Below are 42,467 nucleotides of genomic sequence, written 5' to 3'. Positions count from 1 at the left end.
GTGACCCCCGAACCGCCCCCTCGCCTCGTCGTCCTGCGCGCGCTGGGCCTGGGCGACCTGCTGACCGCAGTCCCCGCGCTGCGCGCCCTGCGCCGGGCGTTCCCCGCACACCAGATCCTGCTGGCCGCCCCGCCCGCGCTCGCCGCACCGGCCGCCGCCACCGGGGCCGTTGACCGCCTGGTGCCCGCGACGGCGCCCGGGCGGGCCGTTCCCGAAACGATCCCCTGGTCCGGGCGGCGGCCCGACCTCGCCGTGGACCTGCACGGCAACGGACCCGAGAGCCTGCGCCCGCTGCGCGCCCTGCGCCCCCGCCGCCTCATCGGCTACGCCGACCCGGCCGGCGCCCCGCCCTGGCCGGAGGCCGAGCACGAGCGCGAACGCTGGTGCCGGCTGCTGGAGTTCCACGGCCTGCCCGCCGACCCGGCGGACCTGCGGATCGCCCCGCCCGCCGGGCCCTCCCCGGCGCCGGGCGCCGTCGTGATGCACCCGGGCGCGGACGCGGCGGCGCGGCGCTGGCCGGCGGACCGCTTCGCGGCCGTGGGGCGGGCGCTGCGGCGCGCGGGCCGCGCGGTCGTGGTCACCGGCGGCCCGGAGGAGGGCCCGCTGGCCGCCCGGGTCGCGGAGGGCGCGGGCCTGCCCCCCACCGCGGCCTTCGCCGGAACGTCCGCCCTGCCGTTCGCGGACCTGTGCGCGCTGCTGGCCGGCGCGCGGGCCGTGGTGGCGGGCGACACCGGGATCGCCCACCTCGCCACGGCGCTGGCCACCCCGTCCGTCACCCTCTTCGGCCCGGTCTCCCCCCGGCTGTGGGGCCCGCCGCCCTCGCCCGCGCACCGCGTGCTGTGGCACCCGGACGACCCCACGGACCCGCGCCCCGGTGACGCCCACGGCCGCGATGGCCCGGACGAACGCCTCCTGCGCATCGCCGCGTCCGAGGTGACCGAGGCCCTTGCCGCCCTCCCGCAGCGCGCGCCGGCCGTCCCGGCCTGAGGCCGGGCCGCGTCAACCGCCCCCGGGACGCGGTGCGTTGGGCACGTAGCCCAGGTCCACCGGCACCGGGTCCGGCCCGCCGCGCACCACCCCGCGCAGCAGGCCGTGCAGCGTCGGCGGCCAGAGCGTCTCCTCGGGCGCGGCCAGTTGCGCGGGTGTCCACCAGCGCCAGGCGAGGATGCCGTCGGCCGCGTGCGAGGCGGCCAGGTCCCCGGCCGGCTCGCGGCGCGGGCCGTGGGCCACGTAGATGTGCTCGTGCTGCCGGACGGGGACCCCCTCCCTGGTGTAGTCGTGTTCCCAGGTGCACAGCAGCGGGCCTGGCTCCAGGTCGGTCCAGCCCGTCTCCTCGGCCAGCTCACGCCGCGCGCCCTCTCGCGGGGTCTCGCCCGGGTCGAGCCCGCCGCCGGGCATGGCCCAGTGCAGCCCCACCTCCACGTCGTCGTACCGGAAGAGGAACACCGCGCCGTCCGGATCGAGCACGGCGATCCGCGCCGCCCGCCTGGGTGTACGCATGGGGTCCCCCTTCGGGACGTCGGGGACGCGGCCCGCCCGTGGACGCGCCACGCTAGCCGATCGTGCCGATCGCCGCCTGGAGATCCGCCCGCAGGGAGTCCGGCAGCGGCACGGAGCCCGTCGCGTCGGCGGCCTCCTCCTGCGCGTCCTCGCCGATGAGGTGGGAGAGGTACGCCCGCAGCAGCGCCGCCCGTTCCTCGTCGGCCGCCTCGGCGCAGGTCACGACGTAGGAGACGCCCAACAGCGGGTAGGCGCCGGGCACTTCGGTGACCTCGGGCAGCTCGTAGGCGAGGTCGGCCGCGCCGCGGCCGGAGACCGGGGTGGCCTCCTCCATCATCCGGACCCCGGCCTCCGGGGTGGGCGCGACGGCCTCGCCCCCGGCGCCCAGGGCGACCCGCACGAGGCCCTGGTCCGCCACGCCGGGGTCCACGTAACCGATCGCGCCGGGCGTCTCGTTGACCGTCCGGGCCAGATTCAGGGCGCCCTCCGCGCCCAGTCCGACGCCCGTGTAGGGCCAGTCGTCGGTCGCGCCGAAGGGAAAGGTCCTGGGCGCCCCCGCGTTCAGCCAGTCGGTGAACCGCCCGGTGACCTCGCTGGTGTCCGACCGGTGGACCGGGACCACCGGGGTGTCCGGGAGCGTCACGGACGGGTTGTCGGCGGCGATGGCCGGGTCGTTCCAGAAGGTGATCCCGCCGCTGAAGATGCCGGCCAGGGTGGCGGATCGCAGGCTCAACTCGCCCACCCCGTCGAGCCGGACGACGACGGCGGTGAGCGTGAGGTGAACCGGTATCTCGACCAGCTCGGGGCACGCCTGCGCCGCCTGATCCAGCTCCCGGCCGCCGAGGTACCCCTCGCGGCCGGTGAACTCCGCCTGCCCGGTGAGAAATCGGTCCCACCCGGCGCCGGCCCCGGACGGCTCGTAGGTGACCTGTGCCTCGGGGTTCGCGGCGGTGAACGAGGCCGACCACACCTGCTGCGCCTCGTCCTGCGCGATGCTGCCCGCGCCGGCGAGCTGCCCGGACACGGGTCCGGGCGGCGGCCCGCTCGTCTCCTCGCCGGTGCCGCCCGTGGCCGTCGGGGTCGTCCCTCCCCCGGCCCCGGGCTCCCCGTCGTCGTCCCGGTCCAGCGCGAGAACCAGGCCGACGGTCAGGGCGAGGACCGCGACGGCGGCGGTGATCGCCGTCAGCGGGGAGCGCCGAGGCGAACGGCCCGGGCGCGGCGCCTCGTCGGGCATCGGCGGAACGACCGGCCGCGGCGAGGTCTCGGTGCGCGCCCCGGCCACCTGCGCGATGCGCGGGCCGGGCGGGCGTTCGGCCTCCTCCTGCCGGAGCCGGACCGTGTGCGCCACGCCCTCCGGAAGCCAGGCCGCCCCCGCCGCGCCCCTGCCCGGGGCCGGCTCCTCCCCCGACCGGCCCTCCAGGCGCTCCAACAGCTCGGGAACGCGCGGGCGTTGCCCCGGCTCCTTGGCCAGGCACGGCAGAACGACCTCGCGCAGGCCGTCCGGAAGCGAGCCCAGGCGCGGCTCCTCGTGCACGGCGCGGTAGTTGACCGCGTGCGAGGCGCCGGTGCCGAACGGCCCCTCCCCCGTGGCCGCGTACGCCAGGACCGCGCCGAGCGCGAAAACGTCCGCGGCCGGGCCGACCGGGCCGCCGGTCAGCTGCTCGGGCGCCATGAACCCGGGCGTTCCCACGACCATCCCGGTCTGGGTCAGCGCGGAGCCCTCGGCCGCCACCGAGATCCCGAAGTCGATGACGCGCGGGCCGTCGGCCGCGATGAGGACGTTGGAGGGCTTGAGGTCGCGGTGCACGAGCCCGGACGCGTGGATGGCCTCCAGCGCCTCCGCGAGCGCCGCGGCCAGGGCCGTCACCGAACGCTCCGGCCAGGGGCCGGAGTCGAGCACGGCCTGGGCGAGCGAGGGGCCGGGCACGTACGCGGTGGCCAGCCAGGGAGGGGAGCCCTGCGGGTCGGCGTCCACGACTCCGGCGGTGAAGAAGCTGTTGACCCGCCCGGCGGCGGCGACCTCGCGCGCGAAGCGCTCCCGGAATCCGGGGTCCTCCGACAGTTCGGCCCGCACCACCTTCACGGCGACGGCCCGCCCGCCCGGCGACCGCGCCAGATAGACCCGCCCCATCCCGCCGGCCCCCAGCCGCCCCACCAACCGGTACCGACCGACCCGCTCCGGATCTCCCCCCTCCAGCGCCCCCACGCCCTCCATGCGTCAGCCTCCCAGCCTCAACTCCGCCCCGGATGACGGCGATTGTGCCAGCCGCGCGGCGCACGCCCGTCGCCCACCGCACTACCACGCCACTCCATCACACCCGCAGCGGCTTCACTCTTCGCAGCGATTCGCTCACGCGACCGGGCAAGGGACAGGTACGGCCGGTCGCGGAGTCGCGATCGGGAGGTCACGAGCCGAGGAGGGTGAGGATGGCAACGACGAACGAGGGCGGCTGCCGGGTGCCCGACGGGCACGACCCGGCGGTGATCGAGACCGTGCTGCGCGTGTGCCGGGACGTCAGGGCGAACGAGAAGGTCACGCTGGCCGCGTTCGAGACCGGATGGGTCGAGTCGCACATGAACAACCTGGACTGCGGCGACGAGGACTCCGTCGGCGTCTTCCAGCAGCGGCCCAGCCAGGGCTGGGGCAGCGTCGAGGAGTGCCGCGACATCGAGCACGCGACGCGCTCCTTCCTGGAGCGGGCCGTGCCCGCCGAGCGGGACAACCCGGAGCACTCGGCTGGCCGCATCGCGCAGACCGTGCAGCGCTCGGCCTATCCCGGGCGTTACGACGACGCCGAGGGCAAGGCCCGGGCGCTCATCGAGGAGGCGGAGCGCCGGCTCTCCTGAGCCGGCGCCGCATCGCACGCCGGACGCTCCGCGGGCGCCAGGCCCGCACCGCACGCCCCGCGGAGCGTCCACCCGCTCCGGTCCCGCTCCTTCCCGCCCGCGCCGCCGGGCATGGCCGCCGTCGCCGCCACGCATAGAGCAGGTACCACCGCCGGTGGGAATCCGGGCGACAAGGGGGGCGCGGGTCAGATGTCGTGGAAGCCGCTGCTGCACTACAACTTCGTCAATCATGCCGCGCTGGACGAGACCGGCCACGGCCACCACGGGCGGGTGGAGCTGCCCGCCGCCGACCGGTGGCTGGACGCTCCGGTGAACGGGATCGCCACCGCGATCCGCTTCGACCACCCCGAGTCCAAGGTCGTCGTCGCCCCGCGCCCGGCCTTCGCCGGGTGGCGCGGGCTGCGCGTGCGTGCGCAGTTCCGGGCCGACGATGTGGGCACGCGCAGGCTCAACCTGGTCGAGGGGGACGGCTCGTTCGCCCTCTTCGTCGAGCCGGGCGGCGTGCTGCGCGGCACGGTCAACGACGGCTCGCCGGAGTGGTGGGGTGTCTCCAGCGCGCCGGGCCGCCTGCGCTCGGGCCGCTGGCACTTCGCCGAACTCCTCTACGACTCCGGCCAGGTGCTGACCTTGAGCGTGGACGGGCAGCTCCTCGCCGCCCGCACCACCGCCGGGCTGCCGATCCTGCCCGTGGGCGAGAACGGCATCCGCGTCGGGTACTGGCCGGGCGGCGACTCCCGGTACACCTTCGCCGGGCTGATGGGCCCGGTGTGGGTGGACACCCTGGACGAGCGCGAGGAGATCATCGCCGCCTTCGCGAAGCTGCTGTGCGACGGCTCGGACGGCACCAGCCGGATGGAACAGTGGGTCACCGCGCTCGACGCGGAGCTGACCGGAGCGGAGAAGCAGGCGATGCGCGAGTTCGGCGCGGCCTTCGCGGCGGCGGTGCGGCGCCTGGCCGGCGTGGTGGTCGGCCAGGCCCCGGCCCCGGCCGCGACGCTGGACACGCTGATGCCCCTGGCGGACGAGATCTTCGCCCTGGCGCTGGCCCACGAGACGGCGGGCACGGACGTGCTCAAGGACCCCCGGCTGCGCGAGGCGCTGAGCCGCTTCCTGGCCACGGCCTGCCGCGACAACCCCTCGGCCGGGCCGGTGTTCGCCTGGGAGGCGCTGCGGCTGCTGGGGGCGTTCCCCCTGTCGGCCGCGCGCTGGGAGCAGTTGCTGCGGGCCCACCCCGACTGGTGCGAGAGCGCCTTCCCGGGGGTGTTCCCGCCGGGCTGGGGACCGGACTCGTTCGACTGGCTGGAGGAGTGGCTGCGGCGCTGGTGCCCGCCGCGGGGCACGGACCCGGGCGGGCCCGGAGGGCCGGGCGGACCGGGCGGGCCCGGAGGGCCCGGCGGACCCTGCCCGTGCGGCGGCCCCGGACGCGGCGGGCACCGCCCCGCCGAGACCCACATCCACGTGCACTGCGACACGCACCCCCGCCGCGACGGCGACACCCCCGGAGGTACCCGGCCATGACGACCCGACTCGACACCGTGCGCGCCTACTTCATCGAGCGGTTCTTCGAGATCCTGACCACCGACCCCGACTTCGCCGAGGTGACCGAGCCCGCCGAACTCTTCGGTCCCGACGGCCGGTTCGACGTCCCCGCCACGCCCGCCGGCTTCGTCCGCATCCCCACCGACGCCGCCCTGCGCGCCCGCATCGAGGCCGCCACCGACCCCGAGCAGCGCGAGCAGCTCGAACGCTTCCGCTCCGTCCTGGAGCGCACCCTGGCCGAGCTGTTCGGCCTGCTCGGCTACGACGACCTCGGCCCGTCCTTCCTCCTCGCGGTCGCCGCCCGCTGCGCCCCCGTGGTGCGCCACCCCGACACCCAGACCTACTGGCCCGTGGACATCGACCGCTACCTGACCTACGAGGACGGCGTCCTGCGCGGGCAGTTGCACACTCCCACGGGCGTACGCCCGCTCGCGGGCGCGGCGTTCGGCGCCCTCTTCGACAACCCGGAGGTCTGGCAGGCCCCGGCGCCGACGGACGCCCCCGAGGGCGGGCGGCGGCCGTTCACCTCGACGATCGGCGTGGACGCGGGAGTCGCGCCCTACCCGGCCTCGCCGCTCACCGCCGGCCACCTCAACCTCCCAGCGGGCGACGCCCGCCTCACCCCCGGCCGGCTGCCCCCGACCCTCTTCACCGAGATCAAGTCCCCCGAGGCGGCCTCCCGCCTCAACCGCCACTACACCGCGACGGCGAGCCGCGGCGGCCGTTTCGCCGAGCTGCGCAACAACCGGGTGCACACCGACCCGATCCGGGAGGTGGCGTTCCCGCGCAACGGCGGCGAGCCGCTGATGTTCGTCTACCACGCCTTCTACCCGGCGGACGACGGCGCCCGGCGGCTGGGCGACGGCGGCGGCAGCAACCGCGAGTTCCACCACCTCGCCGCCGGCCTGCTGATGTCCCGCTTCCCGGACGGGGGCGGGAACGGCGGAGGCAACGGCGGCGGCCCGGCCGCGGCCGACGGCCGGGGCCCGCACCACCCCTCCGGACCCCCCGGACGCGTGGCGCAGCGCCTCTCCGGCCTGCTGTTCGTCAGCACCAGCCCGACGAAGGCCGCCGTCATCCCGCTCGACCACCCCTCGCTGCGCTTCGTGGACGAGGGCGGCGAGGAGAGCCCCGACGGACTGCACCCGGTGCTGTGGGCGAACAACGTCTCCGTGCAGGGCCTTGAGCTGAGCCAGGTCCGGATCGAGAGCAAGACGGTCGCGGAGGGCTCCGAGGACGCCCTCGACTACGACCCGGACGACTGGCAGTGGTGGGTCGGGTACGGCTCGGCGATCGTGGTGGGCCTGGCCGTGGGCGCCGCCGCGGGCGCCGCGGCCGGCGGGGTCGGCGCGGTCCCCGGGGCGCTGATCGGGCTCATCATCGCGCTGTTCCTCTTCCCGCTGGCCTGGCTGCTGAAGAAGCTCTTCGGCGGCGACAAGGACCGCCAGGAGGAGTGGACCGAGCAGGAGCCGTGGCCCGGCGACACCTCCGTGACAACGGAGTACACCGAGCCGCGCACCCAGGACATCGGCCCGCCCGGCGTGGTCTCCGAGACCGGCGGCGCCACCCCCGGCCGTTCCTACACGCTGCGCAACGTCCCGCACTTCCCGGGCGACAACCTCTACGGGCTGGAGTTCAGCGGCGGCGAGACCTTCCGCATCACGGACGACGCGGAACGGCAGCAGACCCTTGCCTGGCGGGCGTTCACCGGCGGCGTGGGCTACCAGTTCCAACGCCCGGTGCCGGGGCGCTCGGACGTCTCGGGCACGTCGCTGCGCGACTACTTCGAGCTGTTCACCGCCACATACCAGGAGCTGCTGGAAGCCCGCGACCTGGTCGTCTATTTCGACGAACCGGCCGCGGGCTGACCGCTCCCCTCCCAGAGCCGCCCCTAGCTCTTGAGGAAGTCCAGCAGGTCCCCGGTGAACATCTCCTTCCACCCGGGCACGGCGGCGATCCCGTGGGAGCCGCCCCGGTAGACCTTCAGCTCGGCGTTCGGGATGATCTCCACGGCCTTCCTGGCGGAGGCGTCGATCGGAACGATCTGGTCGTCGTCGCCGTGGATCAGCAGCGTCGGTACGTCGAACTTCCGCAGGTCCTCGGTGAAATCGGTCGCCGAGAACTGATCGACGCAGTCGAGCCCGGCCTTGATGCTCTGCTGCATGGCCATCAGCCAGAAGGCGTCCTTGTTGCCCTGAGTCACCTGGTTGCCGGGCCGGTTGGCGCCGAAGAACATCTCGGAGAGGTCGCGCCAGTACTGCGAACGCTCCGTGCAGATGCCCTGCTTGATGGCGTCGAAGACCTCCTGGGGCGTGCCCTCGGGATTGGTCTCCGTCTTCAGCATCAGCGGCGGAATGGCCGAGAGCAGCAGCGCCTTGCTGATCCGCCCCGTGCCGTAACGCCCGATGTACCGAGCGAGTTCGCCACCGCCCATCGAGTGCGCCACGAGGGTGACGTCCCGCAGGTCCAGCGCCTCGATCAGCTCTGCCAGGTCGGCGGCGAAGGTGTCGAAGTCGTAGCCCTCCCAGGGCTGCGACGACCGCCCGTGCCCGCGCCGGTCGTGCGCGATCCCCCGGTATCCCCGGTCCGCCACGGCCAGCATCTGGTCCTCCCAGGCGTCCGCGTTCAGCGGCCACCCGTGAATGAAGAGGACCGGCGGGCCGCTCCCCCAGTCCTTGTAGAAGATCTCCGCACCGTCACGGGTCGTTACCATGCCCATCGATTCCTCCTGATTTCGTCTCCCTCCCACGCTAGAGAACTAACCCATTCGGCGCAAAAGGTGCAGAACGACACAAGGCGGAACGCCCGAAGGTCGGCCGGAAGCACCCCCTCACTGTCCGCAAGTGCGCTGTCACCCCGCCACCGCCGCGCTCTAGCCTGGTGCCGCACGGCGCACGTCTCGGCCGGTGGTTCCCGCGCGAGAGCCCTGGGGGGCGCATGGTCATCAGGACGGTGTTCCGCAGCGAGGACCTGCCCCCGGAGGAGCGGCTGCCCGCCTTCGACGGCCTCCAGGTCGCGAGCCCGCACTCGATGCACGTCAGGTCCGACGCCCCGGACTTCCGCGCCACCGCCAGAGGAGCGGAGCTCGGGATCGTGGACCTCGTGGAACTGACCTGCTCCACCGCCGACGTATGGCGGACGCCCCGGCAAATCCGGGCGTCCGACCCGGAGTTGGTATCGGTGGTGTTCGCCCTGCGCGGCAGCCTCGGCGTCGTTCAGGCCGGGCGCGAAGCGGCGCTGAACGGCCGGGACTTCGCCGTCTACGACAGCTCGCGCCCGTTCCACGTCCACATCGGCGCCGACGCCGACACGGCAACGCTGGTGCGCGCCCACGTCCCCCGCGCGCTGCTGTCCCTGCCCCCGGGCGGCGCCGGCCGCCTGCTGGCCGTTCCCCTGCCGGGAGAGGAGGGCGTGGGCGCGCTGCTCACCCGGTTCCTCACCGGCCTGACCACCGGAACGCCCTCGTACGGCCCGGCCGACATCACCCGCCTGGGCACGATCGCGCTCGACCTGCTGACCGCCACGCTCGCCCACCACGCCGAGGCCGAGAGGGCGGTGGACCCCGACTCCCGGCAGCGGGTGCTCTTCCTCCGCGCCCAGGCGTTCACTCGGGAACGCCTGCACGACCCGGAGTTGACTCCCGCCGCCATCGCCGCCGCCCACCACGTCTCCGTGGGCCACCTGCACCGCGTCTTCCAGGCCCACGGCACGTCCGTCGCGGCCTGGGTCCGCCACCAGCGCCTCGAAGGCGCCCGACGCGACCTCGCCGACCCGGCGTTATGGGCAACGCCGGTCCACGGCATCGCCACCCGCTGGGGCTTCAAGGACCACGCCACCTTCACCCGCGCCTTCCGCACGGCGTACGGCGCGCCACCCCGCGACTACCGCCACCAGGCGTACTCGCCGCCCCTCAGAGAGACGAGAGAAACGCGGCCCAGGCCGGCACGGAGACGGTGAGAACGGGGCCGGTAGCCACCTTGCTGTCACGGACCGGCACGAGGTGGGAGGGGAGGAGGCTGCGGGAGGTCTCGACGCACTCACCGCCGTCGCCTTCGCTGTAGGACGACTTGAACCAGTCGGCGGGAATCGGTGTGCGGGCCGTCTCGACGCACTGTCCGCCGTTGCCTCCGCTGTAGGACGATTTGACCCATTCAATGGCGCTCAGGTCAACGGTGCGGTTGCTCGTCATTCTGACTCCTCCAGGAGAGACTTGATGAAGGCCAACGACGCGTCCGGGGACAGCGCATGGGCCCTGAGCCGGTCGTAGTCGTCCATGGCCCGATCCACCGCTGGGGCCGCATCGTACAGCCTCCCCCCTTGAGCGCCCTCCGAATATAGGAGCGGGCGGGTGTCGGAGAAGGTCATCAACGTCAGCGGCATGACGTTCCCGGCGGGGGCGCCTGCGCTGAACGGGAGCACCTGGAGGGTGACGCGCCACGAGGTAACGGCCGTGAGCAGGTGGGCCAGTTGCTCGGCCAGCACCTCCGGGCCACCGACGGCGGTCCGGAGACACGCCTCATGGAGGATGCACCAGACGCTCGGCCCCACGGGGGCTTCGAGCACGGCCCGGCGGCGCATCCGGGCGGCGACCTTGTTGGTCAACACGTCGTCGTCGGCCCACGGGTGAGCGGTCCGGAAGATCGCTCGCGCGTAGCTCTCCGTCTGGAGCAGGCCCATGACCACGCTGGACGAGAAGTCCAGCACCCGCGTGGCCCGTTGTTCGAGCTGGACGTACGGCACGAACCACGAAGGATGGTCGCTCTCCTCCAAGCGGCGGCGCAGGCGTTCGAACACACCGTGCGTGCCGAAGACATGGTCGCAGCCGCGTGCGAACTTTTCGCTGGGGATGAGCTGTCCGGACTCGACCTTGCTGACGTACGCCTCGGAGTAGCCCACGCCCAGTGCCAAGTGTTTCTGCGTCAATTTGCGGCCGAGTCGCACTTCTTTCACCTCGAAGCCGAACCCGTGAAAGCCGCTCAAGTTTTCCGGCTCTGAGTCCTCGTCCATGCCTCTGACCTCGCCCTTCGCACGTCTGGACACGTCAACTCGCGCGTTCCCGTCTTGAGAAGCGCGGATTAGGACACATCCAAGGCTACCCCCAGCGTGTTGGTTCCGTCACAGTGCGATCAGGCGCTCACGGTGAGCGCAAGGCAACACAGCGGCACGACGGGAAGGAACGACATGGCAGGGGCGGAGTCGGAGACGCCTGCGCAGCAACCCGACGAGGAGCCGGGTTCGACGCCGAAGAAAGTCGAGAATCTTGACGCGAAGTGGGAGAAATTGGACCGCGAAATCCGCGAGCACCTGGGCTCGTTGGGGCGGGGGCCGCAGGCGTGAGGCGGGAGGTGGAGGGGGGCGCGGTGGTCGTTTCCGTCACCGTGGACGTCAACACGGTGCGATTGGGAGATCAACTGATGGTGGGAGGGCAGGTCTTCACCGTCTCGGACATGACGGCGCTGGCGCGGGGGGCGCGGAGGCTGGACTTCGGGAGCGGGGAGAGCTTCACCATGGGGCCCGCGACGGTGCTGTACGCGCTCCGTCGCGAGCCGGTACGGCGGCCCGTGGTCGGGGAGTTCAGGAGGCGGGGGCCGGGTCCGGGAGGGGGGAGCCGGTTTCGAGGAGGGTTTTGAGGCTGGCGAGGATGGCGGGCCAGCCCTGGCTGATGCCGTCCAGGAGGGGGCTGTCGGGGGCGAAGCCCTCGTGGGTGACGGTCAGGCGCACGAGCTTCTCGCCGGCCGGGTCGATGGCGAAGGTGACCTGGGAGCGGGGCTCGGCGGCGAGGGCCGCGCGCAGCTCTTCGTCGATCCCGGCGGCCCGGGCGAACTCGGGCGTGATCGAGTGCCAGGTATAGGAGAGCAGGCGGCCGGGCTCGGCGGCCAGGACCACCTGCTCGGGGTCGGCCATCGTGGCGTCCTGGAACTGCCAGGTGACGGTGGAGCCGACCTGCCAGTCGGAGTCGAGCGTCACGCCCCAGTACTGGCTGGTGAAGGAGGGGGTGGTCAGGGCCTCCCAGAGCCGGTCGGGGGTGGTGGCGATGTAGGTGGTGTAGACGAAGGCGGGCTTGGACATGGCGGAAGCTCCTTGCTCCAGGGCCGACTTGAGGTCGGCGAGGGCGCGGGTGCGGCGGCGGTCGTAGCGGGTGAGCCAGCGGTCGGCGAGGGCGTTGATGGGGACAGGGTTGAGGTAGTGGAGCTTTTCGCGGCCCCGGCGGACGGTGGTGAGGAGGTTCGCGGCCTCCAGGACCGCCAGGTGCTTGCTGACGGACTGCCGGGCCATCCCCAGGCCCTCGCACAGCTCGCGCAGGGTCTGGCCGTTGTGGGCGTTGAGGCGGTCCAGAAGGAGGCGCCGGCTGGGGTCGGCCAGGGCCCGGAAGACCTCGTTGTCCGGGTCCGGGACGGAACCCCGTTCGTCGGTCATGTGTGGTGGGCCCCCGGGGTCCGGCGCGTGGAATAGGCAGCCGGATGGCTGCGCATGGACCATAGGCAGCCGCCCGGCTGCCTGTCAACCGGCGGGGAGCATCAGCCCACGTACTGCCGCGCCGTCGACCTGCGCTGGGCCTCCTCCAGCGTGTGCAGGCGGAGTTCGACCTCGCGCGGGACGGGGCGGCGTTCGCGCAGGACCCACGGCAGGCCGGCGGCGGCGCGGGCCACGGCGACGGCCGTGGTGCGGTCGTGGGGCGTGGTGCGCAGCAGGTGGGCGGTGCGGCGCAGGGCCGGGAGGAGGGGGCGGCGCAGCCAGGTGAACCACAGGGTGTTGCGGATGCCGTCCGCGCGGCGGCGGGTGGCGTCGCGGGCCCCGGAGGGGGCGTGGTGGATGGTGAGGGATTCGTCGAACATCAGCCACCACCCGGCCGCCATCAGGTCGGCGGCCAGCAGCTCCTCCTCGCCGCCGAGCCACAGCCGGGGCGAGAAGCCGCCCGCGGCGCGGAAGGCGTCGGTGCGCAGCACGGTGGCGGCGGCCAGGAACGAGCCGAGCGCGGGCCCGGGGAGCCAGCCCGGCCGGGGCAGCGGCGAGTGCCGCAGCTCCTGGACGATGGGGTCCTCCTCGCCGGAGGGCTCCACGAGGATGCGGGCGGTGACGCCCGCGACGGACGGGTGGGCGTCGAGGAGGTCCGCGGCGGCGGGCAGGGAGCCGGGCTCCCACCAGGTGTCGTCGTCGCAGAAGGCGACGTAGGGGGTGGTGACGTGGCGGATGGCGAGGTTGCGGCCGACCGCGCCGAGGTTCTCGCCGGGGGTCAGCAGGCGGACCTCGGGGTGGAGGCGGGCGACGGCCTCCGCGGTGCCGTCGCCGCTGTCGTTGTCCGTCACCAGGACCGGGGGGCGCTCGGGGAGCGCGGCGAGGCGTTCGAGGGTGCGCAGCAGCTCGGTGCGCCGGTCGCGGGTGATGATCACGACCGAGACGCGCTCGTCGGGGCCGGACGCGGCGCGGGCGAAGGGGTCAGGGGCGGCCATGGGCGTGCTCCAGGCGGCGGACGTCGCGCTCGACGTCGGCGGGCAGGGGGCGGCGGGCGCGCAGGGCCAGTGGCAGGCGGGGCAGGAGCTGGCCCAGGGCCCGGGCGGCGGCGCGATCGCGGGGGGCGTCGCGGGCCAGGCGCCAGGTGTCGCGGAACGCCACGGGCAGCGGCCGTCGCAGCCAGGCCGTGAGGACCTCGTTGCGCCGCACGAGGGTGGAACGCCCGGGACGGGGGCCGTGCGCGGGCTGGTGGACGGCGGTGACCTGGGGGGCGTAGCAGACGCGCCAGCCGGCGGCGGTGAGGTCGTAGGCGAGCAGGGTCTCCTCGGCGCCGAAGAACAGCAGCGGGTGGTAGCCGCCCGCGTCCAGGAACGCGGTGCGGCGGGCCACGGCGGCGCAGCCGAGGAAGCCCAGGACGTGGGGTCCCGGCAGGCCGGGCGCGGCGCCGAGCGGGGAGGAGGCCAGGGTCTCGTTGAGCGGGTCGGGGGTCTGGTCGGGGGCGACGAGGGTGCGGGCGGCGATCAGGCCGAGGGAGGGGTCGGCCTCCATCAGGTCGACGGCGGCGGACAGGGCGCCGGGGGCCCACCAGGAGTCGTCGTCGCTGAAGGCGATGTAGCGGGCGGGCAGGGCGCGGGCGCCGTCGTTGCGGGCCAGGGCGCCGCGGTTGGCGGGCAGCCCGAGGAGGCGGACCTGGGGGAAGCGCTCGGCGAGGAGGGCGCGGGTGCCGTCGGTGGAGGCGTTGTCCACGACGAGGACCTGGGGGCGTTCGGGCAGCGCGGTCAGCCGCTCCAGCGTGGCGGCCAGGCTGGCGGCACGGTTGCGGGTGGCGATGACCACTCCGACGGGGCTGGCGGCGGGGGGACCGGCGTTGGGCACGCGCGACGGGTTCCCGTCCCGGGCGGGGCCAAACGCGCCGGGGCACGCGGCGGGGCACGCGGCGGGGTCGCGGCGGGGCGCCGTTTGGGGCGGGCGCCGCCGGGGACTCGGCGCGCGTGACGAGACGACGCCGCACGCACCCGCACGACACGCACGCGACCCTGCGCGCCGGGGCGCCGGTGACGCACGGGCGCCCGGCGGAGGTGCGCGGCCCTGAGCAGCGCGCCGCGGCGGAACGCGCCGTGGCGGGGCCCGGCTCCGAGGGATCGAGCGGGGCATCGGGCGGCGATGGGCCCGGCCGGACCCTGGTCGTCGGGTGGTTCAGCTTCCTGGACGGGGAGGCGACGGCCGGCGACCTGCTGGCGCTGGAGCGGGTGCGGGCGGTGCTGGAGGAGACGGGCGTCGCCCACGAGGTGGCGTGGAGCCCGCGCTTCCGGCCGGGCAGGCTCGCGCTGGAGGACGCCCGGCCGGAGGACTACGCCGCGCTGGTCTTCGTGTGTGGCCCGGTGCACGGGCCGCGACTGGCCGAGCTGCACGAACGCTTCGCGCACTGCCGCCGCGTCGCGGTGGGCGTCTCGGTCATCGACGCCGGGGACCCGGCGGTGACGGGGTTCCACAAGGTGCTGGCCCGGGACGGCGGAGGGCGGCCGGAGCCGGCGCGGGACCTGTCGTTGCGCGCGCCCCTCGACGGCGGGGCGGAGGGCGCGCCCCCGGTGGTGGGCGTGGTGCTCACCCGGGGGCAGCGCGAGTACGGCGGGCGGCGGCTGCACGAGAGCGTGGCCGGGGCCGTACGGGACTGGCTGGCCGGGGTGGACTGCGCCCCGGTGGTGCTGGAGAGCAGGCTGGACGCGGAGGACGGGCTGCTGTGCGGGAGCGCCGAGCAGTTCATGGCGGTGCTCCCCCGGCTGGACGCGGTGGTGACCGACCGGCTGCACGGCCTGGTCCTGGCGCTGCGGGCGGGCGTTCCTGCGGTGGCCGTCGACCCGGTGCGCGGGGGCGCGAAGGTGACGGCGCAGGCGCGGGCGTGCGGGTGGCCCGCGCTGGTGCCCGCCGAGGAGGTGGCGCCGGATCGGCTGTCCGGGTGGCTCTCGTGGTGCCTGAACGAGGGGCGCGAGGCGGCCGGGGAGCGCAGGAACGCGCTGGTGGGCGCCCCCGACCCGGCCGACGCGCTGCCCGCCGCGCTGGGCGTGGACGGGGAACCGCAGACGTTTGCCTGAGGCCGCGCGGGATAACCGGTGGGGCCACCGGTACCCGAGGCGTGAGGGAGCGCAGATGGCGGCCGACGGAGCCCAGGGCCCAGAACAGGACGGACAGCGGCGGGACGAGGGAGCAGGGGGAAAGGGACGCGGGGACGCGAAGGACCGGCAGCTCGAACCGCTGCGGGACCGGCCGGAGGACGGCCCGCTGACGACCGACTTCGGCACGCGCGTGGACGACACGGACAACGCGCTGCACGCCGGGGAGCGCGGTCCGACGCTGATGGAGGACTTCCACTTCCGGGAGAAGATCACCCGCTTCGACCACGAGCGGATACCCGAGCGCGTGGTGCACGCGCGGGGCGCGGGGGCGTACGGCGTCTTCCGGCCGTACGAGTCCCTGGCGGAGTTCACCCGGGCGGACTTCCTCCAGGACCCGGACCGGGAGACGCCGGTCTTCGTGCGCTTCTCCACGGTGGCCGGGTCGCGCGGCTCGGCGGACACGGTGCGGGACGTGCGCGGCTTCGCCACCAAGTTCTATACGCGCGAGGGGAATTACGACCTGGTCGGCAACAACTTCCCGGTCTTCTTCATCCAGGACGCGATCAAGTTCCCCGACTTCGTCCACGCGGTGAAGCCGGAGCCGCACCACGAGATGCCGCAGGCCGCCTCGGCGCACGACACGTTCTGGGACTTCGTCTCCCTCCAGCCCGAGGCCACGCACATGGTGATGTGGCTGATGTCGGACCGGTCCCTGCCGCGCAGCTACCGCATGATGCAGGGCTTCGGAGTGCACACCTTCCGCTTCGTCAACGCGCAGGGCCGGGGCACGTTCGTGAAGTTCCACTGGCGGCCGGTGCTGGGGACCCACTCCCTGATCTGGGAGGAGGCGCAGACCATCGCGGGCAAGGACCCGGACTTCAACCGGCGGGACCTGTGGGAGGCCATCGACCGGGGGGACTACCCGGAGTTCGAGCTGGCGGTGCAGCTCGTGCCCGAGGAGGACGAGCACCGCTTCGACTTCGACCTGCTGGACGCCACGAAGATCATCCCCGAGGAGACGGTGCCGCTGCGGCCCATCGGCAGGATGGTGCTCAACCGCAACCCGGACAATTTCTTCGCCGAGACCGAGCAGGTGGCGTTCCACACCGCGCACGTGGTGCCCGGCATCGACTTCACCAACGACCCGCTGCTCCAGGGGCGGAACTTCTCCTATCTCGATACGCAGTTGATCCGCCTGGGCGGCCCCAACTTCGAGCAGTTGCCGGTGAACCGCGCCCTGGCCACGGTCCGCAACAACCACCGCGACGGCTACGGCCAGCACCGCATCCACCCCGGCCCGGGCTCCTACTCCCCCAATACCGTCGCCGGGGGCTGCCCGGTCATGGCCTCCCCGGACGCGGGCGCGTACGTGCACTACCAGGAGCGGGTGGACGGGGCCAAGATCCGCAAGCGCAGCCCCAGCTTCTCCGACCACTACAGCCAGGCCACGCTGTTCTGGAACAGCATGGCCTCCTGGGAGCGCGAACACATCGTCGCCGCCTTCCGGTTCGAGCTGGGCAAGGTGGACCGGATGCCGATCCGGCGGCGCATGGTCGAGGTCTTGAACCACGTCGATCACGAGCTGGCCCGCGAGGTGGCCGCCGGGATCGGCGTCCCGCCCCCGGCCGGGCCCGCGACGCGCAACCACGGGCGTTCCTCCCCCGCGCTGAGCATGGCCACGGGCCCCTCGGAGAGCATCGCCACGCGCAAGATCGCCATACTGGTCGCGGACGGGGTCGCGGAGGCCGACGTCTCCGCGCTGCGCTCGGCCCTGGCGGCCGGCGGGGCCACGCCCGAGGTGCTGGCTGCGCACGACGGCGAGGTGCGCACCGAGGACGGCGGGTCGCTGCCGGTGGACCGGGCCATGCCGACGATGGCCTCGGTGCTGTACGACGCGGTGTGCGTGCCCGGCGGGGCGGACTCGGCGCGGGCCCTGGCGGCGGACGGCCTGGCGGGGCACTACGTGACCGAGGCGTTCAAGCACGGCAAGGCGGTCGCGGCGCTGGGCGCGGGCGTGGCCGTGCTGCGGGGGCTGGGGCTGCCGGGCGTGCGGCTGGCCGAGGAGGGGGACGACGTGGTGGACGACCACGGCGTGATCACCACGGTCGACGCCGGCCGGGAGCACGGGGCGGCCGAGTCCTTCGCCGGGATCATCGCCTTCCACCGGCACTGGGACCGCGACCGGGACCGCGTGCCCGCCTGAGGACGTCCCCGGGCCGCACAACGGGCGTTGCTCCTCGGGGAGTTGAGCCCTGTGAGCGGCCCGGGGGCCCGCCGGGTCCCCTACGCGGGGGTAAGCGGTAACCTCGGCCCCAGAAGGAGGGAAGGGCGGACGGCCATGGCCACATTGGTAAGAGAAGTGATGGCCCGTCAGGTCGCGGCCCTGCACCCGGACGCCTCCCTGGTCGAGGCCGCGCAGCTGATGCGCGCGCAGGACATCGGCGACGTGCTCGTGGCCGAGGACGGCGTGCTGCTGGGCGTCATCACCGACCGGGACATCACGGTGCGGGCCGTCGCGGAGGGCCTGGACCCGCTGACGGTGAGCTGCCAGGCGGTGTGCACGCGCAACCCGGTGTGCGTGGGTCCGGAGGACGACCTGGAGACGGCGGCGCGGCTGATGCGCACGCACGCGGTGCGGCGGCTCCCGGTCGTGGACGGCGGGGGGATGGTCGGGGTGGTGAGCATCGGGGACGTGGCGCGGGCCGCGGAGCCCGACTCGGCCCTGGCGGACATCAGCCGGGCCGAGCCGGGCTCCTGAGGCTCCTGTTCAATGCTCCTGAGGTTGAACGGCCGCGCTCACGCCGGCCGAGCGGTCAGTCGCGCGGGGTGCGCACCAGCTCCGGGGAGGCCGTGTCCAGGGGGACCGAGCCGGCGCGGACCATGCCGAGCTGAACGGCCTGCCGCGGCAGCCCGGCCTCCAGCAGCCAGTCGGCGGCGACCCGCACGCGGTTGCCCGGCATGGTCAGCAGGTGGTAGCCGCGGGTGACGGCCCCGGCCAGCGGGCCGGAGAGCGGGATGTGGAGCGGGTTGGCCGCGGCCTGGACGCCGCCGAGGTCCACGGCGAAGCCGCGGTCGTGGTGCTCGTACGCCATGGGCGAGCCGTGTCCGAGCCGCGCGGCGACGTTGCGGGCGGCCACCCGGCCCTGCCGCCAGGCGTGCTGCGCGGTCATCGGCGTGAACTGGCCCGGCCGGGTCAGGTCGGGCACGGCCGCCGCGTCGCCGCAGGCGAGCACCTCCGGGTGGCCGGGGATGGTGAGGTACTTGTCCACGCACAGCCGGCCGCGTTCCGTGGGCAGGCCCATGTCGGAGACCAGCGGGTCGGGCCGGACGCCGACGCACCAGATGAGGCTGCGGCTGGGCACGAACTCGCCGTCGTCGAGCAGGACCCCGTCGTGCTTGGCCTCCTTGACCGACATGCCGGTGCGCACGTCCACGCCCCGGCGGCGCAGCACGCGGTCGGCGGTGCGGGAGAGGCGCTGGTCCAGCTCGGGCAGGACGCGGGGGGCGATGTCCAGCAGCATCCAGCGCGGCTCAAGGTGCGCGCCGCGCTGCTTGCGGACGATGGAGTCGGCGAACATCGCGCCGTGGGCGGCCAGTTCGGTGCCGGTGTAGCCGGCGCCGACGACCACGAAGGTGGAGCGGGCGCGGCGTTCGTCGGGGTCGGTGGCGTGGGCGGCCAGTTCGAGCTGGCGCACGATGTGGTCGCGCAGGTACAGGGCCTCGGGCAGCCCGCGGAAGCCGTGGGCGTGCTCGGCCACGCCGGGGATGGGCAGCAGCCGGCTGACGCTGCCCACCGACAGGATCAGCGTGTCGTACTCCAGCTCCCCGGGCCGGTCCTCGGGGTCGGTGTACCGAACGCGGCGGGCGTCGAGGTCCACGCCGTGGGCCTCGCCCAGCACGAGGCGGGCATGGGGCAGCGTGCCTGTCAGGGAGACCGTGACGCGGCGCGGCTCCAGGATTCCGGCGGTGACCTGCGGCAGCAGCGGCAGGTACAGGAAGTAGTCGGTGGGGTTCAGGACGACGACCTCGGCGTCCTCCCGCGCCGTGCGGGAGAGGATCCGGGCGGCCCGGTAGCCGGCGAATCCCGCCCCGACGATCACGATCCGGGACCGGCTCATGCGTACCTCCGTGGGGTCTCGCGTCCACCCGCGGTGAGGACCACCGCGCGCGCTGCGGACTCCCCGGGTACCCGCCGCGGGCGCGCTCACGCGCGCCCGCGGACGGTGATGCGTATGCCTGCCGGCAGCAATGCCGCCCGCGGCCGGGCGGCGGCGCCGCGTGCCCGCGGGGGCGCGCCGAGGCGCACGCCTTCCGGCGGTGATGCGCGTGCCTGCCGACAGCGTTGCCGCCGACGGCACGGCGGGTCGTGCGCGTCCGGGCCCGGCGCGGTGCCGCCGCCGGGCCACGGGCGGAGCGAGGCCGCGCGTCGGGGGCCCGACGAGGCCGCGCGTCGCGTGCGCGGCGGCACCGCGCGCGTCAGTGGCCGCGCCGCGCACATCGTGTGCGTGGCCGCACCGCGCACATCACCGGCGCGGCGGGGCCGTCGCGGCGGGCCGGGCGTCGGGGCCCGGCGCTCGGGCCGGGGACGGGGGCGCCGGGTCCGCCTGGCGGGCGGCCCGGGCCTCGCGGGTGAGCTGGGGGCCGACGCCGCGCCCGCGGGTGCGGACCACCGCCTCGGCCAGGTCGGAGAGGCGGCTGTTCGTGCGCTGGGAGCGGCGGCGCAGGAGGTCGAAGGCGGTTTCGGCGTCGCAGCCGAGCAGGTGCATGAGGATGCCGCAGGCCTGGTCGATCACGGGGCGGGAGCGCAGGGCCACGTCGAGCTGGGCGGCCTCGGTGCGGACCTGTTCCAGCGCGTGGGCGTCGGCCAGGGTGCTGGCGGCCAGGTCGCCGACGAGGGAGGCCAGGGAGCGGCTGCGGTCGTCCAGCACGCCGGGGCGGAAGCCGCAGACGGTGACGGTCACGGTCAGGTCCTGGTGGCGGAAGGGCAGGGTCGCGCTGGAGCGCACGCCGGCGTTGAGGGCCATGGCGCGGTAGGCGGGCCAGCGGCGGTCGGCCAGCAGGTCGTCGGCGGCGGCAGGCTCGCCGCTGCGGACGGCGGCCGGGATCGGGCCGTCCCCGGCCTCCCACTGCACGGCGACGAGCGGCGCGAGGTCGGGGTGGGTGACGGCCGTGGCCGGCTCGGTCTCCAGCACGGCGGAGAGCGGGGCGCGGGCGGCGGGGTCCGCGGGGGCGAGGGCCACCGTCGCGGCGGCGCCGCAGGAGTCGGGGGCGCACCGCGCGGCCTCCTCGGCCAGCCGGACGAGGGCGCGCGGCGGAACATCGGCGGGCGGCGTGATGCGGTCGGTCATGCGGCTCGCCTGCCCGGAGGTCCGGTGCGGAAACTGCGAACGGGTGTGCGGCTGACCACGGATTACGGATACTGTGCGACCCATGGCCGATGCGGAGGAGTTTGGCACCGAGCTGACGGACTTCCGTCACCGAGTGGCGGAGCTGCGCGCCTCCCGGACCCTGCCGGGCGGTGCGGGGCCGGCCGTTCTCGACGCCGCCCTTTTCGAATTGCAGTTTGTGTCCGACGTGTTGTGGCCGCGATGGGAGAAGCTCGCCGCCGAGCAGCGACGCGCCGCGCGGCCCGCCGATTCGAGGGAGCAGCACTTGCTTCGCGCGGTCTTCCAGCGGCTGCCGCTCCCCGTCGTCCTGCTGGACCGGGACGCCGTGGTAAGCCGCCTCAACTTCGCCGCCAGCCAGCTCTTCGGCCTACGGGCCGGATACGCGGCCGGGCGGCCGATCACCGCCTCCTTCGCGCACGAGGGGCGCGCGGCGTTCCGCAGTCAGGTCGCCGCCGTCGCGCGCAACGAGGGCAGCCGCAGCCTGGCCGTCGAGCTGATGGGCGTGCCGGGGGAGGGCGCCGGGGACCCCGGAGAGCCGGAGCACCTGTGGGTGACGCTGGCCGCCGTCCGGCCGCCGGGGCACCGCCGCACGGCGGTGCTCGCGGTGTGCCAGCCGATGGCGGCCTCGGGCGCGGCGGCGCTCCCGGCGCGGGCGCCGGGCCCGGCCGAGGGCGCGGACGGCGCCGGGCAGCCCGACCCGCGGCCGATCAGCGGCCAGGTGGCGCTGATGGACCTGGTCGACGACATGGCGACCACGCTGCTGGCCGCGGCCGGGCCGGAGGGCGAGGACCTGACGCCGCTGGAGCGGGCCTGCCGCCTGCTGCACGGGCGGTTCGCGGACTGGGTGATAGGCGACCGGGCCACGCCGGGCGGGGGACCGCTGCGGCGGGTCGCCGTCCTCGGCCCGCCCGAGGCGGACCGGGACGGCGGCCGGGAGGACGTCGCGGGGGAGTTCGGCGCGCAGGATCCCGCCGCCGCCCCGGTGGTCGCCGAGGCGGCGCGGGCCGGCGCCTCCGCCCTTCAGATACGCCCGGAGGAGCCGCTGGTTCTCGGCGCGACCGCCGAGGGCGTTCCCCTGCTGGCGCTGACCGGGGCCTCCTCCTTGCTGTGCATGCCGCTGAAGCTGCCATCGGGAACCGTCCTCGGCGTCGTCACGCTGCTCCGTACGGGGAGTCGGCCTGCTTTCGAGCTGGCCGAGGCGAGCGCGATGGAGCGGATGTCGCGCCATATCGCACTGGCCATCCGCGCTTCCTGAGCACGCGGGGCAGCAGGCCCCACAGGGCGGCGCACAGGCCGAAGGCGCCCACGGAGATGCCGATGCCGGCCGCCCGCCCCAGGACCACGTCCACCACCAGCAGCAGCGCCCCGGCCAGGGCCAAGGCCAGCACCCCCAGGCCCACGGTGGCCAGGCGCGAGGAGACCTCCACCACCTGGCGTTTCATGCCCCGCCGGAACAGCATCCGGTGCAGTGCGGCGGGAGAGGTGAACAGCACGGTGGCCGTCATGGCGAGCACCAGGGTGGTGACGTAGGTGGCGCGCTGGATGTCGTCCAGGTCCCGGAAGCGCTCGGTGAACGCGAGGGTGAGCAGGAAGGCGAAGAGGATCTGCACGCCGTTCTGGGTGACGCGCAGCTCCTGGAGCAGCTCCACGAAGTTGCGGTCGTCCCGCTCGGGCGGCGTCTCGTTGCGCACCCGCGGCGGCCTGCCCGCCTGGTGCCTCGGCCTCGGCATGCGGATCATCCTGCACCGCCCGCCTCCACCTGTTCACGCAGGCGCGAGCACGTGCGGTTGAGCAGCCGGGAGACGTGCATCTGGGAGATGCCGACGTGCTTGGCTATGGTGCTCTGGGTCATTCCCTTGAAGAAGCGCAGGTAGAGGATCTGCCGCTCGCGCTCGGGCAGCTCGCGCAGCCGGGTGCGGACGGACTCGCGCATCACGACCCGCTCGTAGGCCGGCTCCTCGGTGCCGAGGGTGTCCATCAGGGAGTAGCCGCCCTCGGGGGCCCCGGACAGCTCGGCGTCCAGCGAAAGGACGGTGTAGGAGTTCATCGCCTCCAGGCCGGCCTGTGCCTCCTTCGGCGTCATGTTGGCGTGCCGGGCCAGCTCCTCGGCGCTGGGGCGGCGGCCGTCGAGGGTGTGGGAGAGTTCGTGGCTGGCGGCGCGGACGCGGTTGCGCAGCTCCTGGACCCGGCGCGGGACGTGCATGCCCCAGAGGTGGTCGCGGAAGTGGCGCTTGATCTCGCCGACGATGGTCGGCACGGCGTAGCTCTCGAACGCGCTGCCGAGGGAGGGGTCGTAGCGGCGCACGGCCTTGATGAGCCCGACGTGGGCGACCTGCTCCAGGTCCTCCAGGTTCTCCCCGCGGTTGCGGAACTGGCGGGCGAGGCGGGCGGCCATCGGCATCCAGGCGCGGACGATCTCGTCCTGGAGCGCGTCGCGTTCGGGCCCGTCCTCCAGCGCGGCCATCCGCGCGAAGGCTGCCCCGGTGTCGGGGGCGTCGTGGTGCGGGTGCTTGCGGCGGGACCTCGTCACGCGTGTGGGCGGCATGGTCTGTCACTCCCTCTCGGTGTCGGATGGTCTTCACCGCGGGAGCGCTCGCCCGGACAGCACCGGCATCGCTCCGCGTGCAGCCATAGGGGCTCCCGCGGGCGTGCCTGCTGTCCGAAGCACGAGGGTTCACTTGCCCGAGCGCACGGGGCGTAAACGGAATCGTTCCGGATCGGCCGCACGCCGGAGCAGGGGGCGGGCGCGGGCGCGAACGCCCGGCGCCGGCGCGGTCGTGAACGGCGGGCGCGGGCGCGAACACCCGGCGCGGGCCGCCACCCGGGCGCACGCTCTTGACACCGAGTCGCACAAGTTGCACCCTGCTGAAGGCACTACTGAATCGAGTTCAATAGTCCCGTAGCCCGGGACCGGGAGCACCTCATGGCGACCACACTCCGCACCCCGGCCCGCCGATGGCCGGAGCTGGACCGCATTCCGCACCCCCGGTACCGCGTCCCGGTGCTGGGGGACGTCATCGGCGCCTCGCTGTCCACGCCCGTCCAGGACACGATGCGGCTGGCCCGCGAGCTGGGCCCCATCTACCGGCGCAAGATCTTCGGCGCGGAGATCGTCTTCGTCTCGGGCGGCGAGCTGGTGGCCGAGCTGTCGGACGAGTCACGCTTCCTGAAGTACGTGACGATGGCCGTGCAGAGCCTGCGCCTGGTCGGCGGCGACGGCCTGTTCACGGCGTACGGCAACGAGCCCAACTGGCAGCGCGCGCACGACATCCTCGCCCCCGCCTTCACCCGCGAGTCGATGGTGCGGTACCACCCGACGATGCTCGCCATGGCCCACCGCCTGATGGGCGTGTGGGACGGGCACGCCCAGCGCGGCAGCGCGGCCGACGTGCCCGGCGACATGACGAAGCTGACGCTGGAGACCATCGCGCACACCGGCTTCGGCTACGACTTCGGCTCCTTCGAACGCTCCGAGCCGCACCCGTTCGTCACCGCGATGGTCGCTGGGCTGACCTCCGTGCTCCAGCTCCGCGTGGCCACGCTGCCGCTGATCGGGCAGCGGCTGGCCCGCCGCAAGCTGGAGAGCTTCTCCGCGCACAGCGAGTTCCTCAACGCCACCGTGGACCGGGTGATCCGCGAGCGGGTGGACAGCGGCGACTCCCGCACCGACGACCTGCTCGGCCTGATGCTCAACACCGAGCAGCCCGGCACCGGAGAGCGCCTGGACCCGGTCAACATCCGGTACCAGGTGATCACCTTCCTGGTCGCGGGCCACGAGACGACCTCCGGCGCGCTGTCCTTCGCGCTGTACTACCTGGCCAAGCACCCCGAGATCCAGGCCCGCGCCCGCGAGGAGGTGGACCGGGTCTGGGGCCCCGACGGCGACCCCACCTACGAGCAGGTCAGCAAGCTGCGGTACGTCCGCCGCGTGCTGGACGAGGCGCTGCGCCTGTGGCCCACGGCCCCCGCCTACACGCGGGCCGCACGCGCGGACACGGTGCTGGGCGGGCGTTACCCCATGCGCAAGGGGGCCTCGGCGCTGGTGCTGGTCCCCGCGCTGCACCGGGACAAGGAGGTGTGGGGCCAGGACGTGGAGCGCTTCGACCCCGACCGCTTCCTGCCCGAGCGGGTCCGGGCGCGCCCGGCCCACACGTTCAAGCCCTTCGGGACGGGCGAACGCGCCTGCATCGGCCGCCAGTTCGCGCTGCACGAGGCCACGCTGGTCCTGGGCCTGCTGCTGCGCCGCTACGAGCTGCACGACCACGCCGACTACCGCCTGAAGATCGCCGAGCGGCTCACCCTGATGCCCGAGGACTTCACCCTCACGCTCACCCGGCGCTCCCCGCGCCGGCCGGCGGAGGGCCCGGACCGGGACCACGCGCCGGGCCCCGGGGACACGGGCGAGGACACGGCCGGGGAGGGGCCGGCGGAGGCGGCGCCGACGGGCTGCCCCGTGCACCACGGCTGAGCGCGGCTCCGCGGCGGGGCCCGGGGCCGAACGGGGGCCGGGCGTTCAGGGGCGCAGCGGGACCGGGGGAACGCCCTCGGTCACGGTGTTCCGCAGAGCGCCCAGGCCCTCGATAGCGGCCACGACCTCGTCGCCCGGCTTCAGCCAGGGGTAGCGCTCCGGGCCGTGCGTGGCGGACAGCTCCAGGATGCAGCCGGTGCCGCAGGTGCCCGAGCCGATGACGTCGCCCGGCCGCACCTCGGCGCCGCGCGAGGCGTAGGCGATCATCTCGCCGAAGGACCAGTACACCCGCGACCACAGGTCCTCGGAGTACCGCACGCCGTTCACCTCGCAGGTCATGGCCAGGCGGTAGCCGGTGCCCTCGCGGTGCCCGGCCAGCTCGTCCTTGGTGACCAGCCAGGGGCCCAGCGCGGTGGCGGTGTCCTTGCCCTTGACCGGGCCCATGCCCTGCCGCATCTCGCGCCGCTGGACGTCCCGGCCGCTGAAGTCGTTCATCACGCAGTACCCCAGGACGGCGGCCTCGCCCTCCTCGGGCGTCAGGTCCCGCCCGCCGCGCCCCACGATCGCGGCCACCTCCAGCTCGAAGTCGAAGGCGGCCGTTCCCGGCGTCATCGGCACCTCGCCGCAGCCGGTGACGGCGTACGGGCTGGAGAAGTAGAACACCGGCAGCTCGTACCAGTCCGGGTGAACGGCCTGCCCGCGGCTGGCCCGCCCGGCCGCGACGTGCTGCTCGAAGGCGTAGAAGTCCCGCACGGTCGGCGGCGTCCCGACCGGCGCCAGCGGCGTCACCCCGGCCGCCTCCACCGCGGCCCCGCCGCGCAGCGCCGCCTCCCCCGCGGCCCGCAACTCCCCCTCCCCCGCCTGAATCAACGGCAGCAGATCCCCGGCCCCCTCGACGACCCGCACCACCTCACCCCCCTCGGCAAGCACCCCGACCCGGCTCGCCACCCCGTCACTGAACCGCAGAAACCTCATGCGGCCCGACCGTAACGACGCCTCGGAAGGGGGTCAATCGGGCGTCGCGGGCCTCAGCGGGCGTGCCCGGGAACGAGGTTGACGCCGCGCGCGCCACCCTCGACCAGCTCGGCGTAGGCGCGGGCCACGTCCGCGGCGGGGGTGCCGCCGACCGGGTCGGCGCCCAGGGACTCCAGGGTCTCGCTGATCCAGCCGGGGCTGACGAGGTTCAGCCGCAGGCCGCGCGGCAGCTCTGCGGCGGCGTTCCGCACGAACCCCTCCAGGCCGCCGTTGACCAGGGCGCCCAGCGAGCCGCCCGCCAGGGGCTCGGAGAAGGTGCCGCCGGTGAGGGTGATGGAGCCGCCGTCGTTGAGGTGGCGCGCGGCGCGGCGCACCAGCGCGGCCTGGCCCAGCAGCTTCCCGCCGAGCCCGGCGGCGAACTCCTCGTCGGAGACGGTCTCCAGCGGCACCAGCGGGCCGGAGGCCGCGCAGCAGACCACGGCGTCGGCGCCGGGCACGGTCGCGAACAGGGCGTCCAGCGTGGCCGGGCGCTCCAGATCCACGGCGACGGGTCCGCCGCGGGAGGCCCCGACCACCTCGTGCCGCGGCTCCAGGGCCCTGACCACGGCGCGGCCCAGGGTGCCGGTGGCTCCGATGACGATCACCTTCATGCGGGGGATCGTACGCCCGGCGCCCGGGGCGGGCGTTCAGGGGCAGGTGTAGGTGAAGGTGGTCGTGGCCGAGGCGGGGGTGGGGGTGAGGAGGTGGAGTTCGGCGGTGGCGCGGATGGTGCCCTCGCCCTCGAAGCGCCACAGGAGGTGGAGTTCGGCCTCGCGCTGGCCGCGGGTGACGCGCTCCTCCAGGGTCTGGGAGGTGGTGCCGTCGCTGCGCACCCAGCGGTAGCGGATCGTTCCGGGGTTGCCGTCCGTGGAGACCAGGCCGGTCACGTCGGCCGTGCCGCCGCACGCGGGGGCGGGCGGTGTCAGCACGCGGACACCCGTCACGGTGACGCCGGGGCCGCCGCGCTGCCAGAGCACGAACAGGGCGACGGCCACGAGCACCACCAGCGCCAGGCCGTAGCGGCGCAGCAGCAGGCCCCGGCGGCGGGGGCGCGCAGGGGCCGGCACCGGCCAGCCGGGGGCCGCCGGCGCGGGGACGCCGGGGCCGAAGCGGAGGACGGCGCCCTCGCGCAGGGTGGGGCCGGGCGCGGCGGGGGCCTGGGGCCCGGGGCCGGTGATCGTGCGTTCGTCCGAGGGGGACCAGGGGCCGCCGTCCAGGACGGTGGCGCTGTAGGGATCGGGGTCCTGGCCCCCCGCCGGGAGGTGTAACGTCTCCTGCCGGTCCGGGTCGGGCCAGTCCTCGGGGCGGGCCGGGCCGCTGCCGCTCATCGCGGGCACCCCCACTCCACCCAGTGCGAGGAGCTGGGCCCCTCCGGGTCGTTGACGGGGTACACCTCCAGCCGGAAGGCGTAGTGGCAGTAGTCCTCCAGCCTCTCGAACGTCACGGTGTAGGAGTCGCTGCCGCCCACCCAGCCGCCGTAGTGGTAGGCGACGCCCGGGTCCGTGGGGCTGTCGATGCCGTACCAGTTCGCGGCTATCTCCACGGAGCCGGTTCCTTCGACCTCCTGCTCGACGGAGGCGTAGGCGACCCAGCACTCGCAGCCGCGCTCCCAGACCGTCCACATGTCGGTGATCAGCAGGGAGGCCAGCTCGGCGGGCGGCGGGGGCGGGTCGGTGGCGGAGGAGTCCCCGTCGTTGGCGCCCTCGTCGGAACCCTCGTTCTCCCCGTCCGTGTCGCCCCCGTTGCCGTCGCCGGCCCCGCCGCTCTCACCCGTGCTGTCGCCGGCGTTGTCCCCCGCGCTGTCCCCGGAGCCGTCCGTCGTGGCGCCGCCGGGGCCGCCGTTGCCTCCTCGGCCGGCGGTCGAGCCGTCCGCCGAGCCGTCGGTGGTGCCGCCGTCCGCGCCCCCGTCCGCGCCGTCCGCCTCCGCGCCGTCCGCCTCCCCGCCGTCACTCGAACCGCCGTCGCCCGCGGTGTCGTTGGCCTCGCCGCCGTCGTCCCCCGAGCCGCCCTCCCGGCCCCCGCCGGGCCCGCCGTCCTCCTGCGTGGGCGCGGTCGTGGCCTCGGCGCGCGTGCCGCTCTCCCCCGCCCAGCCGGGCACGAGCGTGGCCGCGACCACCAGCACGCCGACCACCAGCGCGGCCAGCGTGACGACCAGGCTGGTGCCGTCGCGGACCGGGACCGTCCCGGGCGGCGGCTCCGGCAGCCGGGTCAGCGCCAGGGACGTGCCGCCGGCCGGCGGCGCGGCGGAGCGCGGGATCAGCAGCGGCAGCAGGGCGGCCAGCGCGGCGAGCCCGCGCCGCCCGCGCTCCTCCCAGCCGGCCCCGTACGCGGCGCCCGCCACCCGCTCCAGCTCGGCGAGGAACGCGGCGGCGTCCGCCGGGCGTTCGGCCGGGGACTTGGCCAGGCCGCGCAGCACCAGGCCGCGGACCGGCTCGGGCACCGGCGCCACGGGCACCGGGTCCTCGATGTGCTGGCGGGCCAGCTCCAGCAGGTTCTCGCCCGCGAACGGCCGTTCGCCGGTGAGGCATTCGTAGAAGGTGACGGTGGCGGCGTAGACGTCGGTGGCGACGTCGGCCGGGCCGCCGGTCCACTGCTCGGGCGCCATGTAGGGCGGGGTGCCGTCCCCGTGGGTGCCGTCGCCGCTGCGGCGGGCGATGCCGAAGTCGATCAGCCGCGAGGAGCCGTCCTCGGTGATCATGACGTTGTCCGGCTTGTAGTCGCGGTGGACCACCCCCGCCCCGTGCGCGGCCGAGAGCGCGAGCAGCGAGCCCTTGAGGACGACCAGCGCGGCCTCGGGCCCGGTGCGGCCCTCTTGCCGCAGCAGCGCGCTGAGCGCCACGCCGGGCACCAGCTCCATGACGATCGCGGCGCCGGAGGGCGACTCGACGTACTCGTAGAGGTGGGCGATGTACGGGGTGGCCAGGCCGCCGAGCACCTGGGCCTCCGTGCGGAATGCGGCGCGGAATCCGGTGTCGTTCAGCAGCCGGTCGTTGAGGTACTTGATCGCGACGGACTGGCCGGTGGCCTCGTGGACCGCGATCACCACGCGCCCGCCGCCGCCCCCGCCGAGCTGCTGGACCTCGGTGTAGCCCGGTACGGTCCAGGGCCCGCCGGGTCTGCCCGCGTGCCCGTCGCCCGAAGTGCCCGATCCCGTCATCGCCGCCCCCTGCGGTCCCGGTGGTCACGCCCGCCCCGCCGGGGCCGTTCCCCCGGCGTGCCGTGCTCCTGACCAGCAGTGTGCCACCGGGCAACGCCCCGGGTGACCCGGTTCGGTCACAACGCGTTCCCGGTACGGACACTGCCTGCGCACGGCATCCACCCGGGGCGGGGCGGGGGTCAACGGCCGTGCCCACAACGGACGTTGGCCGTGGCCGGAGTGGCGTCAGTGGCAGCTCTGCCCGGCGGGCGCCTCGCGCAGCTCCGCCGCGACGGCCTCGACGTTCACCGCGTGCAGGTCGGGCAGCGTGGCCACCGGCCGGTGATCCGGGTACGCCTCGGTGAGTTCGGCGACCAGCTCCTCGGTCTCGGCCTCGGTCAGCGCCGCGCCGCCGGGCGAGCTCTCGCGGACGGTGGGCAGCACCAGGTGGCGGATCTCCTCCAGGTAATGCCGCTGCGCCTCGATCAACTCGTGGGGGTCGCCGGGCTCGCCGTGCCCGGGGTAGAGGACCGTGGCCTCGTGGAACTCGTGCTCCAGGTGGCGCAGATCGGCCAGCCAGCCGCAGGTCTCGCCCTCGATCAGCGCGGGCGTGACCTCGTTGCCGACCAGGTCCCCGGCGAACAGGGCACCGGAGTCCGGCTCGTAGAAGACGGTGGTGGTCACCGACTCGCCGGGCCCGAACTGGGCGGACTCCAGGTGGACTCCGGCCAGGTCGAGCTGCCCGCCGGGAGTCACCAGCCACTCGGGCAGGGTGAGTTCCTCGGCGTAGTCGGAGCCGGGCAGGCTCCGGGTCAGCTCGTAGAAGCCCAGCGGGTCCTCGCGCATGAACTCCCGCGTCTCCTGCGAGGAGTAGACCCGCGCCTCGGGGAACGCCTCGGTGAACACGCCGACTCCGCCGACGTGGTCGGGGTGCGGGTGGGTGAGCAGGACGGCGGCGACGGGCAGGTCCGTGTCCTCCTCGATGGCCGCGACGGCGGCGCGGGCGTCGGTGAGGGAGCGCTGCGCGTCGATGACGATCAGCCCCTCGGGGCCCTCGATCCAGAAGGTGTTCACCGAGCCGGGGTCCGGGGAGGCGAAGTACCCGACGCTCTCGGCCTCGTGGCCCGCCGCCGCGTGCTCGCCGGAGCCCTGCCCGCCACCGCCGGCCTCGCCGTTGGCGTCCCCGCCCTCGTCCTCGGCGTCGCTCCCGCAGGCCGTGGCCGTGCGCGCGCTGCTGGACGGCGAGGAGTACGCCGGCCTGGTGCACCACCTGACCGGGCCCGAGTCCCTGCGGGGCGCCGAGCAGACCGCCCTCCTCGGCGAGGTCCTCGGCCGCGACCTGCGCTGCGAGGAGCTGGGGCCCGAGGAGGCCCGCGCGGACCTGGCCGCGTCCTTCCCGGCCGCGTACGCGGAGGCGTTCGCGCAGTTCCACCTGGACGGGACGCTGGACGAGTCGGTGGTCTTCCCGGCGGTGGAACGCGTCACCGGGCGCCCGCCGCGCACCTTCCGGCAGTGGGTGGAGGCGCATGCGCAAGCGTTTCCCGCGCGTTGACACCCGGGGAAGAATTTCGCGTACGGGGCACGCGGGGCGCCTGAGCCGCGCTTAGCATGCGCGCGGACGGCCCGCCGCCGTCCCCGTCCCGAAAGGTGCCCCAGGTCGTGCTTGACGTCGTAGTGGTCGAGGAGGTCCGGCTGCGGCAGCCGTCGCCGCCCCGCACGGACAGACCATGAGCCCCGCCGCAGGCGGCGAGGTCCCCGACCTGGCCACCGCGGTGCCGGGGCTGGTGCTGCGCGAGCTGACGGTCAAGGACGCCGCCGAGTACTTCGCGCTGGTGGAGGGCAGCCGGGCGCACCTGGCGCGGCACGGCGCGCTGCCCGAGGCGCGGCAAGCCGATCTCGCCTGGGTGGAGCGGCACTTGGCGGAGGAGCCGGGGGGCGACCTGCGGTACGGGCTGCGGCTGTGCGGGCGGCTGATAGGGCGCGCCGACCTGGTCGCGGTGGACCCGCCGAGCTGGGGGACGTCCTGGTGGCTGGGCCTGCCGCACACCGGCAACGGCTATGCCACGGCGGCCTGTTCGGCGCTGTATGCGCACGCCCGCGCGGCGCTGGGGGCGGCGGAGGTCCTGGCGGGGCTGGCGCACGGCAACGACCGGGGCGCGGCGCTGCTGCAACGCCTGGGGTTCCGGCCGGCGGCGGCCTTCCCCACCTACGTCCGCTACCGCCTGCGGCTGGACGGCGGGCCCGTGAACGACGGCTGCGCGAAGCCCTGTTGCGCGGGATGACAGGGCCGCGAAGAAACCCGGAGCGGCCTCGACCGTTCGCACACGCGCTCGCTTCGTTCGCGGCATGCGGAGCACCGTGAGGTTCACCCGGCGACGCGCCGTCGACCTGGTGCGCGTCGCCACCGCGATCTGTCGATGACCGGCCGCCTCACCCTCGCGTTCCCCCCTTTCCCCGCCGTCCCCCGGGCGCCCGCGCACGCCGCGCGCCGGCCGCCCGTCGGCGTTCGCCCGGGAGCTGTCCGGGCTGATCGAGGAGCTGTCGTTCACCGTCGCATGGGCGGAGCTCAGCGGCGGCCCCGAGTGCTCCGAGGCGTTCCGGGGCGGGGCGCTGGACGTGTGCGCTCGCCGCCCTCCGGGGCGAGGAGCCGTTCGAGGCCGGGCTGCTGGGGGACCGCCGGTACGAGTCGGTTGCGGCCGGCGCGACCGAGGCCGCGGGCGACACCGCGGGAGCGGAGAACGGCTGATGAGCACCGGCGCCGCCGGGCGCCCCGCGCCCGCCGGCGCCGCGCCCACCGCCCTCGCGAAGGGGCCCGCGCAGGTCGAGGTGGGGGCGGCGCGCCGGGGAAGGACACCCGGCGCGCCGCGGGGGCTGTCACCGGAACAGCTCGTGGGCGTGGCGCAGGGTGTGCGCGGCCACGTCCAGGCCGAGTTCGACGCCTGCCTCGTCGGCGGCCCGGGTGTGGATGCCGGACCAGACGCGGGCGTCGATGTTCTCCTGCGACATCTGCCGCCAGGTGGTGTAGGCCCGGGTGACGCCCGGCGCGGTGGGGCTGGTCAGCTCGAACGGCGCGGTGCGCGGGCCGACGAGCGCGGTGAGAACGCCCTCGGCGGCGCCGGAGTAAGTCCCGTGCCCGCTCGGGTAGTCGGGGTGGGAGGGCGTGACGTGCAGCGGGGTCCACCCGGCGTCCCCGCCCGCCCGCAGGGCGGTGACCGGGCGCCAGCGCAAATAGGCGTACTTGCTGTCGGAGGTCGCGATCTGGGTGTCCACCGACGCCACGTGGAACAGGGCGAGCAGCGCGGCCCGTTCGGGCAGCGAGGCGCGCGAGCGGGTCAGCGCCACCCGCAGCGGGGTGGTGTACAGCGTGTAGGAGGAGCCGTACCAGAACGTCGCGGTCTCGGTCTGCCGCGGGGAGCGCACGGCGGAGTCGGCCGCGCCGTAGTCGCGGACCTCTGCCAGGTCGCGCTCGTACCGCTCGGAGCCGAGAGCGGGCGGAGGGGCCAGGCGGTACTGGTCGGGGCTCTCCAGCAGGAACGGCCGGGCGTCGCGGTTCCCGGCCTGGAGCCCGGGTCCGAAGGCGGGCGGGGTGGGCTGCCACACGCCGGGGGCGGACTGGGGGGCGGCGAAGGGGACGCCGACGGAGGTGGGGTCGAGGCCGTCGCCCTCGCGTTCGGCGAGGAGGGCGGCGGCCTCCTCGCGCCCGGCGGCCAGGCCCCGGTCCTCGGCGCTGCCGTCGGGGACGCGCTCCAGGGTGGCCGCCAGCTCCGCGTCCAGCTCGGCCTCGCGAGCGGGCACGAGGGTGACGAGGGTGTGGTGCACGGCGCCGGCCACGGCCGCGTCCTGGTAGGCGGCGGAGTCGCCGCGGCCCAGGGCGCGGGTGGCGGCGGTCCAGCCGATCGCCCAGGTGCGGCTGTTGGTGATCTGGGTGGGGGCGCCGGCCGCGCTCAGCGTCTCGGCGGTGACGTCGAACCACTCGACGGCGACGTCCTCGCGGGCGCGGGCCCCGGGGTCCGCGACGGCCGTGGCGGTGGCCGCGAGCACGAGGGCCGCGCCGAGGGCGCCGGCCCGCGAAAGCAGGCGTGCGGGAGTTCTCAACTCGGTCTCCTGAAGGGGGATTGGGAAGCGCAACGCCCCGGCGGGGGGCGGCGGATCGAAGAGGGGATTCGCGACGGCGGTCAGAAACGCGGCGTCGGCCTCAACAGCAAACGCCGCGCGGCACTATGCCCCGGGCGGCCCACAGGCCCACCCGACCGCGCACGACGCTTCCCCTGTTCACGCGCCCCATCCTCGCACGCGGATGTCGCGACGGCCTGCCTCCCGATGAAGGCCCCTTGCCGGGGCGGCCTCCACCACCGGCGACGGCCCTTGCAGAACATCGACGTTGGCACCGGACAGCCGGTCCCGGCAGTCGAGCACATACGGCGCGCGCTCGAGGATCGTGTCGTAGCCGAATGCCGTATGGTCCGTGAGCGGGACCACGGCGTCGGACCCCGCGACCTCCTCTGCGGTCGCTGCTACTCGGATGAGGCGTGCGTCGGCGCGGAAGTCGTCCCCGACGTACGGGTCCGCGCCGCGCGCCGTGGCCCCGAGGTCGAGCAGCAGTTCAGCTACACGTGCCGACGGAGACTCGCGGGCGTCGGAGGTGCCGGCCTTGTAGGCCGGGCCGAGCAGCAGGACGCGAGATCCCCTAACCGCCATCCGACGCGTATGGAAAGCCTCCGTTAGCCGTCGCACCACATAGTCAGGCATGTGGCTGTTCACGTCGTTGGCGAGCTCCACGAACCGGCATTGAGATTGGTCCCGATCTCTTTCCACAGCGGCCATCGCCGGAAAGGCTGGAAAGGGATCGCCACTCCGGCGAGAATCGCCGTAACCAAGCGCAGAAAGTCGTCGCCGATCCCCAGCACCTGAGCGATGCTTCGCAGGTGCACCACGGCGTATCCACCAGCCGCCCCGCCGAGCATGGAGAGAAGGCGGCCCTGAAATTCATCGAAGAGCGGAGCCGAATCAAGTGCGGCCCGGTACTGTTCCATCGTGGAATCTTCCAGGAAGACGCCGTCCATATTCCAGACAGGAAGCGTCTTTACGATCCCGATCAGGTCCTCTCCCAGCTCTCTCGGCAAGTCGATGAAGCCGTCGCAGTTACCCGTGATTTCGAGCATGCGGGCTCCCATCTCCTCGGCTCCCCGCCGTGGTAGGGCCGGAGGCCATTGGACGGACCGCCCCGCACTGGACCCCGCTGGCGACGTGGCGTGCCCGAGGTTTGCAGTCCCCCGATAGCCTCTCTTCGGCGGGACGGAACCAGTCAGCTCGGCGCGACCAGGGAGGCCGACCGCCTCCTGTGAGTGCGGCCCCCGGGCGGAAGGTGTGGCTCAGGCCCCGGCCGGCGGCGGCCGGGGCCTGAGCCGGGCGGGCGCGTCACGTGCCGGTGGCCAGGCCCGCGCGCAGTGTGTCCGTCACCAGGGCCCGGATCGCGGCCTGGTGGGTGGTGAGGAAGAAGTGGCCGCCGGGGTAGGTGTGGACGCGGGCGGGGTGGGTGGTGACCTCGGACCAGGCCGCGGCCTCGGGGGCGGTGACCTTGGGGTCCGTGTCGCCGGTCAGGACGTGGACGGGGCAGCGCAGCGGCGGGCCCGGACGGTAGGCGTACGTCTCGATGGCGCGGTAGTCGGAGCGGATGGCGGGCAGCACCATCCGCAGCAGCTCCTCGTCGCCCAGGACCTGGCTGTCCGTGCCGCTGAGGGAGCGCAGCTCGTCCAGCAGGCCCTGGTCGTCGCGCTCGTGGACCCGCTCGTCCCGGTGCGTCGTCGGCCCGCGCCGCCCGGAGGCGAACAGGGCCGCGGCGACCAGGCCCTTCTCCCGCTCGAAGCGGCGGGCGACCTCGAAGGCGAGGATGGCGCCCATGCTGTGGCCGAAGAACGCCAGCGGCCGGTCGGCCCACGGCAGCAGCGCCGCGTAGACGGCGTCCGCGAGTTCGGGAACGGCCGGGATCAGGGGCTCGGCGTGCCGGTCCTGCCGCCCCGGGTACTGGACGGCCACGGCCTCCAGGTCCGCCGGGAGCGCGCGGGAGAAGGGGAAGAAGAAGCTGGCCGAGCCGCCCGCGTGCGGCAGGCAGACGAGGCGGACGGCGGCGTCCGGCCGGGCGTGGTAGCGGCGGACCCACCGTGAGGCGTCGTCGGTCGGGTCAGTCATCGGGTGGTGCTCCTTCCCTGGGGGCCTGGGCCCGTCAGCCATGCCTCGACCGCGGCTGCCGCGGCGGGGGCGTGGTCCTCCATCAGCGTGTAGTGGTCTCCGGGCACGGTCACGACCGAGCCGGCCAGCTCGGGCGGCGGCGGCCGGTCGTCGCCTTCCGAGCCTTCCGAGCCGACCGCGCCGTCCGCGCCGGGCGACGCGTCTCCCCGCCAGTCTGCGGCCCGGAGGGCGAGTGTGGGAACGGCGCCCGGCGGGTCGTAGCCGTCGAAGGCCCGCAAGTAGCCGCCCATCGCGCTGATGTGGGCGCTCAGGCCCGGGGTGACCTCGATGCGGTCGAGCTGCCCGCGGACGGTGGCCGCGGCGAAGCGGCCCTCCAGCGGAACGCGGCGGCTGAAGGAGTCGATCATCACCACGCCCCGGACCGGCCGCCCCAGGTCCAGCAGGGCGGCGGCCACGGCCTGGGCGACCCAGCCGCCGGCCGAGTACCCGGCCAGCACGACCGGTTGATCCGCGCCGAGGGCCCGGCGCAGGGCCTCGGCCTCGGCGGCGGCCAGCGCGGCGACGCTCTCGGGCAGCGGCTGCCCGGGCGCGAACCCGGGCAGCGGCAGCGCCCACACCTCGCGCCGCCCGCCGAAGGCCGCGGCGAACCGCGCGTAGGGGTGGACCCCGGAGGGCGCCATGTACCCGGCCACGCAGATCAGTTGGGGCCGGGCGGGGCCGCGGGCCAGCCGCAGGGGGGCGATGAGGGCGGCGCCCTCGGCGGGGTCGGCGAAGGTGTCGCGCAGCAGGGAGGCGTTGCGGGCCAGGTCGAGCGCGGCGCCCAGCCGGCCGCGTTCGTTGGCCCGCAGGTAGAGCGCGGCCAGGCTCTCCTCGCCCGGGCCGCCGTCCCCGGAGGCGGCGGGGGCGGCGGTCGGGGGGTCGAGGAGGGCGTGGAGGTGCGCGGCGAGCCGGGCCGGGGTGGGGTGGTCGAACGCCAGGGAGCCGGGCAGGTCGCGTCCGGTGGCGGCGCCCAGGCGCTTGCGGAGTTCGAGGGCGGTGAGGGAGTCGAAGCCCAGTTCCAGGAAGTTGTCGTGGGGCCCGACGGCCTCGGGGGTGTCGTGGCCGAGGACGGCGGCGGTCTGGGCGCAGACGAACTCCGCGAGGTACGGGGCGCGTTCGGCGGGCGGGAGGGCGGCGAGGCGGCGGGCCGGGCCGGGTTCGCCCGGCTCGCGGGCGCCGTCGGGGGTTCCGGGCGAGGCGGGTGCGCGCAGGGCGCGGACGGCGGCCGGGACGCCGGTGAGCAGGGGGCTGGGGCGGGTGGCGGTGAAGGCGGGCGCGAATCGCTCCCAGTCGATGGGCGCGACGACCGCCGTGACCCGGCCGCCCGTCAGGACGCGGCGCAGGGCGGCGAGGGCGCGGGCGGGCGGCATGAGGCCCAGGCCCAGGCGGGCGGCGCGGGCGGCCCCGGCCTCGTCCACCATGCCGCCGCCGGCCCAGGGTCCCCAGGCGACGGAGGTGGCGGGCAGCCCGGCGGCGGCGCGGTGTTCGGCGAGGGCGTCGAGGTAGGCGTTGGCGGCGGCGTAGGCGCCCTGGCCGCCGCTGCCCCAGGCCGAGGCGCCGGAGGAGAAGAGGACGAACGCGGTCAACGGCCGCCCCTGGCACAGCTCGTGGAGGTGGCGGGCGCCCTCCGCCTTGGCGGCCAGCTCCTCGGCCAGGGCGGCGGGGGTGAGGCGCTCCAGCAGGGCGGGGGCGCCGCCGGCGCCGGCGGCGTGGAAGACGGCCTGCGGCTCGGTGGCCTCCAGCAGCGCGGCCAGCGCGCCCCGGTCGGCCGCGTCGCAGGCCGCGAACGTCACCCGCGCCCCGGCCGCCTCCAGCTCGGCCCGCAACTCCCCGGCGCCCGGGGCCGCTTCGCCCCGGCGGCCTGCGAGGACCAGGTGCCGCGCGCCCTGGGAGGCCAGCCAGCGCGCCACCTGCCCTCCGATGTACCCCGTCCCCCCGGTGATCAGGACCGTCTCCGGCGGGCTCCAACCGGCGTCCGCGCCACGGGCGCTGTCGCCGTCCGGCACGATGCGGCGGGCGAACGTCCCCTCCGCCCGCACCGCCACCTGATCCTCGCCCGTTCCCGAGGCCAGAACGGCCACCAGCCGCCGCCCCGCCTCCTCGTCCACGACCTCCGGAAGATCCACCAACCCGCCCCACCGGCCGGGCAGTTCGAGGGCCGCCGCCCGCCCCAGGCCCCACAGCTCCCCCTGCGCCGGACGCGTCACCGCGTCCTGCGGGCCGGTGGACACCGCCCCCCGGGTCAGGCACCACAGGGGCGCGGCCCAGCCGGCGTCCCCGGCGGCCTGGAGCAGCGCGAGGGCGGCGGCGGGGCCCGGCAGCGGGCGTTCGTCCGGGGCTGGCAGGGCGATCAGCCCGGCGGGCGCCTCCCCGGCCGCCCGCAGCCGGGCGGCGAGGGCGTCGCGGTCCTCGCCGGGGGCCACGGGCAGGGGCAGCGGCTCGGCGCCGTGGGCGGCCAGGGCGGCGAGGACCGCGCGGAGGACGGGGCCCCCGGAGGCGCCCTCGGGGTGCGCGACGGCCCAGCGCCCGGTCAGGACCGGGGCGGGCCCGGCGGGCAGCGGGCGCCAGGCGACGCGGTGGTGCCAGGTCGCGGCGGCGGCCTCGTCCTCGCGTTCCTTGCGCCAGGCGGCGAGCGCGGGCAGGGCGGTGGCGAGCGTGGCGTCCTGCGGCAGCCCCAGCCGGGCGGCCAGGGCGGCGAGGTCGCCGCGCTCGACGTCCCCCCAGAACTCCCCGTCCTCGCCGCCGCGTTCGCCGTCCCGGCTGTTCCGCGCGCCCCCGGGTGCGGGGGGCTGGGCCTCCAGCCAGAAGCGGCGGCGCTGGAAGGGGTAGGTGGGCAGCGGCGGGAGCGCGGGGGCGGCGGGCCAGCCGGCGAACAGCGCGGCCCAGTCCACGGGAACGCCCCCGGCGTGCGCCTCGCCGAGCGAGGCGAGGAAGCGCTCGGGGCCGCCCTCGCCGCGCCGCAGCGTCGGCACCACCACGACCGGCTCCGAACCGCCGTCACTCTCGACGGCGTTCGGCCGGTCCGCCCCCCGCGTGGCCCCTGCGGTCTCCTGGATGCTCAGCGCGAGCACGGGGTGCGGGCTGATCTCCACGAAGGCGGTGTGCCCGGTGCCCAGCAGGGCCCGGACGGCGGGCTCCAGGCGGACGGTGTCGCGCAGGTTGCGCCACCAGTACTCCGCGCCCAGCGGGCCCGAGGCGCACTCCCCGGTGACGGTGGAACGGAACGGCACGAGGGGCGCGCGGGGGGCTAGGCCGGCGAGGTCCGCCAGCAGGCGCTCGCGCAGCGGCTCCACGTGGTGGCTGTGGGAGGCCGCGCCGACGCCGGTGATGGTCTTCACGCGAACGCCCTCGGCGCGGGCCCGGTCCGCCAGCTCGGCCAGCGCCTCGGCGTCGCCCGAAACCACCACGGAGCGCGGTCCGTTGACGGCCGCCAGGGAGATCCGCCCGGCGTGCGGGGCCAGGCGTCCGGCGGCCTCCTCCGCCGAGACGGACAGGGCCGCCATGGCGCCGTCGGCCGGGGACAGTGCGAGGGAGCGCATCAGCGCGCTGCGGGCGACGACGACGAGGGCGGCGTCCTCCAGGCTCAGCGCCCCCGCGACGCAGGCGGCGGCGATCTCGCCCTGCGAGTGGCCCAGGACGGCGGCCGGGGCGACGCCCGCCTCGGTCCACAGGCCGGCCAGGGAGACCATCACCGCCCACAGCACGGGCTGGATGACGTCGGTGTGCTCCAGCGCGGGGGCGCCGGGCGCGCCGCGCAGCACGTCCTGCGGGCGGGGGACGCCGAGCGGGCGCAGGGCCTCGGCGCAGGCGTCCATCCGCTCGCGGAAGGCGGGCGAGGCGTCCAGCAGCCCCAGGGCCATCCCCGGCCACTCGGAGCCCTGGCCGGGGAAGACGAACACGGGCCGCCGCTCGGCCGCCCCGGCGGGGACGACGCCGCGCGCGGTCCGCGCGGGCTGCTCCCCGGCAGCCAATGCCTTGAGCCGGTCGGCGAGTTCGCCCCGGTCGCGGCCGACGACGACGGCCCGGTGCTCGAAGACCCCGCGCGTGGCGGCCAGCGCGTGCGCGAGCGCGGCGGGTTCAACGGCCCGGGCGGGGGCGGCCGTTGAGCCCGGCCCGTCCGTCGCGGGGGCGAGGAACGCGGCGAGGCGGGCGGCCTGTTCGGCCAGGGCGGGGGCCGAACGGGCGGACAGCGGGAGCGGCACGGCCACGGGGTCCAGGCGGCGGGCCGGCGCCTCGCCGTCCGCAGCCTCGTCCGGCTCCTGGTCCTCCCCGGCCCCGGCGGGCGCCGCCGGGGCCTCCTCCACGATGGCGTGGGCGTTGGTGCCGCTGATGCCGAAGGCGGAGATCCCGGCCCGGCGCGGGCGTTCCCCGTCCGCCTCCCACCGGACGGGCTCGGTCAGCAGCCGGACGGCGCCCGACTCCCAGTCCACGTGCGGGCTCGGCCGGTCCACGTGCAGGGTGCGCGGCAGCAGCCCGTGACGCAGCGCCTGCACCATCTTGATGACCCCGCCGACTCCGGCCGCTGCCTGGGCGTGCCCGATGTTCGACTTCAACGACCCCAGCAGCAGCGGCCGTCCGGGGCCGGGGCGCTCGGCGCCGTAGGTGGCCAGCAGCGCGTGCGCCTCGATGGGGTCGCCCAAGGTGGTGCCGGTGCCGTGGGCCTCGACCGCGTCGATGTCGGCGGGCGTGAGGCGGGCGTTGGCCAGGGCCGCGCGGATGACGCGTTCCTGCGCCGGGCCGTTGGGCGCCGTGAGGCCGTTGGAGGCCCCGTCCTGGTTGACGGCCGAGCCCCGGACCACGGCGAGCACGGGGTGGCCGTTGCGGCGCGCGTCGGAGAGGCGTTCCAGCAGCAGGATGCCCGCGCCCTCGGCCCAGCCGGTGCCGTCGGCCGCCGCCGCGAACGCCTTGCAGCGCCCGTCGGGCGAGATCGCCCGCTGCCGGGAGGTCTCGATGAAGGTCGCGGGCGTGGACATGGCGGTGACGCCCCCGGCCAGGGCCAGGTCGCACTCCCCGCCGCGCAGCGCCTGCACGGCCAGGTGGAGGGCGACCAGCGAGGAGGAGCAGGCCGTGTCCACGGTCACGGCCGGGCCCTGGAGGCCGAGGGTGTAGGAGAGGCGACCGGAGATGACGCTGGCGGAGTTGCCGGTGCCGAGGTAGCCGTGCAGGTCGGCGGGGGCGTGGGCCAGGCGGGAGCCGTAGTCCTGGTAGCCGGTGCCGACGAAGACGCCGCTGCGGCTGCCCCGGACGGCGGAGGGCGGGAGCCCGGCGCGCTCGAACGCCTCCCAGGCGATCTCCAGCAGCAGCCGCTGCTGGGGGTCCATGGCCAGGGCCTCGCGCGGGGAGATCCCGAAGAACGCGGCGTCGAAGGCGGGCAGGTCGTGCAGGAAGCCCCCGGTCCTGGCGTAGCTGGTGCCGGGGTGCTCGGGGTCGGGGTGGTAGAGGCCGTCGAGGTCCCAGCCACGGTCGGCGGGGAAGCCGCCGACGGCGTCGCGGCCCTCGGCGACCAGCCGCCACAGCGCCTCGGGGCTGTCGGCGCCGCCGGGGTAGCGGCAGCCCATGGCGACGATGGCGATGGGCTCGGCCGGGCCGCCGCTCGCGGCCGGGGCGGGAGGCGTCGCGGCCTGCTCGGCCCGGCCGGGGAGGAGGCCGTCGAGGTGGGCGGCGAGGTCCCGGGCGGTGGGGTGGTCGAAGACGAGGGTGGTGGGCAGGCGGACGCCGGTGGCGGCGGCGAGGCGGTCGCGCAGCTCCACGGCGGTGAGCGAGTCGAAGCCGAGGTCGCGGAACGGCAGGGCGGGGTCGACGCGTTCGGGCCCGGGGTGGCCGAGGGCGGCGGCGGCCTCGGCGCGCACGAGCGTGGCCAGGGCGCGCGTTCGTTCCTCGGGCTCGGCCTCGGCGAGGGCGGCGCGCAGCCGGGCGGCGGCCTCGGAGCCCGCCGGGTCTCCCGAACGGCCGTCCGCGCCGGGGGCGTTGGGCCCGCCCGGTCCGGCCAGGGCCTCGCGGGCGCGGGGCAGTCCGTCGAGCAGGGGGCTGGGGCGGGTGGCGGTGAAGGCGGGCGCGAAGCGCTCCCAGGCGACGTCCGCGACGGCGACGGCCGTCTCTTCGCGGCCGAGGGCGTCGGCCAGGGCGGCGAGCGCGGCGCGGGGCGGCAGGGGGCGCAGGCCCCGGCGGGCCAGGTGCGCGGCAGCCTCGGGGCGGGCGGCCATGCCGCCGCCGGCCCAGGGTCCCCAGGCGAGGGAGGTGGCGGGCAGCCCTGCGGCGCGGCGGTGTTCGGCGAGGGCGTCGAGGTAGGCGTTGGCGGCGGCGTAGGCGGCCTGACCGCCGCCGCCCCACACGCCCGCGACGGAGGAGAAGAGGACGAACGCGGTCAACGGCCGGTCCGCGCACAGCTCGTGGAGGTGGCGGGCGCCCTCGGCCTTGGCGGCGAGCACGCGGGCCAGTTCCTCGGGCGTGGCGGTTTCGAGGGGGGTGGGGGTGTCGGTTCCGGCGGCGTGGAAGACGGCCTGGGGTGCGGTGGCCTCCAGCAGGGCGGCCAGCGCGTCCCGGTCGGCGGCGTCGCAGGCCGCGAGGGTCACGCGGGCCCCGGCGGCCTCCAGCTCGGCCCTCACCTCCCCCGCGCCGGGGGCCTGTTCGCCGCGCCGTCCGGCCAGCACGAGATGCGTGGCGCCCCGGGAGGCGAGCCAGCGGGCCACCTGCCCGCCGATGTACCCCGTCCCCCCGGTGATCAGCACCGTCTCCGGCGGGCTCCACGCCCCAGGACTCCAGCAGCCGGAACAGGGCCACTT

The 42,467-nt window shown here is 75.5% G+C and carries 35 protein-coding genes and 1 pseudogene; 14 read left to right on the top strand and 22 right to left on the bottom strand.

Going from position 1 to position 42,467, the window contains the following annotated elements:
- Positions 1 to 987 carry a glycosyltransferase family 9 protein gene (locus tag RM780_RS22580; protein ID WP_311632687.1) on the top strand — a complete coding sequence of 329 codons (987 nt, stop codon included), beginning with the start codon at positions 1 to 3 and terminating at the stop codon, positions 985 to 987.
- Positions 988 to 999: 12 nt separating this feature from the next.
- Here RM780_RS22580 and RM780_RS22575 read toward each other — a convergent pair whose 3' ends face one another.
- Both RM780_RS22575 and RM780_RS22570 read right to left on the bottom strand, forming a co-directional pair.
- Entirely contained in the window at positions 1,000 to 1,500 is a 501-nt protein-coding gene (locus tag RM780_RS22575; RefSeq protein ID WP_311632686.1) for an NUDIX hydrolase, read from the bottom strand.
- A gap of 52 nt (positions 1,501 to 1,552) precedes the next feature.
- Positions 1,553 to 3,715, bottom strand: a complete 2,163-nt coding sequence (locus tag RM780_RS22570) for a protein kinase domain-containing protein (protein WP_311632685.1) — start codon at positions 3,713 to 3,715, stop codon at positions 1,553 to 1,555.
- A gap of 212 nt (positions 3,716 to 3,927) precedes the next feature.
- Here RM780_RS22570 and RM780_RS22565 point away from each other — a divergent pair, with 212 nt between their 5' ends.
- The 3 genes from RM780_RS22565 to RM780_RS22555 all read left to right on the top strand — a co-directional run bounded on the left by RM780_RS22565 (position 3,928) and on the right by RM780_RS22555 (position 7,754).
- On the top strand, positions 3,928 to 4,347 hold the full coding sequence (locus RM780_RS22565) for a hypothetical protein (protein WP_311632684.1): 420 nt from the start codon (positions 3,928 to 3,930) through the stop codon (positions 4,345 to 4,347).
- Positions 4,348 to 4,536: 189 nt separating this feature from the next.
- On the top strand, positions 4,537 to 5,865 hold the full coding sequence (locus RM780_RS22560; RefSeq protein WP_311632683.1) for a LamG-like jellyroll fold domain-containing protein: 1,329 nt from the start codon (positions 4,537 to 4,539) through the stop codon (positions 5,863 to 5,865).
- Positions 5,862 to 7,754 (top strand): hypothetical protein, encoded by a 1,893-nt coding sequence (locus RM780_RS22555; protein ID WP_311632682.1) that lies wholly within the window; start codon positions 5,862 to 5,864, stop codon positions 7,752 to 7,754. Before RM780_RS22560 ends, RM780_RS22555 begins: the two co-directional genes overlap by 4 nt.
- Positions 7,755 to 7,777: 23 nt before the next feature.
- Here RM780_RS22555 and RM780_RS22550 read toward each other — a convergent pair whose 3' ends face one another.
- On the bottom strand, positions 7,778 to 8,605 hold the full coding sequence (locus RM780_RS22550; RefSeq protein WP_311632681.1) for an alpha/beta fold hydrolase: 828 nt from the start codon (positions 8,603 to 8,605) through the stop codon (positions 7,778 to 7,780).
- 218 nt (positions 8,606 to 8,823) lie between these two features.
- On the opposite strand from RM780_RS22550, the gene RM780_RS22545 reads away from it, so the two are divergent.
- Positions 8,824 to 9,843 carry an AraC-like ligand-binding domain-containing protein gene (locus RM780_RS22545; protein ID WP_311632680.1) on the top strand — a complete coding sequence of 340 codons (1,020 nt, stop codon included), beginning with the start codon at positions 8,824 to 8,826 and terminating at the stop codon, positions 9,841 to 9,843.
- Here RM780_RS22545 and RM780_RS22540 read toward each other — a convergent pair.
- Entirely contained in the window at positions 9,797 to 10,075 is a 279-nt protein-coding gene (locus RM780_RS22540) for a DUF397 domain-containing protein (RefSeq protein ID WP_311632679.1), read from the bottom strand. The genes RM780_RS22545 and RM780_RS22540 overlap by 47 nt on opposite strands.
- A complete protein-coding gene (locus tag RM780_RS22535; protein WP_311632678.1) occupies positions 10,072 to 10,893 on the bottom strand; it encodes a helix-turn-helix domain-containing protein in 822 nt (273 codons plus the stop codon). The genes RM780_RS22540 and RM780_RS22535 overlap by 4 nt, the downstream gene beginning before the upstream one ends.
- Positions 10,894 to 11,067: 174 nt before the next feature.
- Here RM780_RS22535 and RM780_RS22530 point away from each other — a divergent pair, with 174 nt between their 5' ends.
- The gene (locus RM780_RS22530) at positions 11,068 to 11,223 is read left to right on the top strand and encodes a hypothetical protein (protein WP_311632677.1); all 156 of its coding nucleotides are present in this window, start codon (positions 11,068 to 11,070) and stop codon (positions 11,221 to 11,223) included.
- Positions 11,224 to 11,460: 237 nt separating this feature from the next.
- On the opposite strand, the gene RM780_RS22525 is transcribed toward RM780_RS22530, so the two are convergent.
- The 3 genes from RM780_RS22525 to RM780_RS22515 form a co-directional block, all read right to left on the bottom strand.
- Positions 11,461 to 12,303: an ArsR/SmtB family transcription factor gene (locus RM780_RS22525; protein WP_311632676.1), complete on the bottom strand. Its 843-nt coding sequence runs from the start codon at positions 12,301 to 12,303 to the stop codon at positions 11,461 to 11,463.
- Between the two features lie 101 nt (positions 12,304 to 12,404).
- Positions 12,405 to 13,337, bottom strand: coding sequence for a glycosyltransferase family 2 protein (locus RM780_RS22520; protein WP_311632675.1), 933 nt, complete (start codon positions 13,335 to 13,337; stop codon positions 12,405 to 12,407).
- Positions 13,324 to 14,214, bottom strand: a complete 891-nt coding sequence (locus RM780_RS22515) for a glycosyltransferase family 2 protein (RefSeq protein WP_311632674.1) — start codon at positions 14,212 to 14,214, stop codon at positions 13,324 to 13,326. The genes RM780_RS22520 and RM780_RS22515 overlap by 14 nt, the downstream gene beginning before the upstream one ends.
- Positions 14,215 to 14,519: 305 nt before the next feature.
- Between RM780_RS22515 and RM780_RS22510 the strand changes: the two genes are divergently transcribed.
- From RM780_RS22510 to RM780_RS22500, 3 genes are all read left to right on the top strand, one after another.
- The gene (locus RM780_RS22510) at positions 14,520 to 15,431 is read left to right on the top strand and encodes a polysaccharide pyruvyl transferase family protein (RefSeq protein ID WP_311632688.1); all 912 of its coding nucleotides are present in this window, start codon (positions 14,520 to 14,522) and stop codon (positions 15,429 to 15,431) included.
- Between the two features lie 55 nt (positions 15,432 to 15,486).
- Positions 15,487 to 17,655: a catalase gene (locus tag RM780_RS22505; protein WP_311632672.1), complete on the top strand. Its 2,169-nt coding sequence runs from the start codon at positions 15,487 to 15,489 to the stop codon at positions 17,653 to 17,655.
- A 135-nt stretch (positions 17,656 to 17,790) separates the two neighbouring features.
- Complete coding sequence (locus tag RM780_RS22500; protein WP_311632670.1) at positions 17,791 to 18,210, top strand: CBS domain-containing protein; 420 nt, start codon at positions 17,791 to 17,793, stop codon at positions 18,208 to 18,210.
- A 55-nt stretch (positions 18,211 to 18,265) separates the two neighbouring features.
- Here RM780_RS22500 and RM780_RS22495 read toward each other — a convergent pair whose 3' ends face one another.
- Positions 18,266 to 19,570, bottom strand: coding sequence for an NAD(P)/FAD-dependent oxidoreductase (locus tag RM780_RS22495; RefSeq protein ID WP_311632669.1), 1,305 nt, complete (start codon positions 19,568 to 19,570; stop codon positions 18,266 to 18,268).
- Positions 19,571 to 19,975: 405 nt separating this feature from the next.
- Positions 19,976 to 20,800, bottom strand: coding sequence for an ANTAR domain-containing response regulator (locus RM780_RS22490; protein WP_311632668.1), 825 nt, complete (start codon positions 20,798 to 20,800; stop codon positions 19,976 to 19,978).
- A gap of 82 nt (positions 20,801 to 20,882) precedes the next feature.
- Here RM780_RS22490 and RM780_RS22485 point away from each other — a divergent pair, with 82 nt between their 5' ends.
- Positions 20,883 to 22,094: a PAS domain-containing protein gene (locus RM780_RS22485; protein WP_311632667.1), complete on the top strand. Its 1,212-nt coding sequence runs from the start codon at positions 20,883 to 20,885 to the stop codon at positions 22,092 to 22,094.
- Here the strand turns inward: RM780_RS22485 and RM780_RS22480 are convergent.
- Together RM780_RS22480 and RM780_RS22475 are read right to left on the bottom strand one after the other, a co-directional pair.
- Complete coding sequence (locus RM780_RS22480) at positions 21,991 to 22,569, bottom strand: DUF6328 family protein (RefSeq protein ID WP_311632666.1); 579 nt, start codon at positions 22,567 to 22,569, stop codon at positions 21,991 to 21,993. The genes RM780_RS22485 and RM780_RS22480 overlap by 104 nt on opposite strands.
- A gap of 5 nt (positions 22,570 to 22,574) precedes the next feature.
- A complete protein-coding gene (locus tag RM780_RS22475; RefSeq protein ID WP_311632665.1) occupies positions 22,575 to 23,384 on the bottom strand; it encodes an RNA polymerase sigma factor SigF in 810 nt (269 codons plus the stop codon).
- A 378-nt stretch (positions 23,385 to 23,762) separates the two neighbouring features.
- Between RM780_RS22475 and RM780_RS22470 the strand changes: the two genes are divergently transcribed.
- Positions 23,763 to 25,307 (top strand): cytochrome P450, encoded by a 1,545-nt coding sequence (locus tag RM780_RS22470; protein WP_311632664.1) that lies wholly within the window; start codon positions 23,763 to 23,765, stop codon positions 25,305 to 25,307.
- 45 nt (positions 25,308 to 25,352) lie between these two features.
- On the opposite strand, the gene RM780_RS22465 is transcribed toward RM780_RS22470, so the two are convergent.
- The 5 genes from RM780_RS22465 to RM780_RS22445 form a co-directional block, all read right to left on the bottom strand.
- Positions 25,353 to 26,282, bottom strand: a complete 930-nt coding sequence (locus RM780_RS22465; protein WP_311632663.1) for a fumarylacetoacetate hydrolase family protein — start codon at positions 26,280 to 26,282, stop codon at positions 25,353 to 25,355.
- A gap of 53 nt (positions 26,283 to 26,335) precedes the next feature.
- On the bottom strand, positions 26,336 to 26,932 hold the full coding sequence (locus RM780_RS22460) for a short chain dehydrogenase (protein WP_311632662.1): 597 nt from the start codon (positions 26,930 to 26,932) through the stop codon (positions 26,336 to 26,338).
- Positions 26,933 to 26,968: 36 nt separating this feature from the next.
- Positions 26,969 to 27,649: a hypothetical protein gene (locus RM780_RS22455; RefSeq protein ID WP_311632661.1), complete on the bottom strand. Its 681-nt coding sequence runs from the start codon at positions 27,647 to 27,649 to the stop codon at positions 26,969 to 26,971.
- On the bottom strand, positions 27,646 to 29,478 hold the full coding sequence (locus RM780_RS22450; protein ID WP_311632660.1) for a serine/threonine-protein kinase: 1,833 nt from the start codon (positions 29,476 to 29,478) through the stop codon (positions 27,646 to 27,648). Before RM780_RS22450 ends, RM780_RS22455 begins: the two co-directional genes overlap by 4 nt.
- A gap of 225 nt (positions 29,479 to 29,703) precedes the next feature.
- A complete protein-coding gene (locus tag RM780_RS22445; protein ID WP_311632659.1) occupies positions 29,704 to 30,531 on the bottom strand; it encodes an MBL fold metallo-hydrolase in 828 nt (275 codons plus the stop codon).
- Between RM780_RS22445 and RM780_RS22440 the strand changes: the two genes are divergently transcribed.
- From RM780_RS22440 to RM780_RS27900, 3 genes are all read left to right on the top strand, one after another.
- Positions 30,488 to 31,009, top strand: a complete 522-nt coding sequence (locus RM780_RS22440) for a Rossmann-fold NAD(P)-binding domain-containing protein (protein WP_311632658.1) — start codon at positions 30,488 to 30,490, stop codon at positions 31,007 to 31,009. The two genes, RM780_RS22445 and RM780_RS22440, sit on opposite strands and share 44 nt — an antisense overlap.
- Positions 31,010 to 31,184: 175 nt before the next feature.
- Complete coding sequence (locus RM780_RS22435) at positions 31,185 to 31,739, top strand: GNAT family N-acetyltransferase (RefSeq protein ID WP_311632657.1); 555 nt, start codon at positions 31,185 to 31,187, stop codon at positions 31,737 to 31,739.
- Positions 31,740 to 31,803: 64 nt separating this feature from the next.
- On the top strand, positions 31,804 to 31,878 hold the full coding sequence (locus tag RM780_RS27900) for a putative leader peptide (protein WP_394813054.1): 75 nt from the start codon (positions 31,804 to 31,806) through the stop codon (positions 31,876 to 31,878).
- A gap of 453 nt (positions 31,879 to 32,331) precedes the next feature.
- Here RM780_RS27900 and RM780_RS22430 read toward each other — a convergent pair whose 3' ends face one another.
- From RM780_RS22430 to RM780_RS22410, 5 genes and pseudogenes are all read right to left on the bottom strand, one after another.
- The gene (locus RM780_RS22430; protein WP_311632656.1) at positions 32,332 to 33,552 is read right to left on the bottom strand and encodes a vanadium-dependent haloperoxidase; all 1,221 of its coding nucleotides are present in this window, start codon (positions 33,550 to 33,552) and stop codon (positions 32,332 to 32,334) included.
- 177 nt (positions 33,553 to 33,729) lie between these two features.
- On the bottom strand, positions 33,730 to 34,236 hold the full coding sequence (locus RM780_RS22425) for a UDP binding domain-containing protein (RefSeq protein WP_311632655.1): 507 nt from the start codon (positions 34,234 to 34,236) through the stop codon (positions 33,730 to 33,732).
- Positions 34,215 to 34,619, bottom strand: a complete 405-nt coding sequence (locus RM780_RS22420) for a hypothetical protein (RefSeq protein ID WP_311632654.1) — start codon at positions 34,617 to 34,619, stop codon at positions 34,215 to 34,217. Before RM780_RS22420 ends, RM780_RS22425 begins: the two co-directional genes overlap by 22 nt.
- Before the next feature lie 256 nt (positions 34,620 to 34,875).
- Positions 34,876 to 35,646: a thioesterase II family protein gene (locus tag RM780_RS22415; protein WP_311632653.1), complete on the bottom strand. Its 771-nt coding sequence runs from the start codon at positions 35,644 to 35,646 to the stop codon at positions 34,876 to 34,878.
- Positions 35,643 to 42,431, bottom strand: a pseudogene (locus tag RM780_RS22410) (type I polyketide synthase); the annotation flags it as partial. The pseudogene RM780_RS22410 and the gene RM780_RS22415, both read right to left, overlap by 4 nt.
- Positions 42,432 to 42,467 lie beyond the last annotated feature (36 nt).

The sequence above is a fragment of the Streptomyces boetiae genome (assembly GCF_031845405.1).
Lineage (GTDB): Bacteria > Actinomycetota > Actinomycetes > Streptomycetales > Streptomycetaceae > Streptomyces > Streptomyces boetiae.
Note: the sequence above shows the minus strand (reverse complement) of the source record. Positions and strands in the feature narration are given on the sequence as shown.

Excerpts from the sequence above, each read along its gene's own strand:
- RM780_RS22575 (WP_311632686.1), bottom strand. The coding sequence starts at position 1,500 with ATGCGTACACCCAGGCGGGCGGCGCGGATCGCCGTGCTCGATCCGGAC.
- RM780_RS22570 (WP_311632685.1), bottom strand. The coding sequence starts at position 3,715 with ATGGAGGGCGTGGGGGCGCTGGAGGGGGGAGATCCGGAGCGGGTCGGT.
- RM780_RS22565 (WP_311632684.1), top strand. The coding sequence starts at position 3,928 with ATGGCAACGACGAACGAGGGCGGCTGCCGGGTGCCCGACGGGCACGAC.
- RM780_RS22560 (WP_311632683.1), top strand. The coding sequence starts at position 4,537 with ATGTCGTGGAAGCCGCTGCTGCACTACAACTTCGTCAATCATGCCGCG.
- RM780_RS22555 (WP_311632682.1), top strand. The coding sequence starts at position 5,862 with ATGACGACCCGACTCGACACCGTGCGCGCCTACTTCATCGAGCGGTTC.
- RM780_RS22550 (WP_311632681.1), bottom strand. The coding sequence starts at position 8,605 with ATGGGCATGGTAACGACCCGTGACGGTGCGGAGATCTTCTACAAGGAC.
- RM780_RS22545 (WP_311632680.1), top strand. The coding sequence starts at position 8,824 with ATGGTCATCAGGACGGTGTTCCGCAGCGAGGACCTGCCCCCGGAGGAG.
- RM780_RS22540 (WP_311632679.1), bottom strand. The coding sequence starts at position 10,075 with ATGACGAGCAACCGCACCGTTGACCTGAGCGCCATTGAATGGGTCAAA.
- RM780_RS22535 (WP_311632678.1), bottom strand. The coding sequence starts at position 10,893 with ATGGACGAGGACTCAGAGCCGGAAAACTTGAGCGGCTTTCACGGGTTC.
- RM780_RS22530 (WP_311632677.1), top strand. The coding sequence starts at position 11,068 with ATGGCAGGGGCGGAGTCGGAGACGCCTGCGCAGCAACCCGACGAGGAG.
- RM780_RS22525 (WP_311632676.1), bottom strand. The coding sequence starts at position 12,303 with ATGACCGACGAACGGGGTTCCGTCCCGGACCCGGACAACGAGGTCTTC.
- RM780_RS22520 (WP_311632675.1), bottom strand. The coding sequence starts at position 13,337 with ATGGCCGCCCCTGACCCCTTCGCCCGCGCCGCGTCCGGCCCCGACGAG.
- RM780_RS22505 (WP_311632672.1), top strand. The coding sequence starts at position 15,487 with ATGGCGGCCGACGGAGCCCAGGGCCCAGAACAGGACGGACAGCGGCGG.
- RM780_RS22500 (WP_311632670.1), top strand. The coding sequence starts at position 17,791 with ATGGCCACATTGGTAAGAGAAGTGATGGCCCGTCAGGTCGCGGCCCTG.
- RM780_RS22495 (WP_311632669.1), bottom strand. The coding sequence starts at position 19,570 with ATGAGCCGGTCCCGGATCGTGATCGTCGGGGCGGGATTCGCCGGCTAC.
- RM780_RS22490 (WP_311632668.1), bottom strand. The coding sequence starts at position 20,800 with ATGACCGACCGCATCACGCCGCCCGCCGATGTTCCGCCGCGCGCCCTC.
- RM780_RS22485 (WP_311632667.1), top strand. The coding sequence starts at position 20,883 with ATGGCCGATGCGGAGGAGTTTGGCACCGAGCTGACGGACTTCCGTCAC.
- RM780_RS22480 (WP_311632666.1), bottom strand. The coding sequence starts at position 22,569 with ATGCCGAGGCCGAGGCACCAGGCGGGCAGGCCGCCGCGGGTGCGCAAC.
- RM780_RS22475 (WP_311632665.1), bottom strand. The coding sequence starts at position 23,384 with ATGCCGCCCACACGCGTGACGAGGTCCCGCCGCAAGCACCCGCACCAC.
- RM780_RS22470 (WP_311632664.1), top strand. The coding sequence starts at position 23,763 with ATGGCGACCACACTCCGCACCCCGGCCCGCCGATGGCCGGAGCTGGAC.
- RM780_RS22465 (WP_311632663.1), bottom strand. The coding sequence starts at position 26,282 with ATGAGGTTTCTGCGGTTCAGTGACGGGGTGGCGAGCCGGGTCGGGGTG.
- RM780_RS22460 (WP_311632662.1), bottom strand. The coding sequence starts at position 26,932 with ATGAAGGTGATCGTCATCGGAGCCACCGGCACCCTGGGCCGCGCCGTG.
- RM780_RS22455 (WP_311632661.1), bottom strand. The coding sequence starts at position 27,649 with ATGAGCGGCAGCGGCCCGGCCCGCCCCGAGGACTGGCCCGACCCGGAC.
- RM780_RS22450 (WP_311632660.1), bottom strand. The coding sequence starts at position 29,478 with ATGACGGGATCGGGCACTTCGGGCGACGGGCACGCGGGCAGACCCGGC.
- RM780_RS22440 (WP_311632658.1), top strand. The coding sequence starts at position 30,488 with ATGACGATCAGCCCCTCGGGGCCCTCGATCCAGAAGGTGTTCACCGAG.
- RM780_RS22435 (WP_311632657.1), top strand. The coding sequence starts at position 31,185 with ATGAGCCCCGCCGCAGGCGGCGAGGTCCCCGACCTGGCCACCGCGGTG.
- RM780_RS22420 (WP_311632654.1), bottom strand. The coding sequence starts at position 34,619 with ATGCTCGAAATCACGGGTAACTGCGACGGCTTCATCGACTTGCCGAGA.
- RM780_RS22415 (WP_311632653.1), bottom strand. The coding sequence starts at position 35,646 with ATGACTGACCCGACCGACGACGCCTCACGGTGGGTCCGCCGCTACCAC.